Origin of the sequence: Aporhodopirellula rubra (genome assembly GCF_014192335.1) — a bacterium.
Lineage (GTDB): Bacteria > Planctomycetota > Planctomycetia > Pirellulales > Pirellulaceae > Rhodopirellula > Rhodopirellula rubra.
Genome location: NZ_JACHXU010000018.1, coordinates 115343 through 173013, shown reverse-complemented (window position 1 = coordinate 173013; position 57671 = coordinate 115343). Strand labels below are relative to the sequence as shown.

Sequence of the window (57671 nt, the reverse complement as noted above, 5' to 3'; positions counted from 1 at the left end):
CAGAGGTTGCCTTCGGCGTCGCGCTGTCGTTGTGCGACGAGGTTGGTGATGCGGCGACTGCAACGCTGGAACTACTACATCAAAACGGTCATGACGCGGCGGCTCAGCGGATCGCGATGCGTTGGCTGTCGGCGCGTGACGAATCGGTGAACGGACCGCATTCGTTGTTAGGGAAAATGCAAAACCAATCGGGCATGTTGATCACCGGAGCGGTCCGGGAAGCGGCGTGTCGATGGGCGGGGCGAACGGGGCATTGGTCAATGCTCGCGATGGCCGCCGCGGAAGAGCCTGGACTGTATGACACCGTCAGCGAGCCTGCTGCGGAGGACGCGTATCGACGGGGACGTTCGCTGCACGTCGAGCGTTTGTTCGCCGAAGCGATGCTGCAAACAGGGAAAACCAAACAATCGCTCAAACTATGGGAGCGGATTGTTGATGATCACGGGGCCGACGACTTTCCGACGCTTCTGCGGCTCGCCGAGACCGCAGTGTCAGTGGGGTCGGTCACCCAGGCTAGCACTCGGATCGCTGCGGCGCAGGCGGCTGCGATGCAACAGGGAGCCGCGAGCGGCGGACAGGGCAGTTCATCGCCCGAAGTCGCGCTGACGAATCTGCTCGCAGCAAATTTGGAAGTGCGTCAATTGAACTTTGATCGAGGTCGAGCATTGCTCGAACAGGTTGTGCGATCATCACGGGCTGACGCGGATGTTCGCGGTCGAGCGCAGTGGATGATTGGCGAAACCTATTTCATGCAAGAAAAGTTCACCGAAGCCATCGCGGCATATCGACAAGTCGAAGCGATCGGCAGTAGCGACCAGTGGACGGCCGCCGCTCTCGTTCAGGCCGGCAAGTCCTTCGAACAATTGGGGAGGACACGTGAGGCCACCGTTTGCTATTCAACCCTTGTTAGCCGGTTTGGTGATTCGCCTCATGCCGGTGGCGCACGTCGTCGCCTCGCAGCAATGACGTCCGGCGGTTCTTCTGCTCCAAGCACGATACGACGATGATCCCCACAACCACCACCATCCATCCGCGTTGCCGCTCACGCGGTTCAGGTACTCCCAACGCGAGCCGATTCGAATCCGTATTTGCGATGCAAATCGCGATGGCGTGTTGTGTTTTGTCGCCACGATTCGTTCGATTCGGTGGGGCACTACTATGTTTGGTGTTGATGGCACCGATTGCGTCGGCCGCGCCACAACAATTCAACTACAACCCGAACAACAGTTTCAATCAAGGCGGATTCAGCACATCGTCGCAGCCGTACCCGAGCACCGGGCAGTATGGTGCTCAGCCGGGGCCGGCGGCTCGAATTGCTGCCGCACCTCAGAATAATACCGCGACTGCGAATCAGTTCTCCATTCCCGCCGCACCGACCGAAGCGGACGCTCAACCCGAAGAAGAGTCTGCGTCGTGGGAAATGCCGGCGATGATTCAAAAGATCACCGAGGGTGGTTGGCTGATGATTCCGTTGGGCGTTTGCTCATTGATTGTCATTGGTCTGTCGCTGGAACGAATGATCGCACTGCGCCGATCACGAGTGATCCCCAAACCGTTCGTTCGTCGCTTCACCGAATGTGTCGAAGACGGCCAGTTGAGCTACGAAGAGGCGACCTCAATTTGTGATGAGTTTGATTGTCCCGTCGCCGAAGTTTTCCATGCGGCGGTTCGTCGATGGGGACGTCCGATGATGGAAATCGAACAGGCGGTGATTGATGCGGGCGACCGCGTCGGTGATTCACTGCGACGGTTCCTGCGAGTCTTTCATGCGATCAGCAACGTGACGCCGTTGATCGGATTGCTCGGTACCGTATTGGGAATGATTCAGGCGTTTGAGAACTTGAGTTCCCAAAGTGGTGGCGGTCAAAGTGATTTGCTCGCCGCAGGAATCAGCACCGCATTGATGACCACCGCCGGTGGACTCAGCGTCGCGATTCCAGCCTACTTGGCGTACATGTATTTCAGCGCGAAGTCGGATCGGTATCTCGGTGAGATCGACAAACTCTGCCAACGAGTGATCGACTGTATTTCGGCCGAAGGGCTCGAAAACGCGGGGACGGCGAAAGCCCCTCGTAAACGCCGGGCCGCGTAAGCCCGTTTCATTACTATTTCTCTCTCCCTTTAGCTCTGTCTGCGATGATCCGTCGTTCGACCTCTGAAACCGCGACCATCAACCTCACGCCGATGATCGACGTGGTGTTTCTGCTCGTGATTTTTTTCATGGTCGGCAGCAAATTCGATAACGGTGAAGATCATCTGCAGGTCAACGTGCCTGGCGTCGCCGAAATGCGATCGATGGCACGGTTGCCGGATGAGCGAATTGTCGAATTTCAAGCCTCGGGAGCTTTAACGCTCGATGGTGCGCCTGTGTCGCCGGAACAGCTAACGGGGTTGCTCCGGTCGCAACATCAAAACTATCCGGCGCTCAAGGTTGCCGTCCGTGCGGACGACACTATCCCCTATGGACAAGTTGCTGAAGTTCTTCAACGCGTTCGTGCCTCCGGCGTGGATCAAATCGGAGTCGCGACCAAAAGGCGATGAGAGCTATAACGAAGAACAGATAGCTGACCTCCCATCCTCTTCTCACGGTCTTCTGCTCTGATTTCGTCAACGCTTCCATCAGCGGATCACTTCTGGCACAACCCGACTGCGGTTCGGTTGGTTGCTCTGCTCGCGGTTGGTTTGTTGGTCGCGACGGTGATGTTGTTCCGTCGACGCAAAAGCAGCGGACGTGGTGCCGCGTTCATTTGCCTAATCGTTTCAATCGGACTGCATGTCGCGATTCTCGTTTGGGTGCCTCGGCTCTCGCTGTTCTTTTCTGGCGGTGGACGCGTTGCAGAAAGTGGTGATGCTCCGGGGGAATCGCCGGTGTCGGTGGCAGTTTTCGATCCCAGCCTCACCGAGGCCGATTTCTCGGACGATGAATCGCTTTCGGACCAGTTGTCTCGAGGTGAAGACTCCGAATCGGACGACAGTGGCGACATGATCACGCCGCTCTCACTCGGTCTGCCGATCGCGGAGTTGCAGGTTCCGACGACATCGCCGGCTGAGCATCCAAGTGACGAGGCGCCTCCCACGGAACCCGCGGCGGAAGACATCGCTGATCTATTTGCGAGCACGGTGCCAACGTCTCTCGCGTCGGTTTCGAAAGCGTCACCGCAGGAGCCCGCAAATGACGTCGACGATCTGCTCGGTGACTGGCTGGAAGAAACGTTGGCCCCTCCGAAAGTTGACCCGGTTGTTACGCCGGAACCAATTGCCGCCTCGGAATCGACCAACGCGAGCGCAACGCCTCCGCAATCGACGGTAGCTCGTTCGACGCAATCCACTGAATCGACTCATTCCGAGCGAGCTGAGGAATCGAACCGCACCGCGTCGTCGAAAGCTCATATCCCCGGACAGATCGACGAGGACTTTGCCGCTCGCCAGGGTGCGGCGAAGAGCGAGGCGCTTAACGCAACCGGAGGTGACGCCAACACCGAAGCGTCGGTTGCCGCGGCGTTGAAATTTCTCGCTGAACAACAGCGAGCCGATGGTGCGTGGGACCCACTCGCCAGCGGCGCGGGACGTGAACGGGCGCCGCTCGGACTGCAACGAGGTTCGGCAGGCAAACGAGCGGAGACCGGATTGACCGGGCTCGCATTATTGTCATTGCTCGGGGCAGGCAACACTCATCAATCCGGTGAATATCGAGACAACGTTTACCGTGGGCTCGTGTACTTGTTAGGTCGGCAACGAAGTGACGGATCACTCGCCGGTGATGCCTCGATTTACGCGGCTCACTATTGTCACGCGATGGCTTCGTTGGCGCTCGCTGAGGCGTCCGCGATGACAGGCGACCCTGCGGCGATCGAGGCGACGCGGCGGGCCGTGGCTTACTCTCGCTCAACCCAGCATCCCGTGACGGGTGGTTGGCGGTACACGCGCGGTGACACCGGTGACCTCAGCCAACTCGGATGGCAAGCGATGTTGCTCGACGGAGCCCGACGCGGAGGAGTCTTTGATACGAACGTCGAACGTGAAAACAGCCAGCGGATGCAGACGGGAGTGGCGAAGTTCCTCGCGACCGTTCGCACCGGCAAGGCAGGTGGATCGGCTGCGTATCGTCCAGGAGAACGGCCGACGCCGACGATGACGGCAGAGGCCCTCGCAACCCGGTTGTTGATCGGTGAAAACGTACCGCAAGAAACGATCCGCGAAGCCGAAGCGGTCTTGATGGGGGCGCTGCCTGGGCGTACCGCGGGGCCTGACAATCTGTACTACTGGTACTACGCAACGCTTGCGCTGCATCAACTTCAGGACGATGCGTGGGACACCTGGAACGCAGCGATGAAACAACGTCTTCTCGCGACGCAGCGTCCCGACGGCAGTTGGCCTGATTCGACGCTGTGGGGCGGTTACGGAGGCACTGTTTACACGACGTCGATGGCAACGCTTTGTTTGGAAACATATTACCGCCACCAATTGCGTCGTTAGCTCAGAGAGAACCCTGCGGGGTTAACTATTTGGGCCTTAGCTATTCGGGCAGTAACGACCGGAAGGCTTGCCACCAGGCTGTGTCGCGATCAACGCGTGTGCCGACTATTTCGGTTCGATCGCGGGCAACGGGCTGTCATCACGCGCAAAGAACATCAGGTGTTGCCAAGGCAGCTCGTTGTACTCACGGACGAGTTTGAGATTCGAAGCCGAGTACTCTTTCATGATCTGATGCTTGGACATCTTGTGCAGAGGCTTGATCGGCACGTCCGGGTCTTCGGCACGGTACTCGAGCAACGCGATCACGCCGTCGGGTTTCAAGCTCTCGCGGATTGACCACAGCATCGATTGCGGGTGTGAAAACTCGTGATAGACATCGACCAGCAACACCAAGTCAACTTCACCGACGGGCAGCCGGGGATCGTCAACCTTACCGAGGATCGGCCGAATGTTATCGACGCCCGCGCGATTCATGTTTTGCCGTAACTTCGCGAGCATTTCCCGTTGGATGTCGACGGCGATCACTTGACCGTCCCAACCGTCGATGTCTTCTTTATCGCTTTCTGGATCGATTGATCCATCGGGAGTTGGTTTGTGGAGGCAGGCTTTTGCCATCGGCAGCGTCCAGAACCCGTTGCCGCACCCGAGATCAACGACAGTCATGCCGGGGTGAATGCCGAGTTGTCCGAAGGCTTCGACGGCACTCTCTTCATCGTTGCGTTCGGGCCGAATCAACCAGGAGGCGCCCAGGTGTGACATCGGCTGAGCCACGATCCGGCCCATGTAAGTCTTTCTCGCCTTCTCGTTGGGACGAGGATTCGCTGCCGTGGACGCGTCAGGTGTCGAGGCGGCATTCGAAGTCGATTCCGACTCCGGTGCAAAAGATGGTTTGTCCGCTCTCGCGATATTCTCCGGAGCGGCAAGAAGAAACACCGCCGAGGCAATGAGAAGCGTTGTTAGCAAACGGACGGGGCGCCTGCCACATGATTCGACGCGGTTACTCCGCGTCATCGGTGACCAGTTCAAATTGTGGTTGGAACGCTTGGTCGAACGAGTACACGTCGTCGAAATCTTCGCGGCGATCGGTTTCGCTTTTCCGCATCTGTTCGATTCGGATCAAGTTGTAGACCAGTTCACCGAAATCACCGGTCGATTGAAGACCCCAGCGTCCCAACACCATTTTGGCGAGGTAGCCGTATTGGTCGATGGCATAGAGTCGGCACGCTTCGCAGAGTTGTTGTCCGGTCAGGTGGCGAGGTGCGTCGACATCAGGTTCATCGCCTTCGCAATAACCCAACGGTCCAATCTGCTCGAGATTCTCGTGAGCGTACTGGAGCGATTCTCGAATGAACTGGTACGCCTCGAGTTTGTAACGTGGGTCGTCACGAAGGAGATCCCGCATGGCTTTGAGTGGCGAGGTCATGGGCGTGCGTTTTGGGAAATAGCGAAAATAAAATTGGCTTCGAAGATACGGTATCGCGCGAACAGCGGACTGCTCGTGTGATTGAATTGTACTCCGCAACTCGGTTTCCGACACCGGCAGGATTCCAATTCCGGGTCATGAAAAGAAGAAGTTTTTGTCGAGCCTGAATCCTATTTCTTGCGTTTTTTGCCGCGAACGGGCGTTCCCTCGCCCACCTTGAGAATCTCAATGACGTCACTCGCGGGGATCATGATGCGCCGTTTATCCTCGGTCGTGACGACCAGTTGGCCTGCCAGAATGTCCTGTGCGGCGACGCGGCAATTGCCGTCTCGGGTCAAGATTTTGCTGCCGACGGGGGGGAGTTCAGATGCGAGCGATTCGTAGGTATCAAATTCGTATCGGAGGCAGCACTTCAGCCGTCCACAACGACCCGAGATTTTGCTGGGGTCCAATGACGCCCGCTGCAATTTGGCCATTTTCATTGACACCGGGGGCATCTTGCTGAGAAAACGGCTGCAACAAACCTCTTGGCCGCAATCGCCGAAATCGGCCAGCAATTTGGCTTCGTCGCGGATGCCGATTTGCCGCATCTCGATCCGAGTTTGAAATTCACGGCCCAGCAATTTCACGAGGGCCCGAAAATCAATTCGCCCTTCGGCCACGAAATAAACGATGACCCTTTCTCCGCCGAGCAACCGCTCAACGTCGATCAGTTGCATCGGCAGTCCGAGCTTTTCGACGTGCGGTTGGCACATGTCGAGATCACGCCGTGTCATCTCAGACATTTGTGACCAATCTCCGCGATCGGTCGAATCGAGCCGACGAAGGATGCGGCCTTCGGTCGGTTCGAGTATCCCCTCCACCGCCGCCGGAGTGGCTTCGCATAAGACCGTGGCGATCTCGGTGCCGCGGTCACTGTGGATCACCACCTCGTCGCCATAGCGAAACCGTTGCTTTGCCGTCATCACGCCCAGGTGCCGCATGCTGCCGTAGCGGCATACGTACTCTAGCGAGGACTGCTCTATCGCGGATTGGTTTTCAGAAGGCGAAGAGGATGACGGCAAAATGACCTCGGTGAGTGATCTTCAACAGCGATCCGCAACGCCTAGCGGAACAGACGATTAAACGCTTCGATGGTTTTTTCCGCCGCCGTTTGTGAATCGGGCAGCGGGAACGCTTCGGCGCAAAGATAGCCATTGTAACCAATGTCACGAAGGGCAGCCGCAATCGGTTCAAAGTCGGTGTGCCCCAAACCTGCCGCTTGGCGGTTGGAGTCGACGAAGTGAATGTGGCCGATCGCATCTCCGCCTTCACGGATCGCTGCGGCAACGTCGGCTTCTTCGATGTTCATGTGAAATAAGTCCGCGAGCAACTTCACGTTGTCAGTCGACAGACGATTCAGGAACGTGACGCCTTCGGCAACCGTTTTGATCAAATTCGTTTCGTAACGATTGAGCGGTTCATAAATGAGCGGAACGTTGTAGGTGGCCGCGTGTGGACCGAGGACTTCGAGCGACTCAGCGAGCAGGTCCAATGCCTGTTCATGGCTCACGTCGCCGCCGAAACGTCCCTGCATCGAACCGATAATTGCGGGAGCACCGAGAGGACCGCCGAAGTCGATCATCGAACGAACAAAGTCTTGTGCCGCAGTCCGTTTGCTTGAATCGGGATCCGTCAAACTGAGCCCGTGTTTCACCATGCCCGCACCCGTTCCGACGGCGGCGACTTTCAGCCCGCTGGCATCGACGAGTCGTTGCAGTTCACCGGTGGGAATGGCGTCGGGTCCCGGTGCGAAAACTTCGATCGCGTCGTAGCCAAGAGCTTTCGCTTTTTCGAACGCGTCTTCGAGCCCATTCCAAAAGACGAACGGACCGCCTCGGGCTTCCTCAACAAGGCTCACGGTGATTGCGGAACGCAGCATATCTCTATATAGGTTGGCGGGGAGAGAGGCGGGGAGGTCAAGACCGGGAGTTATACACGAGTTCTCGATCAGAGGCGAGTTCCACTGGCTCATCCGATCGGTTAAACTCGCCACGCACCCGCCCTCGTAGCTCAGCTGGATAGAGCAGCTCATTCCTAACGAGCAGGTCGCAGGTTCGAATCCTGCCGGGGGTGCCTCTGTTTCTGCGTGCCGTGACTCTACGCGTCACGGATCTAAGTTTCGCCGATTTGCGTGCCACGACGGTTCATTTCTCTGAACCTATTTGCCGTCGATGGCTTTGACACTCACGTTTGCACACCCTGTCCCCGCTCCCGTACCTGCCTGCACCGGTTCGGCATCCAGTCCTCGTGATCGATAGTCGTTTGGACGAACGGGCGAGTTTAGGCGTCCTCATTTCTGGCGACCCATTTGAGTTCGCATTGGCCCTGACTGGACGAGCGGTCAGCAGTTGCATTTCTTGGTAAGAGTGGCGTGAAATGGATGTAATCAATGTTAAGAACTGCTCGAAAGGATGCATTGTCTTAACTCTCTATTTATGACATGGATTTGGGGCGGTTCACCGCCATTGATGATATGAACAATACCTTTGTGAAGAAGTTCCAATCGCAACGGAACCGTCTGATCTCGAGATTGATCGGCAACCGTCCTCGAACGCATGCGAGAATCCCGATCGTTGTGGCCGCGATACTGTTCATGGCCAATGCCTGCGTGGCACGCGATTATCTCGTCGATTCGCAGCAGGCGTTTGACGAATTGAAGGGGGCGACGTTCGAACCGGGGGACGTGATTCAGTTTCAGCATGGACAGCGGTTCGAGGGGATGTTTGCACCGTCAGGCAGCGGGTCGATAGACGCACCGATTCGAATCGAAGCGATCGGCAGCGGGCCGCGTCCACGAATCGACGCGGGAGGAAAACACCGCGCAGGCGTGCTGCTGAAAAACGTCGATCATTGGGAGGTCAGCGGGCTCGAAATCACAAACACGGACGGATCGCCAGACGATCAAGGCGACCTGTTCGGCGTCTATGTTTTATTGGAGGGTGTCGATCGAGTCTTTCGTCATATCTATCTCGATGATTGTCACATCCATGACATCAACGGACTGGTTGCGGGAAAACGACGTGGCGGAATCCATGTGCACGTGACGAAATGTAGGGCGGCCAGCGTCGATGATCTGCGAATCACCAACAATCGTATCGTTCGCATCGGCGGAGTCGGCATTGGAAACGACTCGTCATGCGCACGTGTAGCATGGAGTCGGAGAGACCGAGGGGCGGAGAACTTGTGGACCAACGTTTATGTTGCTGACAACTTCATCGATCGTACCGGCCGCAACTGCATCATTGCTCGCGTGAGCAAAGACGCGGTCTATGAAAGAAATGTTGCCGCCAACAGCAGTCGCTATGACACCGGGCACAGTATCTTTTGTTTCAACACCGACGGCATTCGCATCCAACATAACGAGGCCTACGGAAACGTGGGCGATGAATCGATGGACCGTGGTGGTTTCGACGCCGATTACAACTGCATTAACACCTACATTCAGTACAACTACAGTCATGACAACATGTGGTTCTGCGGGATCATGAAGAGGCGGAACCGTAACGTCGTTATCCGCTACAACATCAGCCAAAACGAACGCAAAGGGCTGTATTTCTACGGGTTCGAAAGGGAGCGATTAGCCGAGGATATCCATATTTACAACAACACGCACTTCACGCGTAAAGGCCTTCATGTTCAAGTTTTTCCCGAGAACCGAACGCCGCTGAACACTCGCTTCGAAAACAATGTCTTCTACTTTGAAGACGAAGCGACATGGGGCAAAAATGCCAGTGGCATCAACACAACCTTCCAAAATAATCTCTATTTCAACATCAATCCCTATCCCGCCGACGAAAGTCCTGTCCTCGCAAATCCGCTCTTTGAGAACCCTGGCCGTGCGGGAACCAATGTTGATCTCACCAAGATGAAATCACTCCTGGGATATCGTCTCCAACGCGGTTCGCCCGGCATCAACCAAGCCCGTTTGCTCAATGTTCGCAGCAAAGAACTCCGTGACTTCTTTGGCAAACCCGTCAATCCAAACTCCGCCAATCTTGGAGCCGTCCAATAGCGAGAGCGGACACATGGCAGGCATGACTTCGACCTGAAATCTTCTCTGGGGTGGTCGACGCTTCCGTGAATCCGTACCCACGGCCACGTTAGAACGCGCCGCCGTGCCGGAATAAGTTGAGGTGGTGATCGTCCGCTTGAGAGACGGCACCTTTCAGATTTCGAATCGCACCGCGAAGTGCGCGGAGGGTGTCGCAGTATTCTTTCTCGGAAGCACGCGTTTTCGAGTAAACCGTCGTGGCGTCTTTCAATTCCCTGTTCAACCCAACATCGGACTTGCCTTGACGCGTCAGTTCCGCCTCGGCCTCTTTTCCCAGCTTGATCAGAGCAAAGAGTCCCGGACGGAAGGCATAGGCATGCTTCAGGTATGACGAATCCGCAGCACCGGATGATTGTTCACGGTAAGAGGGCAGGTCTTCGGACATGACTAGGAACCCCTCGCTGTCCCTCATGCAGAAAACGGCATGCGAAGTTCCCGGGGGAACCGTGCCTTCGATATGTCCGCCACTTATCTCGGCGGGCTGTTCAAACCACATTTCACGACGCCCCTTGGAAGCCTCCAATAGGCTTCCGTTGACCGTGTAGAGCAGTTTGGCTTCGACGATCGATGATTTGTTGTCGCCCGTTTCGACGTCCACCCAGATGCGATCATCTTCGTCGCCACGATTCAGGATCTTGGGAACCCTCCCAACCGCTGCGTGCGATCGAAGACCCGGATTCTTGTATGGTAAAGACACGTTCGCGTCACTCAGGAATTCATCGAGTTCAGCCAGCAATTGTTTGGTGAGTTCCGGCATTTGCTCCACCAGGTTTTCTTGCTCGCCGATGTCGGCCATCGAGCCGTCATCGTTGTAAAGTCGGAACAGTTCAACGTCTGGGCTTTTGTTGTTTCCTGGCCCGAGATTGCGGTAGATCTTCCACGGACCTTTTCGCATCGCACTCCCTGAGGACAATTCGATCGGGTAGTAAAAGTAGATCCGTTCTCGCGCAGATCCGTCCGCGAATCTCGCGATCGACTCGCGACCTTCCATAAGCGGTCGAATGTTACATCCATCGAGTTTGGGATTGTCCGACGGAGGTAGGCCCGCCAAATCAACCAAGGTCGGATAGAGATCGATCAACGAGATCGGTGTGTCACAGACTGTGTTTTGAGGAATGCTCGGGCCACTGACAATGAAAGGGATGCGGACGCCTCCTTCATGGATGTCCTGTTTTCCTTCTCGCAGTGGGGAGTTGTCGGTGATGGTTCCCCCGGATCGTGAGACCAATCCGCCGTTGTCCGAGCTGACGATGACGTAGGTGTTTTCGATCAACTTGTGGCCGGGATGACGGGGATCGTCAGTTTCTTCGAGGTAAGTCAATACTTTGCCGATCATCCAATCGAGTGTATCGACCATGGTTGCATAGTACGGATCGGTCTTGCCTTCTCGGCCTTGGTTGATCGTCCCCGGATCGGTTGGGAAATCGTATCCCATCTTCTTGCAGTAATACTCGAATCGTGCCCGGTTGCGAGTCTGGATGGGACTGTGCACGTAATAGGTGCAGTAGTTCAGGAAGAACGGTTTGTCGTGGTGTTTCTCGAGCCACTTCAACGCGACGTCGAGCGTCTTGTCAAAAGGTCTCCCGTCTTGATCCAACTGAAACGGATCATTGGGATCATCCGTCGCCCATCCTGTCAGGCGATGCGGCTTCATGGATTTCGCCAAACCGTTGTGCTGATCCCGCAACTGGTCCCGCGGGCCCCAAATATCGGGATCGGGGTAGTACGTCCCGCCCTTGCCAAGGTCGTCGACGTAGCCGATGTCAAATCCGTAGTTGCCAGGAAATGGGAAACCATTGCTGCGTCCGCCGAGATGCCACTTGCCGACATGGCCGGTGGTGTAACCGGCTTGCTTGAGTTCCTTAGGAATTGTCATCTCCGTCAGCGGCAATCGATAGCGATAGAACGGATTGATGTGAGTGAAGTTGGGTGAGTAGGCGCGAGGCAGTTTTCCTCCGAGCACATGGTATATCCCGGTATGTGCCGGGTATTGGCCGGATATATACGCCGCCCGGGAAGGTGCGCAGGTTGGTGACGGAGCGTACGCCTGCATGAACTTGCGGCCATGCTTAGCCAAGCGATCCAGGTTAGGCGTCTCAAACGGTGTATCGCCATCGACGTCAAAGCAAACCGGATCTTGCCAACCGAAGTCATCGGTCAGGATATGAACGATGTTGGGTTTGGGCGGCGTGGCCAAGATAACCGCAGCAGGCAGGCCGAGGCAAATCAGCCCCAACCACATGAGTGTTCGTCGTACCATTGCGTTTACTCTTGGAAATTGATGACGTCGTCGAGCACGATACTTTCACGAGCGTCGGATGCTCGTGTCGACAAGTTCACATTGTCGAACCGTACATTTTTGGCGTGCCGGATGTAGGCACCCCATGCGGGCAAAACATCGAAGAAAAACTGTTCGGGATATCGCGCGACATCTTCCGGAACAACACGTTCAGTATCTGCCTCGGTTCCTTCACCAGGATATGAGACGTGGATGTTTTCGAGAACGACATCTTCGATGCGATGCCCTGGGATGCCTGTGATCATGATCGGGCCTGCTTTCGCTCTCGCTTTTGCGACTTGCTCAGGAGTTTGCCGGGGAGCTTTTCCTTTGTAGGAGGCACGTTCTGATCGAGCAGGTTCTTCGATCGTTACCTTCGCGATAACGTCGGTGATTCTGATGCCTCTCACGATGCCAACCCCAGCACCTTCGGAATCGCCGCTGCCTGTTGTCGGACCGGTCCAAGTGTTCTTCGTGTAATTGCGTCCCCGATTGCCCAAGCGAATGAAGAGTGGCGAACCGACCTCGTCCATCACGATGCGCGAGATATTGACGTTCTCCATCCGACCGCCGTCCACGATTTGCAACTTTATGGCACCCATCGGGCAATCATAAAAGTAGCAATTCGACACATCGATGTTGATGAAGCCGCCGCTCGATGACGTGCCAAATTTCAGGGCTGCCGTGTTGCTGCTTACTTTGCAATTTCGCACCACGAAGTTTCGACACGGTCCCAACGAACTCTTCAAACAGATTGCATCATCACCCGCATTGATGTCGCAGTTTTCGATCAGCACATTCTCACAAGCATCGAGGTCGATCCCGTCATTGTTATAGTGATTGTTTCGAAACCGAATGGTCACGCTGTCGACATGAACGTCGCGGCAATCCACGAGGTGAATACCCCAGAAAGCAGGGTCCTTGTAAGTGAGTCCCGAGAGAGTGACGTTCTCGCAGTTTTCGAATCGCATCAAACGTGGTCGGTTGTCGCGATTGTTTCGGCCTGCCCGACGTGGGAAGGCGTCCGGTTTCCCACGACCGTCAATGACGCCGAGACCTTCCACTCGGATGTTGGCGGCATCTTCCGCGTAGAGAAGACATTCCGAGTTTCCTTCGCGTGCCGGCCGAAGGTTTTCGGTGGGATAATCGTCGATATCTTGGCTGCCTGCTAAAACAGCGCCGTGGTCCAACGACAGTGTGGTGTTGCTCTTCAACATGATCGTGCCGATCACGTATTCCCCCGGAGGCACCCGTACGACTCCGCCACCGTTGCGTGCACAGGCATCAAGCGTTGTTTGGATCGCCTCGGTGTCAAATGTCTGTCCGTCACCGACGGCGCCGTACAGACGAATGTCAAAAGTCGAGGAGGAGTGATTCGCCGAAACCTTCTCAATCGGTTCGGCGTTGACCGGTAAGGTTGACGGGCAGAAAAGCAAGACGCACAGACCACCGAGAAGACCGGTGGTGATCCGCTGCCAAGTGGGGTTGTCCCTGTCTCGTGTGTCTGCTCGTTGGGGCAATGCGTCGCGGTTTGCGTTCTTTGTCATGGATCGCTCGATTCAGAGAATGCCAAGATTGTTGTCGTCCTGAATCGCATCAACGAACGGGATGTCTGCCGACAAGTTCGCCGTAATCCGACTCGGATGGGAACGCATCCTAAAGGGGATTTCTCGATCTCCTATCGTGCATTTGCACGAGGCATGCAGGGAAGTTGTGGTGGATCGTGTCGCGCTGGGCCTTGGTTAGCGGCGGATTGCTGCCTGATGTGCCCGGTCCAGATGGCCGACGGTTTAGGGACTGCTGGCACCCGTTGCCTTAGGATTCCGATATGAATTTGTTCGCCAAATCTCATTGTTTGGCTCTATTGCCCTGTTCATTTGTCGAGTCCGATGTCTGTTTTGCCGAAGGACGTTTCTATCTGGCCATGCAAATGGAGACCGACTACGTCAGCGACGGACATTGGGTCGAGTCAGTCGATGTGCGTGTTGGCGTGGACACCGACAACGACGCGGGTGTGGATCGCTGGAGCGATTGGCAGACTGTCAAAGAGACTTACGACTACACGCCCGGTTTGGTAAAGCATGTTGCCAAGAAAGCAGCAGGCATGGATCTCTCTGGATTGCCGGCCGGTTATGGCTTCCAGTTTGAGGTGCGGATCACCGACACGACTGCGAATGAATCCAAACCAATCTTAGTAAAGGTTCAACTGTTGTTCGCCCCCTAGAATTCCACTGCAGCGTGGCGTTTGGGTGGAATCGTAGTGGATGACGCAAGGAATCCCCTTGCGTGACTAGCCCTTAAACAAGCGAAGACTATTTCAGTTTTGGTGATTTTCTTATTCGATTTCCGGCGCAGCGACGAAGACTCCAGGTGGGCTGGCGTTGTGGTTTCGGCTGGAGCTCTTTTCATCGGCGTGGGTACTTTCTTGGGCTGGGCGTTGTGGCGGCGTCAGTGCATCCAAACACTGACTTCACTAAAGTCGCTGCGTCAGCAACGAAGGGGACGGCGGACGTTGGAGTCAATCAGCAGCAACGTATCGACCGAGGGTCGGTAGCTCAGCAAGCGAAAGATCACCGAGCGACTGCGGCGAATGATCTGTGCCGGAATCATCAAGATCCGATCTCGGAACGTCGTGAAGTCCATATGCAGCACTTTGGATTTGGTTGCCGATTGTTCCGCTTTCTGATCAGTCGTGCCTATTGGCTTGATCATCAGAGCTGACCAGATCTTCAGGTTCCATGCCAACGAAGCGATCACCATGTACGCCCAGTTGCTCGTCAGATCATTCAGCGGTGCCTTGAGCGCACACTGTTTCAACTGAGCGATGTTGTTCTCTTGGTTGCAACGTGCATTGGCCTCAACGACGACCTGACGCGTTGGCTTGGATGACTTGGTCGCGTTGGTGATATAGAAAAAGTAAACCGGCTCTTCCTTCTCGAACAGACGAAGCTGACCTCGTTTGAGATGAACTTCCTTGTGAAGAACGATCACGCGGTAATTGCGGTCGCGCTTGCCGGGCCGGTAATCGAACTCAGCGATCCGTTCGCCCGCGAGCTTCTTGTTGAGGTATTCATTCTTGACGACAATCTTTTCCTTGAAACGTCCACGCTTGGCTCGCGGGTTGGCCGACGGCTTCTTCAGCGAACGATGACGACGCATCGTTTTCCATGCCGATTCGTCGAGGTTTTCAGCGATTTGAACAAGATTGGGCATCGCGTCGACTCCGAACACGAACTCAATGCCATCATCGTCCCAGCGGTCGAAGTTCTCCGTTAGTGCGAAGTCGGTGTCGCCTCGCAAGACGACTTTACGAAAGCCCGCGTCACGACATCGCTGGGCGGCGAGGTCGAAGTAGAACGCCGAGTTTTCATGACTGGGCCGATTGCCACTGCGGTTGATGATGTAAAGCGGTTCACGAGTGTTGGCCAGCGTGACGACGAGCGGATGATAGCCCCACTGACCTTTGTAGTTGATGCCGATGCCTTCTTTCTTCTCGGCCGAGGTTTCCACTTGAGTGCCGTCGCCTTCGATGACCGCGCAGTCGAAGAACTCATAAGGCTGTTGTTTCCAAACTTTCACGCGAACGCGATTGAAAGCCGTCATCAGTCGCAAGATGTCTTGAGTCGAGAAACGCCTGCAGAAGTCGCCTTCGGTGGTCGGATCGGGAATGCGATCGGCACCGAGTGCATTGAGGTAGGCTTCATCGCATCGACGATCCTCGATGTGTTCCAAACACTGGCCTCCGGCGAGTAGGTTCAGGCTGATGTTGAAAACGTGATCGGCTTCGTCGTAGGGCAGGTGCAACTTGAACAGCGGGACGGCTTGGTTGATCTCTTTTCGCAAGTCGAGTTGTTTGGTCATCTCGAGCAACGTTCCGATACCACCAGCGGCGATGGCCTGCTGTTTGTCGGCCAGTTCGTACTTGATGGCATCCGGCTTGATCATTGGCGAAGCGCCGGAGGCATTGGCGGGATCAATGCGTTGTTGCATTTTTCGCTTGCGTCGAAGTGCCTGGCGGCGTAGTTTGGCGTTCACTCGAAACCCTCGTTAGCGCGTGTTGATTGAAGTTGTAGTAACCTCCAATAGACACGAGAAACGCCGAGGGTTTTCGAGTTTTCTCATTTAAAGCGGTTTCGATCCTCGCTTAGTTAAGGACTAGCGCATCAAGGACTCGTCGCCTCGTCCACTACGCGAAAATCAAGTCGGCATGAAGTACCAGGTTGCCTCCGAGTTTGGGTTGCCTCCGAGCTTGCCAGGCTATACAGGAGCGATTTGCGTCACGATTCGACGATCGTGCGGCAACCGGTAAGTTGACTCCGTGGGACCGCTATTGCCGAATCAAACGCAATAGGTCTTCGGCGCTGAGTTTGCCACTTTGGTCCGTTCCTTCGAGTAGGCTGTCGGCGAGGTCTCGCTTGGTCGCGTGAAGTTCCAAAATGCGTTCTTCGATTGTGCCCGAAAGGATCAGCCGATAGATCGTCACGGGACGCTGTTGGCCGATGCGGTGGGCGCGGTCGGACGCCTGATCTTCCACCGCCGGATTCCACCACGGGTCCAGGTGAATCACGTAGTCGGCGGCGGTCAGATTCAACCCGGTACCGCCCGCTTTGAGACTAATCAAAAAAACGTCGCCTTCACCCGATTGGAATGCCTGGACGCGTTTTTTGCGAGTCGCCGCGGGGGTGCTGCCGTCGAGGTACTGATGATCGATCTGACGATCCTGCATGGCTTCGCGGACGATCGAAAGGTGATCGACGAACTGGCTGAACACCAACGCCCGGTGATTACCGTTTCGCAAGTCATCGATCAATTCCATCAAGGAGTTCAATTTTGACCCAGCGATCTCGGATTCGGGCACGACCAATTTGGGGTGACAGCAAGCCCGTCGCAAACGCATGATTTCGCCCAGCACGCGCAGTTGCATCGGCTCGTCTTCCGCGCTCTCCTCGATCGCTTGGATCGCTCGCTCACGAACGGCTTCGTACAATGCCGCTTCCTCGGCACTCGGATCGATCCGCAGCGTGGTTTCGGTTCGCGGAGGCAACTCGGTCAACACTTGTGCCTTGGTTCGCCGCAAGATGAATGGAGAAACCAAACGTTTGAGTTGGTTGCGGACACCGTGATCACCATCACGCTCGATCGGCACCGCGAAGCGTTCTTGAAAACTCTCCTGGCTTCCCAGCAACCCAGGGTTGATGAAATCCATCAAATTCCATAGTTCACCGAGATGGTTTTCCATCGGTGTCCCGGTCAGGACAAAACGGCATTCAGCCGATAGCGACTTGGTTGCCTTCGAACGTTTACTAGACGGATTCTTGATCGCCTGTGCCTCGTCCAGGATCAACGTGCCGAAATCGATCTTGTTCATCGCTTTGCCTTGCGTTTGTAGCAAACCATAAGAACAAAGCAGCACGTCGCCGGCGGACAATGACTCGAGCAGCTTGCCACGATCGGCATCGGCCAGGACGTGTGGCGTCAATGTGGGCGCGAAGCGGTGCAGTTCGTCTTGCCAGTTATAAATCACCGAGGTCGGCGCGATGACCACGGATGGGCCTTCGCCGGCGCGTTCGAGCAGCAAGGCAATGGTTTGGATCGTTTTGCCCAATCCCATGTCGTCGGCCAAGCAACCGCCGACGCCCCAGGCGGCCAGCCGCATCATCCAAAACACACCTTCACGTTGATAGTCGCGCAGATCGGCCTGCAGTCCACGGGGGATGTGAAGCGTCAACTTGTCGGCGTCCTTCATCCGCTGGGTACATTTCTTCCAATGCGCGTCGGCGGTGACCTTGATATCACCGAGGTCTTCCAGCAGTCCGGCGTGTACCGCCGCGAAACGTAGTTTGTTCTTGACGCTTCGCCCATCGCCAAAGCTGTGCAGATCCCGAATCCGGGATCGCAGATTTTCAGCCAGTGACAGAAAACGACCGTCATCGAGTCGCACGAACCGGCTGGGCGAATCGGCGACCAAGTCGATCAGATCCATCATGTCGATCGTCAGGTTGCGGTCGACTTTGAGCTTGCCGGTGGCCGCGAACCAATCGCGATCGCGACGGATCGAAACTCGCAACATCGACTCGGTGGCGCTGCCTGCCAATTGCAAGGATTTTCCTTTTGGCCAGTGCAATTCGACCTCGCCCGAGTCAACCAACTCTTCGATTTCTTCAACCAGCCGCAGTGTCTCGATCGGTGAGGGTAAAACCGCCGTCCAATCTTCGACCATGTATTCGGCCAGAACGGAGGCTTGCTCCATCACCGCGGCCGCTCGCTCGCGTTCGGCGCCCAGATCGCGAACAGTCGAAACGGGCTTCCCATCGACCATGGCGAGCACGGTTTCACCACCTTCGCCAGGAACGCACGACGGTCCACCGCTGCCAAGGGGATGGATTCGGATTTCGACGCGAAAGCCTTCGCCGCTGGGTCGCATTCGCAGGTGGATACGTGTGTCGGCATCGATCCGCTCTGCCGACGGCAATGCTCCATCATCAGATTCGCACGCCGCATCCGCTTTGTCGCCGAAATCCATAGCCGCCGACCTCGTCGATCCGATCTCACTGTGGACGGTCACGATCGACGCCAATCCCGCGACGGACCGCATCACTTGGTCGGCGGCTGATGCCGGCACTTTGAGTCCCTGGCCGAGGAGTTTCTGGAGTTCTAGATGCGCGGCCTCGAACAGTGTGATGCCGCGCCGGTGCGAACCGAGCTCTTCTATTCGCATTTCATGTTTTCCGATCGGTTTCGGGTGCAACACAACTTCGACCTTGCCGTCGTCGTCCTTGCGAACAAGCAATTGCACCGGAGATTCCGTGATCTCCAGCGGTTGTTCCCTTTCGCCGGGCAAATAGATCCGCGGGTGTCCGATCAATGCCTTGGCACCCGAACGCGAGTCAAACTCGCAGTATTCTTCGGGATACCCATACGATCCACGTTCGGTCCAGTGTCGCAAGGTCCGACACAGTGCTTGGTCCTCGGGCGTCAGGAATGCAAATTGGGGCTTTTGGTATTCGTGATGCAATCGAGCCAAGGCGACTTTTCGACCTTTGGACCACTTCTTGCCTTTGCGAACTTGGTGATAGACGTCGAGGTTGAAATAGTGATCATTGTGTATGAGTTCATAGATCAGCCGGTCACTGACGCTTTCACCCTTGGCGTCAGTGGAAGCCGCGGGAACTGCCTTATCACCCATCCGCGTAATCGCCGCCAGCGTTCTGGCCCAGGGCGGTTCGGGCTTGATCATGTCCACCAGACTCTTTGTCCCGAGCTGGCGGTGAAGTTTGTCCGCTTTGGCCTTTTCAGCCGATGCGGTTTTGAGCTTGCTGTGACCGGCCAGGGCGTGGGCTTCTGCCGCCAACCAAAGGCAGCCCGTCGACGCGAATTGCGAAGCCGCGGATGCCAAGCCGCTGATGTCCGCGTTTCCATCGCCGGACAAGTTCAACCACTTCGCTAAGTATCCGGCGATCAACGTATCCAACGGGGACGATGCGATCTTCGACATTCGCGATAGCAAGCCGCCGGCATCGGATGGGGCGATCGCGTACTCCAGTGCGGCTTCGATCAAGCAAAATGCGTTTGTGTACGGGCTGCCGGTGCGACGTTGGGCCAAACCAGCGGCCTCAACTGCTTTCTCGGGTGTCAGAGAGCTTTCTGGATCAAACGCCGCGAGCAGCCCGAACACCGACGGCAAGCCGCCAAGCTTCGTCAGCGACTGCTTGCTTTTTCGGTTGGTCAGGCAGTGCATGAGCTGATCGAGTGCTTTATTGGAGTCGCCCGCAAGCAGTCCTAACCCCCCTTCGATGTCCTGGGCCACCGAGCGACCGTGCTTGGTGAGGTCACGCAGCAACGCGACGTTTCCCGATGCAATCGCCCATGTCAACAGGGTGGGTGCGGAGCCAGTCGTTGTTTCATCGCCGGCGATCGTTGCTTGCAAATTTTCGACCGCATCCGGATCGGCGTGGCCATGAGAGATCCAAAACGGCACGACGAAATCAAAATAGTGCTGTTGAAATTCCGGTGTCAGGTCATCGAACGTTTTCTGGCAAAACGGTGACAGCAGCGGCACGGAACCGACCCGTATGTTTTCCAAAGCTGTTTGAAAGAGCGACGCATCCTGAGTGTAAAACGCGAGGTAGAACTCGAGCGACTCACAGCGAGAGCCCCAACGCTCGTACTTTTGGCATGCCTCCAGTAAGCTTTGTGATAACTCTGACTTCAGGCCCTCGCGGATCAAGAAATCATGAATCTCGGCTACGGGGTGGTTGTTTGGCTTGGAAAGAAGGTCTACTTGGTGCAGCTTGGACAGGCATTCGCGAATGGACGTCTGGGTCAAGCTTCTCCCGTCATCACGCACCAGTCCCAGAGCTTTACCAAATCTCCAAATCTCGGGGTACTCACATCGACGATGCTGAAATGCGAGAATCTGCAAGACAGTCTTTTCAAGTCGGCCGAGACGCCGATATTGGTTGATTGTTTTTTTCATGCTAACGAACGTACCTGACACAACCGAACCGGTGAAGGAAACGGAGTTTCAATGTCCATTAAAAAACGCAAGAATGCTCGCAAGCCAAAACGACGCCGCCGAGTGGGGAGCGACTCTACTTACACTCAAACGAGATCATTGGAGCGACGTGCACGCAGTGCCTATCTCGACGACGATGATCCGGAAAAAGCGTTGGAATGGTTCGAGCAAGCCGAAGCGGTAGGCCCGCTTTCCGACGATAGTTTGGGGCTGTATCTGGACGTTCTGCACACGGCACGAGAAGTTGATGATTATGCCCGCATCGCCTTGACGATGGTCGATCGCCGGCCCGGCGACCCCATGGCAAACATGCTGGCCGGCTCTGCGTGCTACTCAACCATGCAACCGGTCTCGGCAATCGTGTATTGGGAAAAGATGATTCAGCTGGACCCAAGCTATCACGGTGTGGGACTCGCCCGTCAGGAACTCGCAAAGTTGCGAAAATACTTGCCCGAAATTTTGGACGCCTTCGTTGACGATTTGCCAAAAGAGCTTCCGCGAATCGCTTCGGTGGAGAACATCTTGCACTTCTTCAAGCTAGGCCGATTTGATGAGGTGATTCTTCGCTGTCAAAAACACCTCGACCGCTATCCTAACGATTTGCGAGCCCGCAATAATCTCGCCGAAGCGTTTTCGTATCGGGGTGACCAATCCGATGCGTTGGAAGTTCTTGATGAAACGATTCGGCAATCGCCTCAGAACTTTTACGCTCACGCCGTCCGCAGCCGAGTGCTGTACTTTTTGAATCGAAAGTCGGACAGCGCAGCCGACGCCGCGAAGTTGCGAACGTTGACGCCGAAACAGATCAGCGACCTGACCAAGGCGGCACAAACATTCGCGTTTCGCGGCGACGACGATGAGATCGGTTGGGCTTATGGAGTTGCCGCAGACAGCGGTTGGCTGGAAGACGAATCGCCCGACGTCGCTATGCTGATGCACTATGAAGCCACCAGGTTAGCCAGAGCCGACGAGTGGAAAGCAGCGAAAACTCAATGGAAAAAGGCCGTACGGATGGCCGGCGGATCGACTCAGGCGTCCGAAAACCTGGATGACCTTCGCCAACCGATTGGCGAGAGACATGGACCGTTCTTTTTCGATATTCAGGATTGGTTCAGCAGGAAGCAGCTCGCCGCTATGCAATCAGCTTTAGCCGCGATCCGTGATGGCGAGGACGAGAATACGCATGTGTCCGATACGTTGCGGCGTTTCATTCAGCAAAACCGAGAAGTTGAAAGTTTGCTTCCCGACATGCTTGATCGTGGCGACGGTCTGTCCGTCCAGTTCGCGGCCAAGCTGGCTCAATACAGCGACAACGATGACGCCCAGGTCGCATTACGGGATTTCGTGAGCGGGTCCCGTGGCACGGATTCGTTGAGGTCAGAGCTTGCCGGTGACCTGCATCGTGATGGCATTCTGAAATCCGAGACGATCGAGCTCTACGTTCGTGGCAAGCTAGATCGAATCGAGTTCATCGATTTTGAGATCACCGACGAGCCGGTGATTCCCAATGATCGTGACGAAGTTTGCCTGCAAATGATTGAGACCGGCGTCGAGCATTTGCACGCTGGAGAAGGTGCCGAGGCGGAAGAAATTTTCCGCCGTCTTATCCAATCCAAACCGGATGCCCCGGATATCAAGAACAATTTGGCGATGGCGCTCCAAGTGCAGGATCGCAAGGACGAGGCGAACCGCTTGATCGATGAAGTGATCGATCAACACCCTGACTATTTCTTCGGGCAGATCGCGTTGGCCAAACGCGCTTTGCAGCGGAAAGAGTATGACCAAGCTCTGGAGACCCTTATGCCGCTGCAGAGACGGAAACTGCTTCACGCGACGGAGTTTGTCGCGCTCGCGCAGGCGATGGTTTACACCTTTATCGGGCGCCGCGAATTCCCCAGTGCCGAGCGATGGTTGGGAATGCTTCAAAATTACGACCCCGATAACCCGTCCGTCGGCCAACTCCAATCTCTCATCCTGCTAAAGCGTGACCGTCGTGGACTGCTTTCCGGGGTGCTCGGCGGTGCTTGAGACGCCCGTATTCCGCTAATCGTCAGGGCGTGGCGTTGACCCAGTAATGTGAAGTTACGCTCTCCGCATGACCTTCGTTTTCCGCAGGACGTTTCGGACTGCCCCGCAAAAAACGATGTTTTCGACGCGAATCGGGAAATTCGCAGAGCAAGGATGCGAGTATCGAGTTACTTGAAATGATTCCTCCCCCCCTCACTTAATCCGCTCAAAAATAGTGTTTGCTATCCGTCTCGCTACTGCGAGTCATTGGCAATAGCAAGGGTCGAGCCAGCTAACTTTGTACAGCCAGCCAGACATCCAGTCGTTCCATTACGGCGAAGATTCTCACTAGGTTTCCTGTACGAGTTAATGAAGATGATCCATACAAGCCGAAATTCGGTACCTGCTTCTGCGCGCCTCAAAGGCGGATTCACTCTGGTTGAGCTGTTGGTGATGATCGCCATCATCGGCGTCTTGGTCGGCTTGCTGCTGCCGGCGGTGCAAGCGGCACGTCGCACTCAGTGCAAGAACAACCTTAAACAGATCGTGCTCGGCATGTCGATGTTTGAGCACACGTTCAAGCACTATCCGTATTCGCGAACCGGGGCGCTTTGGCGGATCTTGGCGTTCGTGGAGCAGCCCGACCTTGCCGATACTTTTCATGCGGCAAAGCATCCGAACTTCGACGATCCCTCGGCCTCCGAATACAAATGGGGCTACAACGGAACGCTGTCGACGGACTGGAGCAACAAAGACCTGTTGATTGAAGCGGCCGCTGCGGAATTGGGTGTCTTCCAATGTCCTAGCCGGACCGGCTCCGGTTCCATCCTTGATAGCGACGGCCTTTCCATGGGTGTCGCCGATTACACGACTCCGCGGATTCCCGCTCTTCGTCCGGAAGGGCATCCGCTGTATTACAAGGATGGTGTTGCAGGTCATGAGTGTGGTACCCACGTCGCCGACGTCCTGCCGGATGGAAGTCGCCGTCTTCACGCTTCGGGCCGAGAAAGAGAACGGCGTAACCCGTCAACTCACTAAGCATTGGGGGCGATTGAAATGCCGGGTCATCAGACGGATCTTGCAGGAGGATGCTGCGCTCTATCCGGGGATTCAACTGGGAATGCAGGCAAGTCCGTTTCGCGGAACGATTAGCGTGCGGGAGGAACTCGTGCACGCGTTTCAACACTATATCGCCAGCGGTTGTGAACTTGATTCCGCATTACACTTTGGCGACACGGCCGAAGGGAGTGGTGTTGAGACTACGGATCATCCCGAGGTGTGACCGGCGAGTCGGTCGTGCCGCTCATTGCGGGCCACGCGTCGAAGTTGCGATCGATGATTTGGTCATTGACGCGTTGAATCACCCATCGGTTTTTGGGGGCGTCGACGTCGTAAACGAGACGTGGGCCGTTTGGGATTTGGAAGGCCGAACGCAAGGTTTCTTTGTTTGCGTTGGACTTGTCGAGTGAATCGAGGACTTGTTCTGCGTTCTCTGAGCGAACGACGTGAACCACACCGAGATCCGTTTGTGAATGAACGCCCACGCAAAGATTTGCCTCGCGTTGGAAGACCTTCCACAGCCTTGATTCGGCCGACGCTTCCCATTTGGAAGGGAGATGGACCGGGCCCGCTGCGACGGCCGTGTTCCGCCACACGCCCGTGTTGTTCCACTGGCGAAAATCTTTTCCAGGACCGGAGAGGTGGACCACGCCCGGCAAATCGTTTGCACCATCGTCGAGACAAAGGGTTATCGGTCGAGCCACGATGAGAGAGCGGGGGCCACGATTGACACCGCCGGCACTTAGCAGGTAGCCCGGGCCGCCTGAATAGATCTCGGGAGAGCTGTCGGCACCGTGGCCGATTCGGATGAAATAGTCGGTTGGCTTTTCGAGGATCCACCGCGCCGTCCGATCGGGTAATCGGTACGGCGACCAACACGCCCAAATCGCGATGTGTTGGTTTCCCTTCAGTTTCAAGTTCTCGGGTCGTTCAGGCAATAAGCTGATCCAAGGTTTGATCAACCCGACATGTCGATCACCCATCAGCGACGTATCGCTCGCGTGAGCGTACTGACGTCGAAAGGGCGGAAAGCGTCGAAAACGCAAACTCCCGACGGCATAGTTCCAATTGAGTTGATCCAGCACTCGCCGTGCCGCCGACTGAACTTCCGTGGATCCGAACGCTTCTAGGTTGAGCAGCGCCGTCAGCGTGTAGCCTTCGTAGGGAATGGAGTTGAATTCGTAGAGCCCCGCCGATCGGAGCTCTTCGATGAAACCGAGCAGCCACTCTTCCAATCCGTTGGCAATGTTGTCGTATGTGGCCGAGGAATCTCCATGCAGCATCAGCCATCGGTTTTTGAGATAGCGTGAACCCTCTGTCATCAGCAGATGGTTTTCGGTGTCGGGAACCAGGCCTGCCGTACGCGGGACCATTCGCAGAGGCTCGCCACCGTCGATTGGAATGAGTTTCTTGACGAGGTGATCGCGCGTCTGAGGGTACAGCACATCAGGATCGTCGCCGAACAGATACAAGATGGGAATTAAACCAGCCAGTGTGAAGTCGTAGTCACCGTTTGGATTGCCGGGCCAGGTTGATCCTACGTTCCCCCATGGTTCTTGCGACAAGAGGTAGTCGTTGGTGGCTGCCAGGTCGACGCCTAGCATCAAGCGAGCGAGGAGTGTGCGAGGGGCTTTGATCTTTCCTTCGCTCTTCCAGTCACCGAGCGGTCGATCGGCCCAGTAGGTTAAAACTTTTCGAGTGAGTTCCGATTCGTCGTTCCAACGGATACTTCGTTCATTCGGCGTTGCGATATTTCCGGGTGGCAGAGGAACATGATGACGCCGCGAGATGCTGACGTAATCGATAACGAAGGGCAACGTAACAGCGATCGCTAAGAAAGCCGCCGTTGCAGCGATCAAGAGTTCCTTCCTTCGTTTCGATGGCATCTTCATGAACGATCGCTTGAGAGAAAACGTGGTGGCATGGTCGGTCGTAATCAGACGCGTTCGAAAGGGGACCAACGTGGTTCGGAATTAGCCGAGAACTTTGGCAAGGTCTTTCGCGAACTTTTTGTCATTGCTTTTGAGAATGCGGCAGTCGGTGCACTGATTGAACTCGGCAAAGTCGCGGAGTGTGCTCGCAAGTTGCCGAGTTAGTTGCTCTTTTTGTGAGACTGGTTTTTCGAGGACGAGGTTTTCGATTCGCAGAGTCTTTTCACGTTTGTCTGCCTTGGGATCCAATCGCCCTATGATCGTATCACCAAAAAGTATCGGCAGGCAAAAGTAACCGTGCTGCCGTTTGTGTTTCGGCACGTAGCATTCGATCTGGTAGTCGAAGTCGAATAACGCCGCGATCCGTTTTCGCTGGATAACGAAGTTGTCAAACGGAGATAGAAGATGGGTTCGTTTCGACGTGCGAGTGGAGACGCCTGTTTCGACGAGTTCAGGCGTGGAATAGTACGACGTGGGATTTTCTTGGATCTTCACCTCAACGATTTCACCGTCGTGGATCATCTGTTGAATTTGCCGAGACAGGTCGGCTTTGATTCCTTTGCGGAGATATCGGATCTCCGGTTCCGAGGCGATTCCCTGTGCCTGAATCGTTCGAGTGATCAGGTGCCGAAGAAACTCTTCGTGTGATGGAATACGGGTGTCGACACTGCGGGGCAGAACTCGTTCGGTGAGATCAAACACCTTTTGAAACCCTTCGCGATGACTGATCATCAGTTCACCCTCGATGAAAAGTTGTTCGAGCGCGATCTTGGCCGGTTTGGAGCCACCCCAAAAATGAGACTTTCCCTCCCCGGTGTCTTCGAAATGCCGAGCCATCACGGGGCCTTCGGTGCGAATGTGCCGAATCATTCGTTGCATGAGTTTTTTGTCGGGCGTGTGCCAGTGTTTTTGCCCGCCGGCGATGGCGTTCATGTAAGGAAGGCTGAACCGAAAATCTCGCATCGGCAGATACGAGGCCGCGTGTGCCCAGTATTCGAAGACCTTGCGATCTTTTTGTAACGCGTCGAGGTGTTCTTTCCGAAAGTCCAGCACCCGAGTCCAGAGGGTGTGATGATGGGCTCGTTGGACAACCGAGATCGTGTCGATCTGGATGTAGCCTAGCTGTTCGATACATTTCAACGCTCCCACAGTGCCGCGGCCGAGCGGGCTTTTTTTGTGGAGGCCCTGGCATCGGAGGACCAGTCGCCTGGCTTGTGGAATGGAGAGTTCAAACGATTGCACGAGGATGACACAGTGGAGGACGTGGACGGGTTGAGATCGACGAGCAAGCTAATTTAGCTGAGCGATGTCCCGGTGGCTGCCACGGTGGCTGCCACCGGGGAAACATGCAGAGGGCGGACGAGTTACAATGACCGTCATTACTGTTCACACCATCGGAGAAAAAATGGACTCTCAAACGCGTGTCGTTTTGTTGAGCTTGTTGATCGCTGTCCTGCACGCAGCGGGGAACCACGTTCACGCTGCCGACGTGCCGATGCAAAAGCCTAACATTGTATTTGTCTTGGTCGACGATCTTGGTTACGCCGATGTCGGGTTCAACGGATCGACGTTCTATGAAACGCCCAATATTGATCGGTTGGCCAAGGACGGGGTGGTTTTCGAATACGCATACATGTATCCGACGTGTTCTCCGTCTCGGGCGGCACTCGCAACGGGGAAACAGTCATTTCGTACGGGTGTGTACACGGTTCCTGTGCTCGAAAAAGGATCGGACCGAGAGAACCTCTTTTCTCGCTGGACTGTCGGCGAGGAGCACACGATGTACAGCGAGCCACTCGCTGACGCCGGTTACCGATCGATCCACATTGGCAAATGGCATCTCGTTGGACCCTATCCCCGGGCTGAACTGGCAGCGAGTTTTCCATTGCAAAAGAAGCTGGGGCAGCCCAGTCCCTCTGATTTCAGTTGGGTCGAGTATCACAAGTCCGAGGCGTGTCGAAAGTACTATCCCGAAGGCCGTGGTTACTTGAAGAACGTCGCGGGCACCTATCGAGGCGATCCGGCACTCGAGGTGGGCGGATACGACAGCGAAACCGGAGGGTATTTCGCACCGTTCAGCAATCCGTTCTTGGAACAGAAACCGGACGACGAATGGTTGACCGATCGACTCACCGACGAAGCGATCGAGTTCATGGACGTTCACAAGGAAGGTCCGTTTTTCATCAACCTGCACTACTACACCGTTCACCGGCCATTGCGAGCCCGTAGCAAGAGTTTGCTCGAAAAGTATCTGAACAAATCTGGCGATCCTGTCACCGGACAGGGAACGAACACGGGAAAACAGAAGGTTCTAGAGGCCGAGTACGCAACGATGATCGAGTCGCTCGACGACAACATCGGTCGCATCGAACAGTTTCTCGTCGAGAACGGACTTCGCGAAAATACGTTGATCATCTTCACGTCCGACAACGGTCAGAACGGGCGCAGCAATGATCTCCTGCGTGAATCCAAAGGGCATATTTACGAAGGTGGAATCCGCGTGCCCACGTTCATTAATTGGCCCGGGAAGATCAATCCACGGCGAACGGAAGTGCCAATCATGGGTTTGGATTTCTTTCCGACGTTCATGGATTTGGCGGGAATCGAATATGACGGAGTACTCGACGGTCAATCGATCACGCCGCTCTTCCAAGCTGACGACGCGGCGTTGAAAAAACGGCCGTTGTTCTGGCATTTGGCGAGTCAGTACAAACACGGGACTTGCTCGGTCATCCGCAAAGGTTCGTACAAGCTGATTCAGTTTTTAGCCACCGGGAAGCTGGAACTTTATGATCTCGGCCGGGATCCGAAGGAAGAACACAACTTAGCCGCGACCCAACCCGAGACGGCCGAGCGGTTACTCGCCGAATTGGTTCACTGGCGAATCGCCAACGAGGTTCCGCTGCCACCGAATGCCGTGGTCGAAAACTAGTTCACGAGTCGTTCGATAGAATCGTCAGAGCAAACGGCGACGCGTTTCGCTCGGCGTGAGTCGTTGGCGTTTCTCTTTAACTTTGCCGCTCGTTGACGTGATTACGGTTTGCTGTCGTTGGGTTGCAACGGAATGTGAACGTTGTAGGAGTGTTCACGCTGGTTGTCGTCGTCGGCGGCGCAAAACAGTACTTTGGGAATTCCGTCCTCGAACCAGAGTTGCGGCCGTTCGAGATGACGAAGGTTTTGAAGCCCCTTATGTTCCCATGTCACGTCGAGCGTTGAAACAAGCGGATGCTTCGCCAGTTTCCAATCGAATCCGTCGAGCGACTCGAACAGAACGAGTGACTGTCCCGCGTCGGTGAAGGCGCCGTGGTTGTCCTTGAGAATCGCCCATAGTTTGTGACCTTGGCTCCAAATGTAGGGGTCTTCTCCCGGGAATCGATCGCCTTCGCGGACGAAGATGGGTGCGTCGTGTTTGACGAAATGACCCGTCGGAGATTCAGATGTCGCGACCATATGAACCACTGGTCCATAGCCCGGAGGTGAGTGCTTTTTGCCGACGGCTTTGTAGACCAAGACAAATGTACCATCGGACCGGCGACAGATTGACGGGTTGCTGGTCACGGCGGCATCGGGGGCATCAGGATCGTCGCTGACGTCGATGAGTGGTTTGTCGAAACGCTTCCACGGGCCGCTGGGCGAATCGGCAACGGCGACACCAATGCGTTGGTTGTTGCGATGAATCCAATTGAGTGATTGCATCACTTTCCCATCGCCGGTGTTTCCCATGTAGTAAAGGTAATGCTTACCATTGAATGAATGAACGGTGGGGTTGTGAGTGCACAATCCGTCCCAGAAATGTTCGCCGCGATTGGGGAGTGCCACATCGACATGCCGGTAAGGACCGAGCGGGTTATCGGCGACCGCGTGAGCGATTTCAGAGTGGGTGACCCAAGCATTGTGCCCCATGTGACGAGGCCAACGACTGTAGAGCAGATGGCTGACACCGTTGCCGTCTTGGATCATGCTGGCGCCCCAAATGTAGAAGTCGTTATCGATGAACTTCGCGTGCTCGGGGGCTGGTTGGCGCATCGAATGGATGTCCAGGTTTAATGAGTCATCATTGGCCGTGTCTTCGTTTTCCACGGTTGGTGAGGATGCCGGTGACAGCTGCTGATTTTGTTGGCCGAGTGTCGTTTTTTGGCAAATGATTGCCGTGGAGAGAGCGAAGAAAAAAGAGAGGCCGCGTTGCATGAATTGGATCTCGGTGGGGCGTTCGAAGGTGAATTTATTTCGACTTTTGATAGTAACGAACCCAATCCACTTTCATGCTGGAACCGTCCAAATCGTCTGTGAGCGGGCCTGCCCAGCGGATGATCGCTAGACTCAACCAAATGGGCGTTTCGCTAAAACAGAACGTGTTCTGCTCTCGCCGAATCTCTTTTCCGTCGTGGTAGAAAACGAGTTTGTTCTCGTCCCACTGCAAACCGTAGGTGTGATAGTCCGCACCAAAGTTCGCGATGTCTTTGGAATCCATTGTCGAAACTTTTTGCCATTGCTCGTCGATGTAGGCCTGAATCGTGTAGTTGTTCAGTTGCCCTAAACCGGTCCACTTGCCTTTGTCTGGCCAACCATTGATGAACTGGATGCATCCAATCGTGATGGGGGATGGCCATTCGAATTGCAGCCATTTTTCTCCGTCGGCGGGTGAAATCCAGCTCGTCGTGATCTTGCCATCGGCGGCGTGTGTTGGTTTTGTCTGGTTGTTGTAGACCCCATTCGCGGTGATCTGAACGTCGGGAGATCGGGCGTAGTTAACGAGACCAGGGATGTCTTGATCAGCTGTTGTTGAAAACGCGTCAGGATAATCGCTTCCGTTTGCGGGGAAAATTCGGAACTCGCGGATGTGAAAGTGCGGGGCGCTCGTCGAGGTCAATCGGAGTTTGTTGGTGGTTACTGGGATTTCGAATGGGATTGTGTAATCGGGACGGTTGCCGAAGGCGATTCCCAGATGGTTGCTGGGGTGAGTCTTTTTGCCATCGGCGTTCGTCACGACATCCGACCAGTTGTGAATGTTCGTGTTCACTTCGTTGGGATAGTGACCTTCGTTGATGTCGATTTCGAACCGTTTGCCCTCGGTGGGTTCAGGGCCTTTGGTCATCAACCAAAATGAGTTGTTGGTGCCGGTCGCCTCGGCATATCGATAACGGCATTCGAAGAAGCCGTATTTGAATTTCATTTTTGTCCAAATATTGCCTGAGGTCCATTCTTGACCGCCGCGATTTTCTTTTCGGTTGATCAGTTGCAAGATGCCGTTGGATACCACGACGTTTTCTCGCCAGCGGCTACAGAGGATGTGGCCACTCGGTCCGTTTTGGGCGATCCAGTTTGTATCCAGTTGATCGTCTGGATAGTCAAAATCGTCTTGCCAAACGAGTTTCCATTTCGAGAGATCGGTTGCGGATTGATTCGCAACATCGGGCTGCTGGGCAGTGGAGTTTCGCGAGCAGATGCACACGAGGAGCGATAGCAAGAGTGAGGGTATGACTTTCATGATCTGAACCGAGCGGATTAGCGTTCGGCGGCGTTGAAGGTGGGGCACCATTGGAGGTGGGATGCAGGTGGGGTGGTGCGGTACCGTCATCAAGAGTTCTTAAAGCCGAGCCTTGATGACGTTTTGAAAGAGGTGCGTGGGTACTAGGCTAACCACGTTGCAACCAAGACCCAAGTTTGCAATTGCGGCATAATTCTTTAGATATGCGACATCCCCGGGCGGGACGGGCTTTCCGAGCAAGTGGGTGACGATAGACCGCATCAATTTGGCGGAATCTCGACCGCTGGATCGGGGCGTTTGGTGGTCGGGGCTGTTGCGGCTCTTGCTCAGCGTGCCTGCGTTAGTGCGTCTGCGTTAGCGAGCGCGTGTCATCGAGCGGTATCGCAGGGGCGTCATGTTCATTTCCTTTTTGAACGCGGTCGCCATGTATTCTGGGGTACCGAAACCGGTCGCGAGGGATATCCGCGACATCGGCATGTCTGTTGTAGCTAAGAGTTCTTTGACGCGCGCGATTCGGAGTCGATGGATTTCCGCTAACGGTGATCGGCCGACCCATTCCCTGAATTTGCGTTCCAGGCTGCGGCGGGTCAACGGAACCGAATCGGCGACTTCTTTCACGGTCAGCGGCGAAAACGCGTGTTCTCGCATGTAGCGAACCGCTCGCAGCAGTTCGTCGTCTTCGATCGCCAGGACATCTGTCGAACCGCGTGTCACCACTTCGATGGGAGGAATCAGCTCGTCGTCGTCTTCGTCGCGAACGTTCTTCATCATCCGATCGAGTCGTTGTGCGGCGTGAAAGCCGATCTGCAGGGCGGGATTCAGAATCGCGGACATCGGCGGAACGGTCGTCGCCGAAATGACATCGTCATTATCGCCCGCCAACACGGCCACTTCGTCGGGAACGATGATGCTGTCGAGGCGGCAAATGTCGAGAAGTTGGCATGACGCCGCTGTTCCCCAGCAAAAAATCGCAACCGGCTTTTCCAGGTTGGCCAACCATCGGCTGAGCCGGCGACGCTGGACTTGCCAACGTTCGCTCGACATCGATTCGTAAGCGTAATTGAATCGCTGCAGCTGGCCGCCGTCGGCCACAATCCGTTGTTCGAACGCGTCGGCGTGGCTTTTGACATAAGACACCTTAAGCGGTCCGACGTAGGCAAATCGTTGGAATCCACGTGAGCGAAAATGTTCTGCGGCGAGGGAGGCGACCGCATTGTAATCGGTCATGACGCGTCGAAAGTGATAGCCCGAGAGGTTGATCCCTGAGATGTTGATGATCGCGGCGGAACGCTCGCTCAAGTCTTTTGCGAGCGTTGTATTTGCGATCCGCGCGATGATGCCGTCACCATCCCAGTCGCGTGGGAGTTGCATGCGATCATCGCGTCCGCGCGGTTCCACTTGCAGGTGCCATGGCCCATTCTGTTGAGCGTAACTGGTCACACCGCGAATGATCTGACGTCCCCACTGAGTCGACGTGTCCACTAGGACCGCGACTCGCGGCAGCTGCGTTCTGCGTTGGTTGGATTTCTTTTTTGCCACGTGCACCTTTCGGATAAAACATCATTTCCCCACAGATCGGATCATAGAGTAGCCCGACGCAATTCAAAAGAAAGTAAACGCAAATCGAACTTTCGGTTTCCGCGTCTACGGGTCAGACTCTGGGGCGTTAGGATGCGAACGTATCCTGATTTTGATTGAAACGGTTCGCCCGCCAGCGTGTGAACGCCGTGATCGAGCGATTGATCGCGTTGGTGTGTTTCGGTCCGTCCTCAGTTCTTTTGTTCGTTGCGCGTTGGTTCGGAAACACTATGCAAACCGTTGATTATGCCGTTTTGATCGCGTATCTGGCCGGGGTTTTCGGCGTCGGGATGCTGTTCGCTCTCAAGAACAAGAGCAGCGCGGATATGTTTGCCGCCGGAGGTCAATCACCATGGTGGACCAGTGGTTTGAGCGCGTTCATGACCATGTTTTCCGCAAATACATTTGTCGTATGGGGTGGCATCGCGTATCGACAGGGGATGGTCGCGGTGACGATTAACTTGATGTACGGGGTATCGGCATTGCTAGTCGGTTACTTCATTGCCGGGCGGTGGAAAGAGATCGGGGTTCAGACCCCGGCAGAGTACGTGCAACTGCGATTCGGCAACGGTGCGCTGCACTTTTATACGTGGTTCATGACCGTTTTTAGGATGGTGACGACCGCCGGCGCGCTTTACGCGCTGGGGCGAATCTTGGTGAATTTGATGCCGCTTGCCGATGGGAATCCCTTGCAAGATCCGGCCACCGGAAATTTGTCGTTGTATTGGGGCATCATCATTTTCAGCAGCATCGTCGTGGTCTATACGATGATCGGCGGGCTTTGGGCGGTGCTCATGACGGACGTCCTTCAGTTCATCATTTTGAATTTGGCGGTGTTGTTTGTCATTCCGTTGGCGATTGCCAAAGTCGGCGGTTTTTCACGGTTTTTCGAGCAAGCATCGGTACTGCCATCGCTGCAGGTGAAGGGAAGCGAGGTGCTTAGTGACGGAACGATGACGAGCCTGATATCCGGAGACTACACGCTGCTGTTCTTGGCAGGCTGGTGTGCGATTCACTTTTTCATGATTGGTGCGGAGTGGGCGTTTGTGCAACGTTTTATTTGTGTTCCCAATGCCGCAGCGGCTCGCAAGAGCACTTATTTGTTCGGTGGGTTGTATTTGTTGAGTCCGATCTTGTGGCTCTTGCCTCCGCTGATTTGGCGTGTGCATTCTCCCATTCCCGACGGTGCGTCCGAAAGTACGGTGCTGTTGCTCAGCGAGACCGCTTACATCGACGCGTGTCGCAGTGTGTTGCCCGCGGGAATGGTCGGGTTGATGATCGCGGCGATGTTCTCGGCGACCGCCAGCATGGTGAGTTCGCAGTTGAATGTGTTTTCGGGTGTGATGACCAATGACATATTCCGCCCTCTGATGAAACGAGGCCTCAATGTCCCTTCACTGGTGCGCGTCGGTCGGATCATCACACTGGCGTTGGGGGCACTGTTGATTGCGATCGCGTTGTCGTACGAATCGCTAGGTGGAGCGGAAAAGGTCATCATCAGCGTGACGGAGATGGTCGTTGTGGGACTGCTCGCACCCACGTTGTGGTCATTGCTGAGCCGAACGATCACTTCTTCGGCTGTATGGATCACGGCGAGCGTGTCGTTGCTGGTCGGGATCGTGGTCCGTTTTGGTTTGAACGCCGATGGTTTTTTGGGCGACTACGAAACACTTGCGCCGTTGGCTGATTGGGTGCAAGGCAACTCCAGCGTGGTGAAAACACTTACCGGAGTGGTGCTGCCGATTTTGATCTTGAGTGTATTGCAGCTATGCAGCAAAGGTGAGTCAGAAGGACATCGTGCGATCGAGCGACTTACTTCGGCGACGAAAGCAAGCGGCCAAAGCGAAGAGACCGCTGCGAGTTTGCTCCCGGCAATCGTGGTCGGGTGGTCGATCGCGGTTTGCGGCGGGTTGATGTTCCTATTGATGTTCGTACCTGACAACGTCGATGACCGGGGAATCTTGTCGTTATTTGGCGGAATGCTCGTCGCGTTAGCCACTCTGATCCTGGTCATTGCTCATCGCAAATCAGCGAGTCCGCGATCCTAAGTCCACTCTTTCGGCTGCGAGTCAGTGGACGTCGATACACGAATGCGGATAACACGTAACCGGATGCGACATAGCAAGTGAGGATTGGGGTGGCTGGTTCCTGCCAGGGTGATCGATGTTGACAAGACGATGGCTAACGCACTTGAGTCGTTTGGAAAACAGGTTGTCGCATTTGCGAAGTATTTAGACGCATATAGTGGTTTGTGGGCTGCGGCCAGATGCCTACCCTTAGGAGGTTCTCAGGGCGGCGGAGATCGATTTTCCCGTCTGCATGGTGCTGAGGCGATTGGATGTCATTTTGTTCGTTCTCTCTCGTTGCTAAGGAAACACGTTATGCGTTTTCGTTTGAATTCAAACCGCGGTTTTACGCTGGTGGAGCTATTGGTGGTTATCGCGATCATTGGTGTGCTCGTTGGACTTTTATTGCCAGCGGTTCAGGCCGCACGTGAAGCTGCCCGTCGCATGAGTTGCAGTAACAACTTCAAGCAAATCGGTTTAGCAATCCACAATTACCACTCCGCCTACAATCAACTTCCTAAGCACCGAACGGGAACGTGGCGTGACGGCACGGCGTGGTACAACGTTACACGAACGGATCAAAACGCTAGCTCGTTGAGCATGTTGGTAGGGATTATCCCGTTTGTCGAAGGGCAAGCACTTTGGGAGCAGATCAGTAACCCGAATGCACTCAACACCGACGGAACGCCTGGCACATGGACCGCGATGGGGCCGACGCCTGAGAACACGAACTATGGACCGTGGAACGTCAACATTCCCACGCTACGTTGCCCGAGTGACCCAGGTGTTGGTCTGCCGGGAATGGGGCGAACCAACTACGCCGCGTGTGTGGGCGACAGTTCTTACGCGATGACGGCAGGTTCCCAGAACTGGAACTCGAACAGCGTTGATCAAGACCATGCCGTTCGTGCGCGAGCAGAGTGCCGTGGAGCGTTTGTGTCGTTCCAAAAGATGGCATTTCGTGACATCCTCGATGGGCTTGCCAACACGATTGTCATGGGCGAAATCACGACGGACCTCGGTGATCGTGACACAAGGACGATGCCGAAAGATCTCGGAGGCGATATTACGGGAACGCTTGGTGCAACGCCTAAGTCACTTTGCGAAGCCAACACGGATCCGGGGCGTCCGCAGTTTTGGGCGGCATCAGGCGTGACCACCTTTGGTTCGAGTCAGGGGCGTGGTTATCGTTGGGCCGACTCGGATCCGGTCTACACGATGATGAATACCATCCTGCCTCCGAACTCGGCGTCCTGTGCCGTTGATACCTATCGCTATACCGGTGCCGGTGCGACGCACGAGGATGGTGGATCCAATGACGAAGGATGGGGCATCTACGGGCCGAGCAGTCGTCACCAAGGTGGTTGCCATGTATTGATGGGTGACGGTGCGGTGAAGTTCATCACGGACTCGATCGAATCCGGAAATGGCGACAGCCAAATGGTGAGTTACCTCGATGGGGTCGCGGGACCGCCATCGTCCGTCGCCGGTTCGATGAGCCCGTACGGTTTGTGGGGCTCGCTCGGGACTCGCGCCAACAAGGAAGTGATTCAAGAGGAGTTGTAACCGCTCCACGGAAAATGGATGTTCGTACAAGTTGGGCTTAGGCTTCCCGAGCGGGAGTCTTGGCCCTCCTTTTTTGAAGTCACTTGGTTTTTGCGACGCCTGTTCAAAAAGCCGTCGGGAAATTACCGCGGCAGGTGACCCGCGGGGCCGCAAAAGTAGTATAGTATGGCTTGGACGGCCGGCGCGAGGGCCGAGATCACCCGGGGGCGAGAATGGGCTACTGGTTCTCCACGGGAGATGGTCCTTAAGTCATTACCAGCCAATCGATTGCTTGCCGAACCAAGTCATGAAAACGTTTGAGCCTCAATCACATCGCGAACTTGCTCTAACGCATCTTGCAACCGATTTGGTTGTCGTCGGTGGCGGAATGGCGGGAACCTGCGCTGCGATTACGGCAGCCCGCGCAGGAATTCGCGTCGTATTGATTCAGGATCGACCTGTGTTGGGCGGCAACGCTTCCAGTGAAGTTCGGTTGTGGATCCTCGGTGCGACTTCGCATATGGGCAATAACAACCGGTGGGCCCGTGAAGGCGGTGTGATCGATGAAATTCTAGTTGAGAACACGTACCGCAACCCGGAAGGCAATCCGTTGGTCCTCGATACGATCTTGCTAGAAAAGGTAGCCGAAGAGTCGAACATCACCTTGTTGCTCAACACGGCGGCGTTTGAGGTGACCAAGCGGGATCCCAATACCATCGAATCGGTGCGAGCGTTCTGTAGTCAGAACGGCACGATGTATCAAGTTGAGGCGCCGTTGTTTTGTGACGCCTCTGGTGACGGAATCATCGGGTTCATGTCTGGGGCCGCATTCCGGATCGGAGCGGAATCGAAAGACGAGTTCGGTGAAGGTGTTGCTCCTGATCACGCGAACCAGGAATTACTCGGTCATTCGTTGTACTTCTACACGAAGGATCTCGGTAAGCCGGTTCAATTCGTACCGCCGAGTTTCGCGTTCAAAGACATTACGCAAATTCCACGTTGGCGTAGCTTCAATGCCAGCGAGCACGGGTGCCAACTTTGGTGGATCGAACATGGAGGTCGATTAGACACCGTGCATGACACCGAGCGGATCAAGTGGGAGTTGTGGGAGGTTATCTATGGTGTTTGGGACCATGTCAAAAATTCGGGGCAGTTTCCCGAAGCAGCAAATTTAACGCTTGAATGGGTCGGTCAAATTCCCGGTAAACGCGAAAGCCGCCGGTTTGAAGGCGACGTGATGATGGTTCAGCAAGACATCGTCGAGCAACGTCGACATCATGACGCGGTTAGTTTTGGAGGTTGGGCAATCGATCTGCATCCCGTCGACGGAGTTTTTTCGAGCGAATCCGGTTGCACTCAGTGGCACAGTAAGGGCGTCTACCAAATCCCATATCGGAGCATGTATAGCCGCAATATTAGGAACCTTTTCTTGGCCGGCCGAATCATCAGTTCCAGCCATGTGGCGTTCGGCTCGACACGAGTCATGGCCACCTGTGCCCACAACGCGCAGGCGGTTGGCATGGCGGCGGCGATTTGCCGACGCAACGATTGGTTGCCTAGAGACCTGACCGAAGCCGATCGCATGAACGGTTTGCAACGCGAGTTGCTTCGTTCGGGGCAGCACATTCCGATGATCGATTATCACGACAACAGCGATCTCGCAGGATCTGCGGTGGTCCGTTCGAGCAGCGAATTCTCGCTGAGTCAATTCCTGCCTGGAAATGAATCGGTCGTTCTCGATGAAGCACGCGCGATGTTGCTGCCGGTGTGCGAGGGAGCCCTTCCCAAGATAACGATGTGGGCTCATTCAGAGTGCGATACATCGATCACGGTCCAACTGCGAACGTGCAGTCGCGAGGAAAGCTTCACGCCCGACGAAGTCCTATCAGAAATGCAAGTGCCAGTGAAAGCGGGCAAGCATGTTCGTGATGAGCGAACCCGTTCGGCTGAAATTGGCGGAACTCTCGTTGCAACGCGGACGAGCGTGGAGATTGATGGTGCCGAGTTCGAGCGAGTCGAAATGAAATTTCCCGACGTGATCGAGGTGCCCAGGTATGTCATGCTATGCGTGCTTGCGAACCCCGACGTGAATTTGGCTCTGAGTGACGAGCGGGTGTCAGGCGTGTTAGAGCTGAGTCAACGCGGAAACCGTGCGGTTAGCAAAGGATCCGCGCAAGACCCACCGCCGGACCTGGGGATTGATGCTTTCGAATTCTGGTTGCCCCAGCGTCGACCTGGTGGGAAAAATTGGGCGTTGCAATTCGATCCGCCATTGCAGGGTTTTGAACCCGAGAATGTGTTGGAGGGCCCGGAACGGCCGACCACGTCGGTCAACGCGTGGGTTGCAGATCGAAACGACGCTTCGCCTTGGATCCAGTTGTCTTGGAATCAACCGTGCACCGTCGCTAGGATCATCGTGGCACTCGATACGGATTTTGATCAACCGATGGAGTCCGTGTTAATGGGGCATCCAGAGAACGTGATGCCGTCATGCATTTCGACAATCCGCATCCGTGATGAACAGGGAAATGTGATTGCCCAACGGCTCGACAATCATCAAACGCGATGTGTGTTCGATATCAACCCAATCCAAACGTCTCGGTTGCAAATCGAGATCGAATGTGCAAGCGAAACCTACCCGGCGAGCATTTTTCGTGTGCGAGTATTTGATGCTGCCAATTGACTTCCTTTGCTGTGTGATCAACAAACGTAGCGTGGTCACGTTTCATGATGCCGCACGCCGGCGTCTCTATACAGTAGCCGGGGTCCTGCCCTGTGAATCAAGCGATGAATGCTTGTGATTCCTGCTACTGTGAAAGGCTACTTCATCACTTGAAATGCTCTGGTTCATGACCGTTTCGAAAGAGAAAAGTCTATACGGTTATTGCTTGGTTCAAGCAGTTCAGATTGTTCTGTCATTTCGTCGCGGAGGACTGTTTGTGCATGCGTCCTGCGATGCCGCGGTGATTACGATCAAGTACAATTGGCGGCCCTTCATTCTTGAAGGCATGCGAGTGTGTTATCAAGTTCCTTACGTGGCAATTGGTAAGTCTCGATAAACCGTCTATGGATAGTCGCTCGGATAATCGCAAACAAACGTAAGCAAAGGCACTGACTGAAATGATGAATATCGCAAGGCGTGTTTGTGAACTCTTCCTCTGTTTGGCATTGCCCGTTGTTCCGGCGATCGCTCAAGGTGTCTCGGTTGATCAAGACGATGCCGCTTGGCATGAACTTAAGTCACAGGTTCAAGAACGTGCTGACGCTCTCGATGCTCTGATCCAAAACGCGGAGCGATTGGGAGTTTGCACGGACTACGCGTTGGTGTCCAAGCATGTCATCACGACTTATCTGATTGCGGCACAGCACGACAAGGACCATGTCGAAGACGTTCGCAGAATCTTCAAGAAGGTTTGGTGGTTCAACAAAACGGATCCAAAAGAAGCCGATAATCTGCCCTGGAACGAACTGCGGTCGTGTCTCGATGTGGCTGACAACGCCATCGCCGAACTGACGCGGCAGCTCGACGGTTCGGTCACGCTATCAACGCCTCCGGATTTTTCGATTGGGAAGATGACCTTGGACGCTGGAGCGTATCGACTCAATGGCAAACCCGTGTTCCCGCATTCATTGGTGTGGTTGCCGGGTACGCCCGAGTACATGCAGGCATTCGGTCACATCGGTGGAGCCTACTATCAGTTGACTCATCTTCGAGCAGACGGAACGGTTTCTCCGTGGACGGAGAAAGGCTTGGTTGAACGAACCCAGGATGACGTCGCCAACAACGCCGCGCCCCTTGTTCACTTGATCGGGCACGCGCCTGCGAAATGGATGGTTGAGAAGCATCCTGAAGTTCAGCAAGGTGCCAGGAACTTTACGAAATACGACATTGATAATCCACTGATTCGCAATTGGATGGAGCAACTCTGCGCGGGCGTCTTGCCAAAGATCACCGCCGCGGCGGGCGATCAGCCGCAAGTGCATTTGCTCGCCAACGAGCCGCACTTTGCGACTCAAAAAGGCGGTTGGCTTGCCAAAAACGGCGTCTCCGATTTGACCATGCAGAAATTTCGTCAGTGGATTGCGGAAAAGTACTTGTCCATCGATGCGGTAAATCAATCTCACGGCACCGAGCATGTAAGTTTCGCGGATGTGAATGTCGACATGCCAATCGATCCGGCGCTTCGAGGAACTGCGATTTGGTACGACTGGTGTCGATTCAACATGGACCGAGTGAACGATTGGTTCACCTTTTTGAAGACGACGACGCAACGGCATGATCCGCATCGATCACCCGTTTCGATCAAAACGCTCGGACACACTTTGGGCAGTTCGGAGCGTGACGGCGGCATGGACATTGAATATCTCACCAAGCTGCAAGAGATCCCCGGATCGGACTTACGAGTCGTTCCGCAGGGGACAACTTTCTACGGCAAGAATGAAGACGGGCGTGATACCGAAACCGGATGGGCATCAAGATACGCGTACCTGTGGGTCGATCAATCGATGGTGTTGGACTTTACCAAATCATTGTGTCCAGATCGTCCGTTTTATGATTCTGAATGGCATGGTTTCGGTACGGTCAGTTGGCGGCACTACCACATGAATCGACCGTACGTGCGATCGGCAATGTGGCTGGCATTCACTCACGGGATGAGCATGATCAATCCTTGGCTCTGGGGTCGAGGGCTCGATGGCGGGCTCAATGACAAGGCAGATCACATCGGCGAATTGGCAACGCAACCGATTGCCGTCGATGCGTACGGACGCGTGATGAAGGAACTTAACGCCCACGCTGCCGATGTGATTGCCTCGGTTCCTTCCCAACGCGATATCGTGATTTTCTATTGCGAGGACTCCGCGATTCAAGATCCTGATTACATGCCACAGGTGACGGACATCTACGAGGCGTTGAAGTTAACGAACATGCGAATCGGTTTTGTGACTCCTTCGGGATTGGAGCAATTGAGTGAGGCGTCGCAAACTCTCGTCGTTCCACCGACGCCATTCATTGCGGACGAGACGCTCGCGAAGGTCGTCCGGTTTTGCGAGTCAGGGGCACGCAGCGTATTCGTCGAGCAAGAGAAGAGTTTTGTGAAAAACGAACTCGGATTTCAACGCGACGATGACTCCTCGATCTCTCCAACCGCCGCGATCTCGATCAAACCCGTTCTCGAGATGGTAGAAGAGTTGGAGCCGTTGTTAATGCCGTCACAGGTCGAGAGACCACTCGATTTCAAGATTACGGACGAAAACGGTACGAAGGCATATGGAGTTTTTTTAACTCAGTCCGTGGATCCTGCGACGGGAATGATCTCGGTCGCGATGAACAACGTTAGCAAAGATCCGCGAGTCGTGAAGTTGCGTCCGAACAAAGCAAAGTCGGAAGTCATGATCGATGCCATTGACCGAAACCGAGTTAGTGGCATCGTCAACCTCCAACCGTGTGAAGTTCGCTTGTTAAAGGCCACCTTGAAATAATCCCGCGTGATGCCGATGCCGGCCTGCGTTTGGATGCCGATCCACCGAAAATCGGGTTGTCAAAACCCTAACGACATTTGAGAAGATAATCGAGTGAAAACCATCTTTTTCGTGCTGTTGATCCTGTGCAGTCATTCCTGCGTTCTGCAAGGTTTGAATGCGGAAGAGGTGATCTATCTATCGGCCGCTGATACTGACATGACTCCGGTAGTTCGCAAGGCGATCGAAGTTGCCGACAGCGACGATGTAAAGATCGTGATCGAGAAAGGAACGTACTACTTTCGTCCAGGCTATGCGTTTGAAAAGGACTGCGCGATTACGAACCACGGAAACGGGAGGAAACGTATCGCGTTTCCGTTTCGTGATTTAAGCTCGATCGAAATCGAGGGTAACGGCAGCGAACTGATCTTTCACGGCCAAATGATGCCGTTTCTCTTCGAGAACTGCGGACGGGTAAGGGCGCGCGACATCACGATCGACTGGGATATCCCTTTCACCTTTTTAGGTGAAGTGGTTGCTTGTAATCCTACCGAGCAGTGGCGAGACATTCGGCCGATGACGGATGGGTTTTCATGGAAACTGCACGACGGTCAATTACATTTTCCGGATGTAGACGGATTCAGCTATCCGTATTTGGGAAGCACGCTGGCGTTCGATGCGAAAGAACGACGCGTCGCTCATGGTGCCCTCGATCTGGAAAGTCGGCCTCGGTTAGTTGAAAAACGCGCCGGTGGTGTGCTGCGTTTTTATGAAGGACTCCGGAAATATCCCGCGGTCGGAACGTTGTTGAGCTCGAAGGGAGATCGCGAGCATGACCGTTATGCACCGGCCATTCACGTAAAGTCGTCGGAGAATATCCATTTCGAAAACGTGATTATCCATCATGCGCTCGGAATGGGATTTCTGATGGAGCGATCTGATACCGCGACACTCACCGGGTGTGGTGTCCACCTTCGCAAAGGAACTAATCGCGTCATTTCATCCACCGCTGATGCGACCCATTTTTGCAATTGCCGAGGCGATATTCTTGTGGAGAACTGTCGTTTCGAAAATATGCTCGACGACGGTACGAACGTGCACGGCACCTACGTGAGCGTCGATGAAGTGATCGACACGCATACCGTTCGCGTCAAGCTGATGCATTTCGAGCAGTCAGGATTTGAATTTGCGGGTGTCGGTGATGAAATCTGGTTCGTGCATCAACCTGATCCGAGGCGAGCATCCGTAAATGAGGTTGCCTCGATTACGCCGATCAATGGTCAGTTCGTGCAATTAACGTTCGCAAAGCCGCTGCCTCGTGACCTTGTTCCTGGTGATGTTCTCGAGAACAAAACGTGGAGCCCGACTTTTACGATGCGTGGATGTACCGTTCGGAATCACAGGGCCAGGAATATTGTTCTGAAGACTCCTCTCAAAACCGTTGTTGAGAACAATGAGTTTTCGTCGATGATGTCTTCCATTTTCTTTCGTGGCGAAACGTACTTTTGGTTTGAATCGGGCGCCGTGAACGATGTGCTCATTCGCAATAATCGGTTTCAGTATTGTGCGTACAGTGCAATGGAGCATGCGGTGCTCACGATCACACCGCGGTTAGGTAAGACGTTTGACCAGGACGTTCGATATGACCGAAACATCCGGTTCGAGAACAACACGGTTGAAACATTCGACAATCGGATCGTTTGGGCAGATCGCGTCGACGGGTTGGTGATATCCGGCAATACGATTCGTCAGAGCGGTGATGCGGAGTCGCTGCATCCGACGGCGGCCGCGTTCGACTTTAGGAATTGTCGCAACGTGAGAGTTGTCAATAACACGTATGAGGGTGAACACACACCTCGTTTTGAAGTCGATGCGATCACCGAGAAAACGCTGGTCGCCGAAGACAACCAGGGATTTTGATTTCTAATTCTTTCACTCGATTTTCGTTGGTCGTTGACTGGCGAACTTTTACAACTCTTTTGCTTTCATAAGTCATGATTAGAGCTGCCTTCATTTTCTTTGTCGTGGCCATGCCACTGTTGATTGCCGTTGGGTGCGTCCCGGTGAAGGCCGGTGCCGAATCGCCGAACATTATCGTGATCTATGGCGACGACATCGGGTATGGCGACTTCGGTTGCTATGGCGGCGTCGGGGCAGACACCGCGAACATTGACGCCTTGGCAGCCGAAGGGATTCGATTCACCTCGGCATATTGCACTGCCGCGACATGCACTCCATCGCGTTACTCGTTGCTGACGGGGGAGTACGCGTTTCGCAATCAATCGGCGCTTATTTTGCCTGGGAACGCGCCATTGATTATATCGACCCAACGACCTACGGTCGCAACGTTCTTACGTGACAACGGTTACGCGACGGCGTTGGTTGGCAAGTGGCACCTGGGGCTCGGTTCGGCGGAGAGCCCATTGGATTGGAACGGCGAGATCGCACCGGGGCCGAAGGAAGTCGGGTTCGAATATTCGTTCAACATGGCTGCGACAGCGGACCGCGTGCCATCGGTCTACATTGAGAATGGACGTGTGGTGGGGCTCGATCCGTCCGACCCGATCGAAGTCAACTATGAAACGATGGTGGGTGACGAGCCCACGGGCGTTTCGCACCCGCACATGTTGAAAGTTCAGGCGGACGAACAACACTCCTGTACGATTGTTAATGGCGTTAGCCGCATCGGATACATGACGGGCGGTCACTCGGCACGTTTTAAAGATGAGGATATGGCCGACACGTATCTGAACAAGGCCATCGAGTTTGTCGCCAAGCATAAGGACGAGCCATTCTTCATGTACTACGCTCCGAACGAGAATCACGTCCCTCGCGTCATTCATCCTCGCTTTGCGGGATCATCGAGTTTGGGACCGCGGGGTGACGCGTTGGCGGTTTTTGATTGGTGCATCGGTCGGCTCGTCGACGAATTGAAGAAAGCCGGCGTTTACGAAAACACTCTGATCGTGATCTCGTCGGATAACGGCCCTGTTTTGTTCGATGGATATTGGGACGGGGCGATTGAGCGGCAAGGGGATCACAAAGCAGGCGGACCATTTCGCGGCGGCAAGTACAGTCGTTGGGAAGGTGGCACGCGGATGCCGTTGATTGTTTCGTGGCCGGGCAAAGTGACACCGCATGTTTCTGACGCGATCATTAGTCAGGTCGACATGTTTGCGTCGATCGCGGCGTTGATCGAAAAACCGATGCCCGTGGACGCCGGTTCGGACGGCCAGAACGTTTTGCCCGCATTGCTCGGTCAGTCGGACGTGGGCCGTGATTACGTTATCCAAGAAGCATTGACTCAAATCGCGGTCCGTAAGGGAGATTGGAAATACATCCCTCCAGGAAGTGTCACTGAACGTGGTGGTATTGGAGAGTGGAAGGAAACCAAGGTCGACGAACCTGGGCTCTTGTTTCATCTCTCCGAAGATCCCGCGGAACAGAACAACGTTGCCGACCAGTATCCGGCGAAGCTCGAAGAGCTTCGGCAAATCATCGTTAATGTTGCTCCCGAAAAAGCAACGGGTAACAAGAACCTCGATAAAAAACAGCTCGGTTTCTGACAGAGTCGCCATGTTGCTGGTGAACGACTTTCTCCCCGATGGACGTTCGTTGTTCCTCTGAATCGTGCTCGCCGCCTCCCTGGTGAGACGGACGAATCCGCCCGATCCAGAGATTCCCCACTCATTTGACATGCTGTTGCGACGATGGGCGTGGCTGCGATCCCGATAAGAAGCTCTCATGCATTTCAACCCAACACTTAAAGGCGCCTTTGCAATGAAGTTAACTCGAGCGAACTCTTTGGTGACTCGGAATGTCGTGCTCTGCACGTGCATGCTGTTGGTCGCACCACTGTATGCAAGAACGATCGATGTTGCTGAACACGGGATCGTTCCGGGGAAAGATGTGACCTATGAGGTGAATCAGTTGCTCGATTCGGTGAAGGGCGAATCGAATGTCACGTTGGTGTTTCCTGAGGGGCAATATGACTTCCATCCCGAAAATGCCTTGGAAATGTATCGAGCGGTGGCGAACCATGACAACGGTTTGAAGCGATTCGGTTTTCCTCTCTTTGATTGTGAAAACATTACGATCGACGGCGGAGGGTCGCTGTTTTTGTTTCACGGTCGGATGGTGCCCGTGACGATCGAACGTACGCGAGGAGCCACGCTGAAGAATTTTTCTATCGATTGGGTGCGGTCGTTTCATGCCGAGATGACCGTGGTCGAGCGAGACGAAGCCGACAAAAGTTTTGTCGTTGAGACGGATCCTGAAAAATATCCCTACACCATTGCCGGCGGCAATATCCTGTTCCAACGTTATGGTCAAGATGATCCGATCGGTTCGAATATGGTGTTCGATCCGGAAACCCGTTCACCGATTTATGAAACTAATCAGTACTCGGTGAATTCGAAGAGGGCAAAGGTCACGGCGACTGGGAAAAATCGTTTTCGTATTGAAAACGGCGTCAAGCGGGCACCTCCGATCGGCAGTGTGCTGGTCGCCTACGGAGTTCATCCGACGAGTCGTTTGTGTCAGGCGATTCATGTGACCAATTCGGCTGATGTTGTCATCGAAAATGTGACGATTCACGACGCCGGTGGGATGGGGCTGATTGTTGAACGCACCGACAACGTCACGTTGGATCATTTGGTTGTCACGTCAACGGATGACCGGATCGTTTCAACTCGCGCCGATGCGACTCACTTCATTGGTTGCAAAGGAACGATCAAGCTCGAGAACTGCTTGTTTGAGCATATGCTTGACGACGGCATTAACGTTCATGGGGCATATGTCAAAGTTGAAGAGTATTTGGGAGACCGCGAGTTCCTGTGCGAAATTAGCCATTTTCAACAATGGGGCCTGACGTTTGCTCAGCCAGGTGACCAGATCGCGTTGCTGTCACGCACAACGATTTTGCCATTTGCAGAGACGACGGTTGAGAGCGTGAAGGTGCTCAACGAACATCGTTTTGTAATGACGGTGAAGGAAGTTCCCGATACGATGCCAGAGGGACCCCTGTCGGTTGAAAATCTGACCTGGTATCCAGATTTGATCATGCAAAATAACACGATTCGAGAGAATCGGGCACGCGCCGTGTTGGTCACGACCAAGGGAAAAGTGTTGATCGAGAACAACTATTTCGGTTCGCAAATGCATGGCATTTTGATCGAAGGTGACAACAACAAATGGTACGAATCGGGAGCGGTTCAAGACATCACGATTCGCAACAATGTGTTTGACAATGTCGGCTACGAGGCAACCGCCCGGTATCCGTTGCTCGCGTCGCCGCTCTTCACCGCCGATCAGCATTGGGGCGAAGGGCATTATCATCGAAACATCGATTTCACTGGAAATACCCTGAAGAGCTTCAACGGTTTGATCGCCAACGCTCGGTCGGTGAAGGGGCTGAATATTTCCGGAAACACGATCGAATTTAGCAACGATTATCCTCCTGTTGATGTCGGTGACGCAATTGTATTGGAGTATTGCGATGATGTGACGATCCGAAACAATAAAGTCCTCGGGTTCGACCATGAATTGACCGTGGGGGCGTCGATAGACACAACCAATCTGAAGGTCGAAAGCAATGCCGGCTTAGGAGAAGCCCGCGATAACAAGAAATCGCCATCGGTTGACGACGTCGGGGCGGTCGGTCATCAACCGAATATCCTGTTGCTCTTCGTTGACGATCTAGGATGGAATGATCTTGGGTATCGCAACGCGAAGTTCGAGACTCCCAATGTTGATCGTTTGGCGGCCGAGAGCGTTGATTTCGAACGGGCCTACATCCCGAGTCCGACGTGCAGTCCCAGTCGCGCGACGCTACTGACAGGCAAACACCCGACCCGTTTGCAAATCGTACGGCACATTCCCAACGAACCCAAATTCGGCTTTGACAAATTTGGTCGGACCGATGACGAATTCAATTTGTGGGAGACTGACCCGGCGCAGTTTCCGTGTCGAAATTGGCTGCCGTTGGAACACACGACTTATGCGGAGACGCTCAAAGGACTGGGGTATTACAATCAGTTTTTCGGTAAATGGCATCTCGGCCATGAGCCCTATCATCCGATCAAACAAGGCTTTGATGCACAGTTCGGAACGAGCAACGCGGGGCATCCGAAGTCGTACTATCCACCATTTTTTAAAAACTCTGATGTGTTGGCGGATGAGAAAGAACGCTACCTCACCGACACGCTGACCGATGAGGCGGTGCGGTTTGTAAAGCAATATGATCGCGATCAACCGTTCATGTTGTCCATGTGGTATTACAATGTGCATCGGCCACCGGTGGGGCGCCGTGATTTCGTTGAAGACTTCGAGGCAAAAGGGTACGCCAAAGAAGATGCGGTTTACGCCGCTCAAGTGAAAGCGGTGGACGAATCGGTGGGGCGTTTGCGTGAGGCACTGGCGCAGAAAGAGATCGACAAGGACACCGTGGTAATTTTCTTGTCCGATCAAGGCAGTTGGTATCAGAACTTGCCTCTTCGCGGCAGCAAACGCGTTGACGCGTTGTGTGAGGGTGGATCCCGTGTGCCGATGCTGGTGCACTGGCCCGGTGTCAGTAAACCGACTCGGAACGAAAGCCTCGTTCAGTCAACCGATTTGTTCCCGACGATGGTCGAGATCGCGGGCGGAAACCCTGGTGACTATGAAAACCTCGATGGCGTCTCGCTCGTGTCGACGATACGCGAAAACAGTGTACTCGATCGTGGCGAACCCTTGGTCGGATATCGGGCGTACGAGGATCTGTACGTTTCCGTCCGCGAGGGCGATTGGAAGTTGCTCGCTTACCGAAGTGGAAAGGTCAGTCTCTACAACATTCCCGACGATGAAGGCGAGAAACACGACTTGGCGGCTTCTCACCCGGAGATCGTCCACGCGTTGACGCGCAAACTGATTGCGTGGGAAGTGCAAATGGGAGTTCAGGAATACTCGGGCGTTCAGTGAACAGAAGGCTGTTGAGCTGATCAGGCGGCAGGTTATCGTCGCGGTTTGTCGCATATGCAAAGGTTTTTGTCGCATGGATAGCTATGTTTGCGTACTCACCATGCCTAGCATGAGGACGCGTCGCGAATGCCGAATTTGCCTTCCATCTCAACTCTTTCGCTACACACCGGTTCGGGGTGTTCTCGGGAGTGCAATCGATTTGGTGAGAGCCGGTGTGAGGCCGAAGCTGTTTGGCTTCGGGGGTGATTTTTATTGGATTGTGATCGCGGCGTTTGTGAACGTTCCGCGACCGAATTCTTCGATTTTCAATTTACGAGAAACTCATTACAGATATGTCATTCAAAACAATTTCGGCCTTCGTCTTGTTGGTCGCGATGATCGTCCCGGCGAGAGCGGATCAGGTACTCGTTGAAGCAGAGAGCTTCGACACGCATGGGGGATGGAAACTCGATACGCAGTTCATCGACACGATGGGGTCACCGTATTTGTTGGCACATGGGTTGGGGAAACCGGTCAGAGACGCATCGACAACGGTTACCTTTCCGAGCACCGGAGAGTATCGCGTTTATGTTCGCACAAAGGATTGGGTAGCCCGTTGGAATGCACCCGGGCAACCAGGCCGTTTTCAGTTGATCGTCGACGGTAAGCCGCTCGACGAGACGTTCGGAACCAAAGGGGCGGAATGGTTTTGGCATGATGGTGGGACGGTTAATATCAAGGATGTGCAAACAACGGTTTCGCTCAAAGACTTGACCGGGTTTGACGGTCGATGCGACGCGATTTTGTTTACCCAGGGCGATGAGGCTCCACCGAACACTTCGGCGATCCTTCCGGGCTGGCGTCGCGAAATGTTAGGGCTCAAGGAAACACCGACTGAAGAAGATGGCTATCACCTCGTCGTGATCGGTGGTGGATATTCGGGTTTGGGCGCCGCGATTTCCGCTGCACGGATGGGGTGCAAAGTTGCGCTCGTGCAAAATCGTCCGGTCCTCGGTGGGAACGGATCGAGTGAGATTCGTGTTTGGGCGATGGGGAATATCCGTCGCGGCAAGTACCCACGGATCGGCGAGATCATTGAAGAAATTTCGGATCACGCCACGAAATCGCCTGGTACCTATGAAGAATTCGAGGACGCCAAAAAGGAAGCGATCGTTCGTGCCGAAGAGAACATCGATTTGTTCCTTAATCACCACGCGTTCAAGGTGGAGATGAACCAGTCTTCGATCCAGGCGGTTCATGCGTTTGACACTCGTACGAGTGAGGTGAAGCGGTTCACGGGACGGTTCTTCGTTGACTGTACCGGTCATGGGACTATCGGCCATCTCGCCGGTGCCGATCTCGAAATGACGCCGAAGGGGCGGATGGGAATGAGCAACATGTGGGCATGGAATGAGGCAGATGTTCCTGTTACGTTTCCCGAAACACCGTGGGCACTGGATTTGAACATGGCCGACTTCCCCTATCCACGCGAGCATCACGGTCAGTGGTTTTGGGAAGGCGGGTTCGACAAAGATCCGATTGACGGTGCCGAAGCGATCCGCGATTGGAATTTGCGTGCCGTCTATGGTGCGTTCAATGCGATGAAGAACGGTGACGGTGCCGACGAGCATCCTTCGGCGTTCTTGACATGGATCGCATACATCGGCGGTCCTCGAGAATCTCGTCGTTTGATGGGCGATGTTGTTTTGACAAAAGAGGACGTGATCTCGAAACGTGATTTTAAAGACGGGTGCGTGCCGACGACGTGGTCGATTGATTTGCACTATCCCAAAGAACAATATGCGGAGAAGTTTCCTGAGAATCCTTTCATTTCTAAAGCGGTGCATGATCGCCGGATCGATCGCAACTATGGGTATCCGGTTCCGTATCGATGTTTCTATTCACGGAACATCGACAACCTGTTCATGGCAGGGCGCAATGTCAGCGTGACGCACGAGGCGTTGGGTACGACCCGAGTGATGAAGACGTGTGGAATGATGGGCGAAGTTGTTGGACGCGCGACGAGCCTTTGCATTTTGCACGATTGTTTACCTCGTAGCATTTACGAACGTTACTGGGACGAAATGCATGAGTTGCTCCTGTTGCCTGGAAAAGCACGACGTCAGACGGTCGATGCCGAAATTGAAATTCCTGAAGATGCGATGACCAAAGCGACTGACCAGGGGCTCGCGATGGGGATTGATCCCGCTTCACTTCCTGGGATCGTGATTGACGACAGTCAGGCGAAAAAGTCACCGAAATGGCGGCCGAGTATCAGCTTGGAAGGGTTCGTGGGAACGAACTACCTTTTCAGCCATGGGTACGACGATGCGACCATTGAGTTCAAAGCAGACACGCCGAGCCAGGGGCGGTTCGAGATTCGCATCGCGTATCGTCCGCATGCAAATTGTGGCGATCAGGTTCCTGTCACGATCGGAATTGGTGACAAAGTCTCGACGGTCAGGGTGAACATGCAAGAACCGCCTTCGGACGGAATTTTCCATTCGATCGGTCGGTTTGATTTGGCCGAAGGAGTTCCCGTCACGGTGACGCTCGCGACGGAGGGTGCCGGTAGGGATGTTCACGCCGATGCAGTACAGATTCTTCCTATCGGTGAATAAGCCATTGCCGGGTGGATGTTTTCTCAAACGTCTCGTCGCTGAGCAGCGAGACGTCGCGGGGCTCCAGGGAGTGAAAGATTTGACTTGTCCTAGATGAGTGGCGACACTGAGCCGGTAATCGATTCGATTTCCGGCTGCCGTGAGACCGATCCGTCGGAGCTCGCGCAGTTCCCGCCTACAACAAAAGTGGACAAGCATTATGTTCCATTCCCTCCCCACAGCTCTGGCCACGCGTTTGAAACGGTTCCAACGCAGGTTGGCTCATTCGGCACGTCGACCATTGTCACTGTTGCTCACGGTGGCGATCATCATAGTGTCGGTTGCCCTGGTTGGCTCACCTACTCACGCGGATGCACCTGATCGGCCGAATATCGTTTTGATCATGGCTGACGATATGGGGTTCTCTGACATCGGGTGTTATGGAGGAGAGATCGACACACCGAACCTTGACGCGTTGGCCGCGCGGGGGATGCGGTTTCGCAATTTTTACAACAATGCCAAGTGCGAGATGACGCGGGCTTCGTTGTTGACCGGGCGTTGGTGGCATCACGTGGGAGCCTCGCCTACGGTGCATTACAGTGCGCCAACGTACGGCGAACGGATGCGAGACGCGGGGTATCGAACCCTGATGGTTGGCAAATGGCACGCGGGGCAGACGCCGTATCAGCGTGGGTTTGACCGGCACTACGGTCTTACCGATGGGTGTTGCAACTATTGGAATCCAGGGCATGCGAGGGAGGGTGAGCCGGAGCCGGCGAAGAAGCGGGTTCGGCGTTGGGCGATCGACGAAAAGGAATTTTATCCGTATCAGCCACCGACGGATGATTTTTATACGACCGATGCGTTTACAGATTACGCGGTGAAGTATCTCGACGAATACAAAGATGAGGACAAACCGTTTTTGTTGTATGTAGCCTACACAGCACCCCACTATCCGCTGCATGCGAGCGAAGAGGACATCGCAAAATTCCGTGGACGTTACGGCGAGATCGGTTGGGACGAGTTGCGTCGGCGGCGTTTCGCCAGACAGCTCGAACTCGGCGTTCTGCCGCCGGGAACGCAGCTCTCGCCGCGAGATCCGAATGCGCCGGCATGGGAGGATGTTCCCGAATCGGAACGTGATCTCTGGGATTTGAGAATGGCGACCTATGCGGCGATGATCGACCGCATGGATCGTGGGATCGGACGCATCCTTGAGCAGATCGAAAAAAATGGTGACACGCAAAACACGATGGTGTTTTTTCTATCGGACAATGGTGCGACCGACGATTCAGCGGATCGCTCCACCGTTGCCGGTGCGATGCCCTGGGAAGTGACGAGTTTTCAGACTCAGGGGAGAGGTTGGGCGAACGCGTCGAACACGCCTTATCGCAAGTACAAGACGACCAATTATGAAGGCGGTACACGGACTCCGATGATTGCCGCTTGGCCGAGCGTGACCGAGCCTGGGGCGATTACCGACCGGGTCGGTCACCTAATCGATTTCATGCCGACGATGTTGGCCGCTGCGGGGGTGACTCCGGACAAGGAGTTGCCGGGCAAACCGTTGCAGGATGCCCTCAACGGAACATCTCAAGACCGCCCGTGGCCAATGTTCTGGCAGTTCAACCGAGCCAAGGCGATTCGGGATCACCAGTGGAAATTGGTGCGGTTCGGTCAGTCGAATTGGGAGTTGTATGATCTCGACGCCGATCCGACCGAATGTCATGACCTTACCTCCGATCACCCCGAGAAAGTCCAGGAACTCACTCGGCAATGGGAAACGTGGTGGGAATCCAAAGAGGAGCGTTGACTCATTGGAGGGGAAAGAGGCGCGGCGGCGTCTCGGAGCAGGTATGATTGAGGCAACATCTTTTCACCTCACCTTCGTTTCGAGTGACATCGTTGAGTTCTTCCGCCCCCGATCCTGGTCCTCCCGCGCCGCCGGTTCCACGTGGTTCGCGTAAGTCCGGCCCCAAAGTCGCCGCTGGAGGGCCGGACCACATGGCAGTTGCTGCACCGGCAGTTGCTACGCCCGCAGTTCCCACGCTCGACGTCAGCCAAGTTTCCGAGTTGGCCAAACGCGTCATCGGGAATGTCGAGTTGGCGATCGTGGGTAAGCGGAAGCAGTTGATCTTATCGCTCGTCGCGTGGTTGAGTGGTGGGCACATCCTGCTCGAAGACGTGCCGGGGGTTGCTAAGACGATGCTCGCTCGCGCGTTGGCAAGGAGTTTGGGGTGTCAATTCAAACGGGTGCAGTGCACACCCGACCTGTTGCCCTCGGATGTGACGGGCACGTCTATTTTTAATCAGAAGGAATCGGAGTTCGAGTTCCGCCCGGGCCCCGTTTTCACACAGATCCTGCTCGCCGACGAAATCAATCGGGCGACCCCGAGAACCCAAGCGTCGTTGCTCGAGGCGATGGCGGAAGGACGCGTGACGGTTGACGGGAAGACGTACACTTTAAAACCACCTTTCCTGGTTATCGCGACTCAAAACCCCGTCGACCACGAGGGAACGTTCCCATTGCCCGAGGCGCAGTTGGACCGGTTTTTGATGCGTTTCTCGTTAGGGTATCCGACGGTCGAAGAAGAGTTGCGGATGCTCGATATGTTGCAACGGACCCACCCGGTCGACACACTCGAGGCGGTCGCGACGGCGGAACAGTTGGTCGCCGCACAGGCAGCGATCCGCGAAGTCCATGTCGATCCACGTGTGAGGCATTACTTGTTGCAGGTGGTTCATCAAACACGACACAGTGAACATCTCGCGTTGGGCGGCAGTCCTCGCGCGACGATCGCCCTGTTTCGGTGTTCTCAAGCGATGGCGGCGATTCGCGGCCGCAGTTTCGTGTTGCCTGACGACGTTAAAAAAGTGATCCCGCCGGTTATGAATCACCGGTTGATTTTGCGGCCTGAGAGTCGGTTGCGAAAACTCACCACCGAGAAAATTCTCGACGAGATTCTTGGAGAGATTGCCGTACCGACAATCCACGCGTGACGTCATCTGCCGTGAAAGATCCCACTTCTCTCGCTGAATCGAATTCCCCCGAGGACATGTCGGGGGTGTTTACGGTCGTGGCCGTTTGCGCCGGGATCTTGATTTTGGGGATGATTGCGGGGGCCGGGCTTTGGATGATGGCGGCGGTGACGGTGGCGTTGGTCGTTGGTGCCGGCGCGTTCGTGTCCGCCCAGTGGTCGGTGCATGTTGTCGCCCAGCGAGAGGATCTTCCGGGCGAGGGCCGCGACCTCGAGGTGTTGATCGGATCGCGTGTTCCGGTTTGTGTTGCGGTGACCAACAACGGTCGATTGCCTGTCGCGTGGGTTCTCGCCGAAGATCTGCTGCCTCGCGCGGCGGGCGGTGAGAGCATGCAGCACGACGACTCGGTGGCGCGAGTGCGGATGCCTCCACTGAGCGTTGATGGTGCTCGCCTAGCAGTGATGACGTTGTGGCCGGGGCAAACAAAGCACCTGCGATATGTCGTTCATTGTCGACGGAGGGGCTATTTTCAGATCGGTCCCACGGTGCTCGAAACCGGTGACCCGGTGGGGATGTTCCGCCGTTATCGCTTGGGGACGCGTCCGATGTTTGTCACCGTGTTGCCACGAATTGAACTGATCTCGACGTATGAAATCGGATCGCGACGGCCGATCGGTGAAATCCGAATTCGTGCTAACGTGATGCCCGACCCCACGCGGTTACGCGGGATTCGGCAGTGGCAAACCGGAGATCCGATGCGGAGTGTGCATTGGGCCGCGACGGCTCGCACGGGGACGCTGCACACCAAAATATATGAGCCATCGTCGGTCATTGGTGCGACAATCATTGTCGACATGCATGTGTCGACTAACCCCGATCACAACGAGCCCATTCGCACGGATTTGAGCGTTGTCGCGGCGGTTTCGATCGCGGCGGCACTCCATGACGCGGGCGAGCCGTTTGGTTTGGCGACGAACGGGCGAGATGCCGCCGATCGGGTTCGCACCGAAGGATTCCTAGGTGATCACCGGATCGGAGATCATTTCGAAGTTCGCGATGCAGCGGGAAAAGCCGCCGTGATGCTAGCGAAGAACGACCGGCTGCGACCGGTCATGATTGATGTGGATCGCGGGCCGCTGCATCTGAAGGAGATGACGCGAACGTTGGCGAGATTGGAACGCACCGACGGACTCACGTTACCCGATTTTCTGATCGAGACAGAGTCGCGTCTGTCGAGTGAAACGACGCTCTTGGTCATTCTGCAACAGGCTCCCGAAGAGACTGTCGCGGCGTTGGTGAATCTATCTCGACGAGGATGGGCGATTGCGGTTGTGATCAACACGCTGAACATTGACGACTATACGCGTCTAGCAGCGCCGCTGCTCGCCGAGAATATTCACGTGTCTCATCTCTTGAATCAAGACAGCATACGTGATGTCTGTCGTGAACAGATGATGCGATAGTGGAACGTCTATCGCCGGGTCGCGGCACCGTAAAGGCTTCGTTTCGACACCTTGGGTACGGCAATCGGGGTCGGTTGAATGTCGAACGGGAAACGTTCAGCAACACACTTAACTGGGATACCTTGCGTCGTCTTTTGGCTGACGTGTTCGGCAAGTTTGGGATCGAGGTTAAACGCGCGGTACTCGTTCATGACGCGAAGGATCTCGGGAGCGTATTCAAAACCGCCGTCGGGGAGTTCACGGCCGAGGGATTCAAAGCTGCCGATCGTGACGACCGATTTGGTTCTATCGTGGAACTGATAGGCCTCGATTCCGTCGGCACGCAGCAACGCAACCATGCGGTTTGCGTCGGCACCGCAACGTTCGAGTCGGTCACCGTTGGGGATGAACGATTGCTCCTTCTTGCCGTCAACGATCGTGTTGAAGCCGGAGAACGTTCGAACGACGACGGTGTATTTGCCTTGGCAGTCCAGCAAACTGTGAGGTTTGTCGTCGTTGAGGCGGCGAACGAACGAGTCAACTTGAGGTGCTTGGAAGTAATCGTCCGGCAGCATCGGGTTGCGGGTTAAGAACGCGTTGCCCATCGCACCGAGTTCTTTGTCGCCGAAGCGTTTGGTGAGTTGGTGGTGCAACGCTTTGACCGCGGTGACGGGGTTGCGGTAGTCCGTTTCGGCGGCCATTTCTTTTTCATCACCGAAGACTGCGCACGATGCTGTTTTAATTCGCTGCAGGTCCGTTTCGATCTGCGGGTGTTGTGACGAGTCGTACTCGCCGACCAGAACCGCGTGTGCCTTGTAACGAATCTCGTTCTTGTATCTCATCCGCCGAGTTGTCGATGACATGCCGCCGGAGTTGCGAATGGGGGAACCCGGGTTGATGTTGCCGGAGAAGTCAAAGTCTTCTTCGTAGACAAAGGCGGGTAATTGCAGGTCGCGGCGGATTTCGAGAACGAGGCGTTCAGCCCGTTCTTTCGATCCTTCGCCGACGAACGTGTGAGCGAGCACCATCCAGGGGCCGTCTTCTTCAGACAGGTTGTAGGCTTTGGACGCATCCGCCTCGACGGCATTGTTTCCGCGTGAGAACATTCTCAGCAAGGAAGGTCCGTCGCCGAATGCCTGTTGTGACGAGATCAACGTTGTCGCGAGCACCAAAGCCGCGATCCATTGGTCAAACAGTAACCGGTTCATGGGCGTCCTGAGCATGGAAGGTACTTTCTTGTTTTGGTGGTCTGTTGATCACTCGCCGACGCGATATAAAGGTCGGTGGTGGTGTTGGATTTTGGCTCGGAGGGCTCGGGCTGGATTTGGATCACTAGCAAGTTTCCGTCGTTCACGTAAAGAGTGACTCGATAAACAATGGGACTGAAAAGTGATGCGGTTAAACTGTGTTTGAACAGTAGATTGTGTGCCACTGAGTGCGCCGGCGTCTTTCGATGCGGCGATGCGGTAGAGATCACAGTTGGCATCGGCGGTATCATGAGGCCAGTATCCAAAAACGATTTGCCGCATGGGAGCGAGTGTGGTCGCTTCACCAGCACCCTCGTTTTGAGTTACAATGCGAGTAGCTTCTTTTCTCCAAGGTAGGAAAAACTGATGTCAAAACCTCCTGAAACATCGCGACGTTTGACCGTAAACGCCGCTTTTCTCAAGGACATCAAGGAAGACAACCGCGACCTCAAAATCCTAATGGATCGACTGCGCCATTTGACGCAGCCTCTCGAGGCGGCAGCGAATCATTGGTCGGAATTGATCTCCCTGTTCGAAGATTTACGCGA

General features: G+C 54.9%; 35 protein-coding genes, 1 tRNA gene and 1 pseudogene (2 of these 37 running past the window's edge). 23 read left to right on the top strand and 14 right to left on the bottom strand.

Annotation, left to right across the window (positions count from 1 at the left end):
* From FHS27_RS22015 to FHS27_RS22000, 4 genes are all read left to right on the top strand, one after another.
* Positions 1-1007, top strand: the end of a protein-coding gene (locus tag FHS27_RS22015; protein WP_184307043.1) for a tetratricopeptide repeat protein. It extends 1072 nt beyond the left edge of the window; the window shows 1007 of its 2079 coding nt (coding positions 1073-2079); its start codon lies off the left edge, out of view; its stop codon occupies positions 1005-1007.
* Between the two features lie 164 nt (positions 1008-1171).
* Positions 1172-2092, top strand: a complete 921-nt coding sequence (locus FHS27_RS22010; RefSeq protein ID WP_184307073.1) for a MotA/TolQ/ExbB proton channel family protein — start codon at positions 1172-1174, stop codon at positions 2090-2092.
* A gap of 44 nt (positions 2093-2136) precedes the next feature.
* A complete protein-coding gene (locus FHS27_RS22005) occupies positions 2137-2541 on the top strand; it encodes an ExbD/TolR family protein (RefSeq protein ID WP_009099743.1) in 405 nt (134 codons plus the stop codon).
* A gap of 117 nt (positions 2542-2658) precedes the next feature.
* Positions 2659-4476 (top strand): prenyltransferase/squalene oxidase repeat-containing protein, encoded by a 1818-nt coding sequence (locus FHS27_RS22000; RefSeq protein WP_184307041.1) that lies wholly within the window; start codon positions 2659-2661, stop codon positions 4474-4476.
* A 105-nt stretch (positions 4477-4581) separates the two neighbouring features.
* Here FHS27_RS22000 and FHS27_RS21995 read toward each other — a convergent pair whose 3' ends face one another.
* From FHS27_RS21995 to FHS27_RS21980, 4 genes are all read right to left on the bottom strand, one after another.
* Positions 4582-5409, bottom strand: a complete 828-nt coding sequence (locus FHS27_RS21995; protein WP_184307039.1) for a class I SAM-dependent methyltransferase — start codon at positions 5407-5409, stop codon at positions 4582-4584.
* A gap of 64 nt (positions 5410-5473) precedes the next feature.
* A complete protein-coding gene (locus FHS27_RS21990; RefSeq protein ID WP_009099749.1) occupies positions 5474-5899 on the bottom strand; it encodes a Minf_1886 family protein in 426 nt (141 codons plus the stop codon).
* Between the two features lie 170 nt (positions 5900-6069).
* Positions 6070-6963, bottom strand: a complete 894-nt coding sequence (locus FHS27_RS21985) for a PSP1 domain-containing protein (protein ID WP_246420551.1) — start codon at positions 6961-6963, stop codon at positions 6070-6072.
* A gap of 41 nt (positions 6964-7004) precedes the next feature.
* Positions 7005-7820, bottom strand: a complete 816-nt coding sequence (locus FHS27_RS21980; RefSeq protein WP_184307037.1) for a sugar phosphate isomerase/epimerase family protein — start codon at positions 7818-7820, stop codon at positions 7005-7007.
* Positions 7821-7940: 120 nt separating this feature from the next.
* Here FHS27_RS21980 and FHS27_RS21975 point away from each other — a divergent pair.
* Positions 7941-8014: transfer RNA gene (locus tag FHS27_RS21975), tRNA-Arg, on the top strand.
* 400 nt (positions 8015-8414) lie between these two features.
* A complete protein-coding gene (locus FHS27_RS21970) occupies positions 8415-9953 on the top strand; it encodes a right-handed parallel beta-helix repeat-containing protein (RefSeq protein WP_246420549.1) in 1539 nt (512 codons plus the stop codon).
* Between the two features lie 88 nt (positions 9954-10041).
* Here the strand turns inward: FHS27_RS21970 and FHS27_RS21965 are convergent, their stop codons facing one another.
* Both FHS27_RS21965 and FHS27_RS21960 read right to left on the bottom strand, forming a co-directional pair.
* Complete coding sequence (locus tag FHS27_RS21965; protein ID WP_246420547.1) at positions 10042-12252, bottom strand: sulfatase; 2211 nt, start codon at positions 12250-12252, stop codon at positions 10042-10044.
* A gap of 5 nt (positions 12253-12257) precedes the next feature.
* Entirely contained in the window at positions 12258-13817 is a 1560-nt protein-coding gene (locus FHS27_RS21960) for a glycoside hydrolase family 28 protein (RefSeq protein ID WP_184307033.1), read from the bottom strand.
* A 281-nt stretch (positions 13818-14098) separates the two neighbouring features.
* On the opposite strand from FHS27_RS21960, the gene FHS27_RS21955 reads away from it, so the two are divergent.
* Entirely contained in the window at positions 14099-14494 is a 396-nt protein-coding gene (locus FHS27_RS21955; protein ID WP_184307031.1) for a hypothetical protein, read from the top strand.
* A 263-nt stretch (positions 14495-14757) separates the two neighbouring features.
* On the opposite strand, the gene FHS27_RS21950 is transcribed toward FHS27_RS21955, so the two are convergent.
* Both FHS27_RS21950 and FHS27_RS21945 read right to left on the bottom strand, forming a co-directional pair.
* A complete protein-coding gene (locus FHS27_RS21950; RefSeq protein ID WP_184307029.1) occupies positions 14758-16305 on the bottom strand; it encodes an IS1380 family transposase in 1548 nt (515 codons plus the stop codon).
* Between the two features lie 292 nt (positions 16306-16597).
* Positions 16598-20746 carry a DEAD/DEAH box helicase gene (locus FHS27_RS21945; RefSeq protein WP_184307027.1) on the bottom strand — a complete coding sequence of 1383 codons (4149 nt, stop codon included), beginning with the start codon at positions 20744-20746 and terminating at the stop codon, positions 16598-16600.
* Positions 20747-20797: 51 nt separating this feature from the next.
* On the opposite strand from FHS27_RS21945, the gene FHS27_RS21940 reads away from it, so the two are divergent.
* The 3 genes and pseudogenes from FHS27_RS21940 (at position 20798) to FHS27_RS31695 (ending at position 24074) form a co-directional block, all read left to right on the top strand.
* Positions 20798-22813 carry a tetratricopeptide repeat protein gene (locus FHS27_RS21940; RefSeq protein WP_184307025.1) on the top strand — a complete coding sequence of 672 codons (2016 nt, stop codon included), beginning with the start codon at positions 20798-20800 and terminating at the stop codon, positions 22811-22813.
* Between the two features lie 348 nt (positions 22814-23161).
* Positions 23162-23719: pseudogene (locus tag FHS27_RS21935) on the top strand (DUF1559 family PulG-like putative transporter); the annotation flags it as partial.
* Positions 23715-24074 (top strand): RHO alpha subunit C-terminal catalytic domain-containing protein, encoded by a 360-nt coding sequence (locus FHS27_RS31695; RefSeq protein ID WP_390854224.1) that lies wholly within the window; start codon positions 23715-23717, stop codon positions 24072-24074. The pseudogene FHS27_RS21935 and the gene FHS27_RS31695, both read left to right, overlap by 5 nt.
* Here the strand turns inward: FHS27_RS31695 and FHS27_RS21925 are convergent.
* Together FHS27_RS21925 and FHS27_RS21920 are read right to left on the bottom strand one after the other, a co-directional pair.
* A complete protein-coding gene (locus FHS27_RS21925) occupies positions 24052-25743 on the bottom strand; it encodes a hypothetical protein (RefSeq protein WP_246420538.1) in 1692 nt (563 codons plus the stop codon). The two genes, FHS27_RS31695 and FHS27_RS21925, sit on opposite strands and share 23 nt — an antisense overlap.
* 81 nt (positions 25744-25824) lie before the next feature.
* A complete protein-coding gene (locus tag FHS27_RS21920; protein WP_246420536.1) occupies positions 25825-26922 on the bottom strand; it encodes a winged helix-turn-helix domain-containing protein in 1098 nt (365 codons plus the stop codon).
* 229 nt (positions 26923-27151) lie between these two features.
* On the opposite strand from FHS27_RS21920, the gene FHS27_RS21915 reads away from it, so the two are divergent.
* Positions 27152-28714: a sulfatase gene (locus FHS27_RS21915; protein ID WP_184307019.1), complete on the top strand. Its 1563-nt coding sequence runs from the start codon at positions 27152-27154 to the stop codon at positions 28712-28714.
* Positions 28715-28815: 101 nt separating this feature from the next.
* On the opposite strand, the gene FHS27_RS21910 is transcribed toward FHS27_RS21915, so the two are convergent.
* The 3 genes from FHS27_RS21910 to FHS27_RS21900 all read right to left on the bottom strand — a co-directional run bounded on the left by FHS27_RS21910 (position 28816) and on the right by FHS27_RS21900 (position 32809).
* On the bottom strand, positions 28816-29808 hold the full coding sequence (locus tag FHS27_RS21910; protein ID WP_246420534.1) for a glycoside hydrolase family protein: 993 nt from the start codon (positions 29806-29808) through the stop codon (positions 28816-28818).
* A gap of 196 nt (positions 29809-30004) precedes the next feature.
* Positions 30005-31270: a glycoside hydrolase family 16 protein gene (locus FHS27_RS21905; RefSeq protein ID WP_184307015.1), complete on the bottom strand. Its 1266-nt coding sequence runs from the start codon at positions 31268-31270 to the stop codon at positions 30005-30007.
* A gap of 354 nt (positions 31271-31624) precedes the next feature.
* On the bottom strand, positions 31625-32809 hold the full coding sequence (locus FHS27_RS21900; RefSeq protein ID WP_184307013.1) for an AraC family transcriptional regulator: 1185 nt from the start codon (positions 32807-32809) through the stop codon (positions 31625-31627).
* Between the two features lie 269 nt (positions 32810-33078).
* On the opposite strand from FHS27_RS21900, the gene FHS27_RS21895 reads away from it, so the two are divergent.
* The 11 genes from FHS27_RS21895 (at position 33079) to FHS27_RS21840 (ending at position 55897) form a co-directional block, all read left to right on the top strand.
* Positions 33079-34896, top strand: coding sequence for a sodium:solute symporter family transporter (locus tag FHS27_RS21895; protein ID WP_184307011.1), 1818 nt, complete (start codon positions 33079-33081; stop codon positions 34894-34896).
* Positions 34897-35229: 333 nt separating this feature from the next.
* Positions 35230-36480 carry a DUF1559 domain-containing protein gene (locus FHS27_RS21890; protein WP_184307009.1) on the top strand — a complete coding sequence of 417 codons (1251 nt, stop codon included), beginning with the start codon at positions 35230-35232 and terminating at the stop codon, positions 36478-36480.
* A gap of 286 nt (positions 36481-36766) precedes the next feature.
* Positions 36767-39142, top strand: coding sequence for an FAD-dependent oxidoreductase (locus FHS27_RS21885; RefSeq protein ID WP_184307007.1), 2376 nt, complete (start codon positions 36767-36769; stop codon positions 39140-39142).
* A 437-nt stretch (positions 39143-39579) separates the two neighbouring features.
* Positions 39580-41940 (top strand): beta-galactosidase, encoded by a 2361-nt coding sequence (locus FHS27_RS21875; RefSeq protein ID WP_246420532.1) that lies wholly within the window; start codon positions 39580-39582, stop codon positions 41938-41940.
* 93 nt (positions 41941-42033) lie between these two features.
* Complete coding sequence (locus FHS27_RS21870; RefSeq protein WP_184307003.1) at positions 42034-43839, top strand: right-handed parallel beta-helix repeat-containing protein; 1806 nt, start codon at positions 42034-42036, stop codon at positions 43837-43839.
* Between the two features lie 74 nt (positions 43840-43913).
* Positions 43914-45485, top strand: coding sequence for a sulfatase family protein (locus FHS27_RS21865; RefSeq protein WP_246420522.1), 1572 nt, complete (start codon positions 43914-43916; stop codon positions 45483-45485).
* 178 nt (positions 45486-45663) lie between these two features.
* Complete coding sequence (locus FHS27_RS21860; protein WP_246420520.1) at positions 45664-48876, top strand: sulfatase-like hydrolase/transferase; 3213 nt, start codon at positions 45664-45666, stop codon at positions 48874-48876.
* A gap of 332 nt (positions 48877-49208) precedes the next feature.
* Positions 49209-51476 carry an FAD-dependent oxidoreductase gene (locus FHS27_RS21855; protein ID WP_184307001.1) on the top strand — a complete coding sequence of 756 codons (2268 nt, stop codon included), beginning with the start codon at positions 49209-49211 and terminating at the stop codon, positions 51474-51476.
* Positions 51477-51675: 199 nt separating this feature from the next.
* Positions 51676-53268, top strand: a complete 1593-nt coding sequence (locus tag FHS27_RS21850; RefSeq protein ID WP_184306999.1) for an arylsulfatase — start codon at positions 51676-51678, stop codon at positions 53266-53268.
* Positions 53269-53459: 191 nt separating this feature from the next.
* Positions 53460-54455, top strand: coding sequence for an AAA family ATPase (locus tag FHS27_RS21845; protein WP_221225298.1), 996 nt, complete (start codon positions 53460-53462; stop codon positions 54453-54455).
* Positions 54456-54466: 11 nt separating this feature from the next.
* On the top strand, positions 54467-55897 hold the full coding sequence (locus FHS27_RS21840) for a DUF58 domain-containing protein (RefSeq protein ID WP_390854216.1): 1431 nt from the start codon (positions 54467-54469) through the stop codon (positions 55895-55897).
* Between the two features lie 8 nt (positions 55898-55905).
* Here the strand turns inward: FHS27_RS21840 and FHS27_RS21835 are convergent, their stop codons facing one another.
* The gene (locus FHS27_RS21835) at positions 55906-57084 is read right to left on the bottom strand and encodes a hypothetical protein (RefSeq protein ID WP_184306995.1); all 1179 of its coding nucleotides are present in this window, start codon (positions 57082-57084) and stop codon (positions 55906-55908) included.
* 405 nt (positions 57085-57489) lie between these two features.
* Here FHS27_RS21835 and FHS27_RS21830 point away from each other — a divergent pair, with 405 nt between their 5' ends.
* Positions 57490-57671 carry the beginning of a hemerythrin domain-containing protein gene (locus FHS27_RS21830; protein WP_184306993.1) on the top strand. Its footprint extends 328 nt past the window's final position, so only the first 182 of its 510 coding nucleotides appear in the window; it begins with the start codon at positions 57490-57492; its stop codon lies off the right edge, out of view.

What these genes read in the sequence shown, in the direction of transcription:
- FHS27_RS22010 (WP_184307073.1), top strand. Translation starts at nt 1,172, where the DNA reads ATGGCACCGATTGCGTCGGCCGCGCCACAACAATTCAACTACAACCCG.
- FHS27_RS22005 (WP_009099743.1), top strand. Translation starts at nt 2,137, where the DNA reads ATGATCCGTCGTTCGACCTCTGAAACCGCGACCATCAACCTCACGCCG.
- FHS27_RS21990 (WP_009099749.1), bottom strand. Translation starts at nt 5,899, where the DNA reads ATGACCTCGCCACTCAAAGCCATGCGGGATCTCCTTCGTGACGACCCA.
- FHS27_RS21980 (WP_184307037.1), bottom strand. Translation starts at nt 7,820, where the DNA reads ATGCTGCGTTCCGCAATCACCGTGAGCCTTGTTGAGGAAGCCCGAGGC.
- FHS27_RS21970 (WP_246420549.1), top strand. Translation starts at nt 8,415, where the DNA reads ATGAACAATACCTTTGTGAAGAAGTTCCAATCGCAACGGAACCGTCTG.
- FHS27_RS21965 (WP_246420547.1), bottom strand. Translation starts at nt 12,252, where the DNA reads ATGGTACGACGAACACTCATGTGGTTGGGGCTGATTTGCCTCGGCCTG.
- FHS27_RS21960 (WP_184307033.1), bottom strand. Translation starts at nt 13,817, where the DNA reads ATGACAAAGAACGCAAACCGCGACGCATTGCCCCAACGAGCAGACACA.
- FHS27_RS21955 (WP_184307031.1), top strand. Translation starts at nt 14,099, where the DNA reads ATGAATTTGTTCGCCAAATCTCATTGTTTGGCTCTATTGCCCTGTTCA.
- FHS27_RS21945 (WP_184307027.1), bottom strand. Translation starts at nt 20,746, where the DNA reads ATGAAAAAAACAATCAACCAATATCGGCGTCTCGGCCGACTTGAAAAG.
- FHS27_RS21940 (WP_184307025.1), top strand. Translation starts at nt 20,798, where the DNA reads ATGTCCATTAAAAAACGCAAGAATGCTCGCAAGCCAAAACGACGCCGC.
- FHS27_RS31695 (WP_390854224.1), top strand. Translation starts at nt 23,715, where the DNA reads ATGGTGTTGCAGGTCATGAGTGTGGTACCCACGTCGCCGACGTCCTGC.
- FHS27_RS21925 (WP_246420538.1), bottom strand. Translation starts at nt 25,743, where the DNA reads ATGAAGATGCCATCGAAACGAAGGAAGGAACTCTTGATCGCTGCAACG.
- FHS27_RS21915 (WP_184307019.1), top strand. Translation starts at nt 27,152, where the DNA reads ATGACCGTCATTACTGTTCACACCATCGGAGAAAAAATGGACTCTCAA.
- FHS27_RS21910 (WP_246420534.1), bottom strand. Translation starts at nt 29,808, where the DNA reads ATGCGCCAACCAGCCCCCGAGCACGCGAAGTTCATCGATAACGACTTC.
- FHS27_RS21905 (WP_184307015.1), bottom strand. Translation starts at nt 31,270, where the DNA reads ATGAAAGTCATACCCTCACTCTTGCTATCGCTCCTCGTGTGCATCTGC.
- FHS27_RS21895 (WP_184307011.1), top strand. Translation starts at nt 33,079, where the DNA reads ATGCAAACCGTTGATTATGCCGTTTTGATCGCGTATCTGGCCGGGGTT.
- FHS27_RS21890 (WP_184307009.1), top strand. Translation starts at nt 35,230, where the DNA reads ATGCGTTTTCGTTTGAATTCAAACCGCGGTTTTACGCTGGTGGAGCTA.
- FHS27_RS21885 (WP_184307007.1), top strand. Translation starts at nt 36,767, where the DNA reads ATGAAAACGTTTGAGCCTCAATCACATCGCGAACTTGCTCTAACGCAT.
- FHS27_RS21875 (WP_246420532.1), top strand. Translation starts at nt 39,580, where the DNA reads ATGATGAATATCGCAAGGCGTGTTTGTGAACTCTTCCTCTGTTTGGCA.
- FHS27_RS21865 (WP_246420522.1), top strand. Translation starts at nt 43,914, where the DNA reads ATGATTAGAGCTGCCTTCATTTTCTTTGTCGTGGCCATGCCACTGTTG.
- FHS27_RS21860 (WP_246420520.1), top strand. Translation starts at nt 45,664, where the DNA reads ATGCATTTCAACCCAACACTTAAAGGCGCCTTTGCAATGAAGTTAACT.
- FHS27_RS21855 (WP_184307001.1), top strand. Translation starts at nt 49,209, where the DNA reads ATGTCATTCAAAACAATTTCGGCCTTCGTCTTGTTGGTCGCGATGATC.
- FHS27_RS21850 (WP_184306999.1), top strand. Translation starts at nt 51,676, where the DNA reads ATGTTCCATTCCCTCCCCACAGCTCTGGCCACGCGTTTGAAACGGTTC.
- FHS27_RS21845 (WP_221225298.1), top strand. Translation starts at nt 53,460, where the DNA reads ATGGCAGTTGCTGCACCGGCAGTTGCTACGCCCGCAGTTCCCACGCTC.
- FHS27_RS21835 (WP_184306995.1), bottom strand. Translation starts at nt 57,084, where the DNA reads ATGAACCGGTTACTGTTTGACCAATGGATCGCGGCTTTGGTGCTCGCG.